Genomic DNA, 57,671 nt, shown 5'->3' with positions numbered 1-57,671 from the left:
ACTCGGTGAAGGGCGTTTGTGCGGTGACCACGCTGCGCAGAATCTGCGTGTTGACGAAGAAGCCGATCAACCCTTCGGTTTCACTGCGGGTGCGGTTGGCGATCAGCCCGCCGACACGAATATCGGTCTGGCCGCTGTAGCGATGCAACAGGGTCTTGAACGCTGCCAGCAACACCACGAACAAGGTTACGCCCTGACGCTGGGCAAGGTTTTTCAGCTCTTCGCGCAGGGGTGCGTCGATCACCGTTTCCAGGCGTGCGCCCTGATGACTGGACTGCGCCGGATAGGCGCGATCGGTGGGCAATTCCAGCACTGGATGTTCGTCGCCCAGTTGCGTGCGCCAGTAGTCCAATTGCCGCTCGCGCTCACCGGCCTCCAGCCAGCTGCGCTGCCACAGTGCGTAGTCGCGGTAATGCACGCTCAACGGCGCCAGCGTCGGATCACGCCCGGCGACCAACGCGTCGTAAGTGCGCATGAATTCGTCGATCAGAATGTTCATCGACCAGCCGTCGGCGATGATGTGATGCAGGGTCAGCAGCAACACATGTTCCTGCTCGGCTAGGCGCAACAGACGCAGACTCAGCAGCGGGCCATTCTGCAGGTCGAAGGCCTGCGTCGCCTCGGCCATCATGTGCTGCTGCGCAAGCGGCCAGCGCTGGGCTTCGGGCACCGTGCTCAGGTCAGTGACGGGCAGTTTTAGTGGCTTTGGTTCGGCCACGCGCTGGAAGGCCCGCTCGCCATTCTGGCCGAAGGTGGTGCGCAAACATTCGTGGCGCGCCGCCAGACGGCTGAAGGCCTGCTCCAGTGCCTCGACTTGCAACTCACCATCCAGACGCACAGCCATCGGCAGGTTGTAGGCGGCGCTGGTCGGCTCCAGTTGCCAGAGAAACCACATGCGCTGCTGCGCGTAAGACAGGCCGTCTCGCTCGGCGATGCCGTCGCAGGCGGTCATGGGAAGCTGCGCAAAATCGATGCCTTCGCGGGCCATGCCGGCGAGGAACAGACGGCGTTTGTCCTGGGGCAATTCGATAAAGCGGCGGGCTAGTTTCTGTGCGTCTGCGGCATTCATGCGTGGAGTCCTTGCTGATCGGCGGCGTGACCTGGAGACCCGGTCGTATCAACAAGAACGAATGGCCCGCGCGATGATTTAGCGCGCCAGCGGCAATCACGGCCCGACGGTTCAAAGGCCAGACAGACAAATGCCGAAGCCGGTACAGGCCCGGATTCGGCATTTGAGTTGAAGGGTTGCGAACAGGTCAGCGCACGTCCTGCGAATGCCCCTCGGCCATGGCCACGATGACTTTGCGCGGCCCTTCGAACGGTGAGCGCGCGTGAGCCGAGAGCATGTTGTCGAGCATCAGCACATCGCCCTCCTGCCAGGGGAAACTGATCGCACAGTCGTCGAGCACCGCGCGAATCTGCGCCAGCACTTCGTCTTCGATCGGCGAGCCGTCGCCGTAGTAGACATTACGTGGCAGGTCTTCTTCGTCGACGATGTCGAGCAAGCTTTCGCGCACGTCCGCTGGCAGGTTGGAGATGTGAAACAGGTGCGCCTGATTGAACCAGACGTGGTCGCCGGTCACCGGATGCACCGCCACCGCCTGACAGATCTGGCGCGTGCGCAGCTCACCGTCGTCCTTCCACTCGCAGACAATGCCGTGAGCCTTGCAGTAGGCCTCGACGACTTCACGATCTTCGGTGTTGAACACGTCTTCCCAGGCCACATCGAGGCCATTGCCGAAGTTGCGCACGTACATCAGGCCTTTGCTGACGAAACGCTCGCGGATCGCCACCGGGATGCGCCGGTACACTTCGCGGCTGTCGGCAATCGGCGTCTCACCGCCGGACCTGGCGGCGATCATGCTGTAGAACCAGATCTTCATCGGCCAGTCGCGGGAATAAGCCTGTTCGTTGTGCAGCGGAATGCTTTGGTGCGCCGGGTATTCGGTGGAGGTGTACACGCCTTGGGTGACGTTGGTACGCGGCGTCGAGCCGAACTCGTAGTTGAGCAATGGATGGCCGAAACTCGCGGCAAACTGGCGAAACTGCTCGGCGCCGTCGAGGCGGAAGCCGCGAAACAGCACGCCACCGTCGCGCAGCAGGTGCTCGTCGACCAGCTCCTTCAATTCATCGAATACCGCCAACAGATCAGTGTCGGCATCGCCCGCCTCGATCAAAAGCGGCAAGCGTCCGCGCTGCGGCAGCAACGGCCGCACGGAAAACCCCAGAGCAACAGCCATGACTGGCCTCCTGAAAATGATAGATGAGGCGGTCTCAAAACGCCGGTTGCGCGGCCTGCGCATGGCGCCGGTGATGCACTTCCAGATGCGTCTTGATCGTGCGAATGACCCGCGCTTCATGTTCATGAATGAAGAAATGCCCGCCGGTCATCATGTCCACCGAGAAACTGCCCAGGGTCTCTTTGCTCCAGCCGATCAGTTGTTCGGTGGTGGCGCGGTCTTCCTTGCCACCGAGCACGTGCACCGGGCAATTGAGCAAGGGCCGCTCGGCAGGCGTGAAGCGCCCGCACATCATGAAATCGGCGCGCAGCACCGGCAGGGTCAGGCTCATCAGCTCTTTATTGGCGAGGACTTCTTCGCTGGTGCCCTGAAAAGTGCGCAACTGTTCGATGAGTTCTGCATCGCTGCGCGGTTCGGCAAAGCCTCGGTCGTAATCGCTGCGCATGGACGGTGCGGCGGTGCCGGAGGCGAACAGCGCCAGCGGCTCCGGCACACCCAATTCGCGAAAGGCATGGGCCATTTCGCAGGCGAGCAACGCACCGAGGCTATGCCCGAACAACGCATACGGGCCTTGCAACCCCGGCTTGTGCTCGCGCGCCAGTTGCCGCGCCAGTGCGCGCATGTCGGTTTGCAGCGGTTCATCGAACCGCGCGCCACGTCCCGGCAGTTCAACCGGTTGCAATTGCAGCCACGTCGGCAGTTGACGCCGCCAGCGGCTGTAAACCATGGCGCTGGCGCCCGAATAGGGCAGGCACAGCAATGTCAGCTTGGTCACCGCGCTTTCCTTGAAAAATGTGTCTGCAAGAAAGACGGATCACTGGCCGGACAAATTAGTCGCCGGCCGCTAAATTCCCCCGCGAGCCGCTCGTTGCCTGTTCAGGAAAAAAACAACAATCGCGAGGAATCACCGTGGACCTGCAGAGCATTCTGGGCAAGTTGTTCGCCAACGCCGGCGCGGTCGGCATCGAGGGCGTTTTCCAGTACATTTTCAGCGCGCAGCAGGCGTACTGGTACGACATCAAGACCAGCCAGCGCACGGAAGTCGGGCGCCACCCGCGTCCGGACGTGACCATCGAAGTCGCGCAAAAAGACTTTCTCGGGATCATGGCCGGCGTGGTCAACGTCGAGGAACTGTTCGCCAGCGGTCGCCTGAAGATCGGTGGCAACATGGGCCTGGCGACGATGTTGCCGCAAATTATCGACCACGCCCGCCAGGGTGGCGGCACGGTGGCAAAGGTCGACATGAACAAGCGCTACCCGACGCCGCCGCGCTTCAGTGAAAAGCTCACTGCTGCGCTGCCTCGGCAGACCAGCGTCGAACGTCGCACACGCGCCGAGTTGAGCCGGCACGAATTCGAAACCCGGTATCTGCCCAACGGCATTCCGTTGGTGATCAGCAATGCCCTGCACGACTGGCCATTGTTCAGCCTGAGCCGCGAGGAGTCGCTGGTGCATTTCGCCGAACTGCAGGGCATCACCCGTCATGGCGATTACGTGAAGAAGACCTTTTCCACCGAGCGTGATTTCCGCTCGACCTCGATGGCCGAGTTCATCGCCTCACTGGACAGCCCGGCAGTCAAAGGCGCGGATGGCGAGCCGCCGGCGTACATGGGCAATAACATCCTGCCGGCGCAGTTGTTGCAGCAGATCCAGTACCCGCCCTACTTCGACACGTCGCTGTTCATCCCGCCGCGCATCTGGATCGGCCCCAAGGGCACGCTGACGCCGTTGCACCGCGATGACACCGACAACCTCTTCGCCCAGGTCTGGGGGCAGAAAAAATTCACCCTTGCCGCACCTCATCACCGCGAGGCACTGGGCACTTGGTCGACCGCGCCCAAGGGAGGTCTGGATGGCTGCGATTTCAACCCGGACGCGCCGGACTATGAACGCTTCCCGGCAGCGCGGGAGGTGACGTTTTTGCAGGTGACGCTGGAGGCTGGGGATCTGCTGTTCCTGCCCGAGGGCTGGTTCCATCAGGTGGAGTCGGTGTCGACTTCGCTCTCAGTCAACTTCTGGGTCGACTCAGGACGCGGCTGGTAACACCGCAAAATAACTGTGGGAGCGAGCCAGCTCGCGAAGGCGTTGTATCAGGTATGAAGATATTTACTGACACACCGCCTTCGCGAGCAGGCTCGCTCCCACAGTGGAATTTCATTTCAAGTGACGGAAACTTTGGAACGCTGAAATCAGCACCACCGCCCCCGCCGCTATCGCCAGCCAAAACCCGCTGCGCGCACCACACGCGTCCACCAGCGCGCCGGAACCAGCTGCGCCGATCGCCACGCCGATGCTCAGCCCGGTCACCAGCCAGGTCAGGCCTTCGGTCAGTTTGGCTGGTGGCACGATGCGTTCGATCAACGCCATCGCAACAATCAACGTCGGCGAAAAGAACAGTCCGGCGATAAATACCGCGATCGACAAGCCGAGAATATTGCTCGCCAATAACAGCGGCAGCGTGGTCACTGCCGTCGCCACACCGCCGTAGAGAAACAGGCGCGGCAGCGGCAGTTTCGAACGCATCGCACCGAAGGCGATGCCGGCCAGGCATGAGCCGATCGCGTACACCGACAAAACAATACTCGCCGCTGCCGGCTGGCCCTGATGTTGAGCGAAAGCGACGCTGACCACATCGATGACTCCGACGATCACGCCCATCGCCAGCATCAACGCCAGCAGCCATTGCACGTCGGTCGAGCGAATGATCGAGCCCTGATGCTGCGACTCCTGCGCGTGCACCGGTGGTTCGGTGCTGCGCTGGGCGACAAACGCCGTCACGCCGATGGCCAGGGCCAACAGCGCCGCCAGCGGCCCGGCCTCGGGAAACACCGCGACCGACAAGCCCACCGACAGCGGCGGCCCGACGATAAAACACACTTCGTCGAGCACCGACTCCAGCGCATACGCCGTCTGCAATTGCGGCTGGCCACGGTAGATCTCGGTCCAGCGCGCCCGCACCATCGCCGACATGCTCGGCATGCACCCGGCCAGCGCGGCAAAAATGAACAGCGTCCAGGTCGGCGCCTGCAAACGTGTGCACAGCAGCAACATCAATAACCCGCCGCCACCGGTCAGCGCTGCGATCGGCAGCACCCGCCCCTGCCCATAACGGTCCACCAACCGCGATACCTGCGGCGCGCAAAACGCCGTGGCCAAGGCAAACGTCGCCGCCACCGCCCCCGCCAGCGCATAACCGCCGTTCAACTGCGCAAGCATGGTGATCAGGCCGATGCCGGTCATGGAAATCGGCATGCGCGCCAGCATCCCGGCCAGCACAAACGCACGGGCACCGGGGGCGGTGAACAATTCGCGGTAGGGATTTGCCATCGATTGCAGCCTCATCAGGGGCGGCCAAGTTGCCATAGCCTTGAATGCCGTGGAAGCGCGCAATTGTTAGCGGTCTGTGAAGGCCCCTTCGCTCGCACATTCGAAATGCCGTCCCCCGGTGGGAGCGAGCCTGCTCGCGAAGGGGCCGGCGCAATCACCGCATCCAGCAAATGAACTCTCAGCGTCTGCCATCAGTCAGCTACTTAAGTCTCTGGAACCAAGGCGCGAATCGTCATGCAGATTTCCCTCGCTCATCAGGTGGCGCTGGTCACGGGTGCCAGCTCCGGCATCGGCCATGCCGCCGCCAAAGCACTCGCTGCGGCCGGTGCTGCGGTCGTGATCAACTACAACAGCAGCGCTGAACCTGCGGAAGAACTGGCCGCGCAAATCAACGCCAAGGGCGGCAAGGCCCTCGCTATCGGCGCCGATGTTTCGAAAGAGGACGAGGTCGAGCGGCTGTTCGCCGAGACCGTCGAAGCCTTCGGCTCGCTGGACATTCTGGTGGCCAACTCCGGTCTGCAAAAAGACGCTGCCGCCGTGGACATGACCCTCGACGACTGGAACACGGTGATCGGCGTCAACCTCACCGGGCAGTTCCTCTGCGCGCGGGAGGCGTTGCGGATTTTTCAGCGTCAGGGCGTGCGCGAGGGCGTGTCGCGCGCGGCGGGCAAGATCATTCACATGAGTTCGGTGCACCAGCGCATTCCATGGGCCGGGCATGTCAATTACGCGGCGTCCAAGGGCGGCGTCGATCAGTTGATGCAAAGCCTCGCCCAGGAAGTCAGCCACCAGCGCATCCGCATCAACAGCATTGCCCCCGGTGCGATCAGCACGGCCATCAACACAGAAGCCACTGAAGGCGCGGCCGGCGACAAACTTCTTGAGCTGATTCCGTACGGGCGCATCGGCGATGTCGAGGATGTCGCCAACGCAGTGGTTTTCCTCGCTTCCGATCTGTCCGATTACATCGTCGGCACCACCCTGTTCATCGATGGCGGGATGAGCCTCTATCCGGAGTTTCGTGGCAATGGCTGAGGCAGAAATGGAACAACAAAGCGCCATCGGTGCGCACGGCATCATCGGCGACATGCGCAGCGCCGCACTCGTCAACAACAAGGGCAGCGTGGATTTTTTCTGCTGGCCGGAGTTCGACAGCCCGACGATCTTCTGCTCGCTGCTCGACACCCCGCAAGCAGGGATTTTCCAGCTCGCGCCGGACTTGCCGGATGCACGCCGGGAACAGATTTATCTGCCCGACACCAACGTCTTGCAGACCCGTTGGCTAAGCGAACACGCAGTGGTGGAAATCACCGATCTGTTGCCCATCGGGGACGATGTCGACGCCCTGCCGCTGCTGATGCGCCGGGTGCGCGTGGTCAGCGGCTCGGCGACGTTCAATCTGCGTTGCGCGGTGCGCCACGACTATGGCCGCGCCGACACCCGGGCAGAGATGAACGAAAAAGACGTAACGTTCCACGCCGCTGGCCAGCCGTCGATACGCCTGGCTTCAGATCAAGCACTGCAAATCGATGCACAAGCGGCCGTCGCGCAGTTCACCCTCAAGCACAATGAAACCGCCGCATTCATGCTCGGTGGCAGCGACGACCCACGCTTTGCCGAAGGCGCCGCCGAATTGTGCATGGAGCGCACCCTCAAATACTGGCGTGGCTGGATCGGCCAATCCAACTATCGCGGGCGCTGGCGGGAAATCGTCAATCGCTCCGCCCTCGCCCTGAAACTGCTGACCTCACGCCGCCACGGTGCAATCCTCGCCGCTGCCACTTTCGGCCTGCCGGAAACTCCCGGCGGCGAGCGCAATTGGGATTACCGCTACACGTGGATCCGCGACGCTTCGTTCACGGTTTACGCGTTCATGCGCCTGGGCTTCGTCGATGAGGCCAACCATTACATGCAATGGCTGCGCGGACGGGTCAGCGATTGCTGTGGCAAACCGATGAAACTCAACATCCTCTATGCCATCGACGGCCAGCAGGAATTGCCGGAAACCGAACTCACGCACCTGTCCGGTCACGGCGGCGCGCAACCGGTGCGCATCGGTAACGGCGCTTATGACCAAATCCAGCTCGACATCTTCGGTGAGCTGATGGACGCCGTGTATCTGGTCAACAAGTACGGCGACGCCATTTCCCACGAAGGCTGGCGGCATGTCGGCGAAGTGGTCGATCAGGTCTGCGAAAACTGGCAGAGCGAAGATGTCGGCATCTGGGAAATGCGCGGTGAGACCCATCATTTCCTGCACTCGCGGCTGATGTGCTGGGTGGCGTTGGACCGGGCGATCCGTCTGGCTTCCAAGCGTTCGCTGCCGGCGCCGTTCGCCCGTTGGGATGACACCCGGCAAGCGATCTACACCGACATCTGGGAAAACTTCTGGGACGAAGAACGCGGGCATTTCGTTCAGTACAAGGGCGGTACCGCACTGGATGGCTCGATGCTGCTGATGCCGCTGGTGCGCTTCGTCAGCGCCAAGGATCCGCGCTGGCTGTCGACTCTGGAAGCAATCGAAAAAACCCTGGTGCGTGACGGCATGGTCTATCGCTATCGCAACGAGGACGCCAACATCGATGGCCTCAGTGGCACTGAAGGCGCGTTCGCCGCGTGTTCGTTCTGGTACGTCGAATGCCTGGCCCGCGCCGGCCAGGTGGAAAAAGCCCACCTGGAGTTCGAGCAATTGTTGCGATATGCCAATCCGCTTGGGCTGTACGCCGAAGAGTTCGACAGCCATGGGCGGCACCTGGGCAACACGCCGCAAGCGCTGACGCATCTGGCGTTGATCAGTGCGGCGAGTTTTCTTGATCGCAAGCTGAGTGGCGAGAAGAGTTCCTGGCAGCCGTAGCGTTGAGCGCTTTTTCGCCAGCGCTTGTCAGACCGATCTCTGATCGACAGGTATGTTTCCACAACGGGCCTGCATGCCAGACAACTGGCTCAGGCCCATATTCATGGTGAAACCTGCGCAGCGGTGACCCGCATTCCGTTCGCAGATCCAGAGTGTCTGAATACGATTCAAACGGAGTGGTTCGTCATGATCGAGAGCGTTCTTACCCCAACCCTGACCATTGCCTACGAACAGCACGGTCCGAACAACGGCGCCCCGGTAATTCTGCTCCACGGCTTCCCCTATTCCCCGCGCACCTTCGACGAAGTCGCCCCGGCGCTGGCCGCGCGAGGCTACCGCGTCATCGTGCCGTACTTGCGCGGTTACGGGCCGACCCGGTTCAACAGTGCGCAAACCCTGCGCTCCGGTCAGCAAGCTGCGATGGCGCAGGACTTGCTCGATCTGATGGATGCGCTGGGCATCGAACAGGCCACGCTTTGCGGTTATGACTGGGGCGGTCGGGCAGCGTGTATTGTCGCGGCGTTGTTTCCGGCGCGGGTGCGCGGACTGGTCAGCGGCGACGGCTACCTCGTGCAGGACATCGCCCATGCGAACCAGCCGTTGGACCCGGAAGACGAGCATCGGCTCTGGTATCAGTACTACTTCCACACGCCGCGTGGCGTCGGAGGACTTAAGCAGAATCGCCGGGCGTTGTGTCAGTTGCTTTGGCGGCTGTGGTCGCCGACATGGGCGCGAAAGGACGAACGCTACCCGCTGACCGCTGGCGCTTTTGATAATCCTGACTTTGTCGACGTGGTGATTCATTCCTATCGGCATCGCTTCGGCTACGCCCCGGGCGATCCAACCCTGGAGTGGATGGAAGAAGCGCTGGCCACACAGCCGGTGATCCGCGTACCGAGCATTTCGCTGTGCGGTGGCGATGATGGCGTCGGCCCGCCTTCGCTGATTGATGAAGATGCCGAGCATTTCAGCGGCTTTTATGAGCGGCGCGTGCTCGCGGGTGTCGGCCACAACATTCCCGAAGAAGCGCCGCAGGAAACCCTCAAGGCAATACTGGATCTGCTGCAACGCTGACCGAAAACCGCTCCCGATAAGCCTGCGGCGTCACGCCAATCGCTCGCAGAAAACTGCGCCGCAGCGTCTCTTCACTGCCAAAGCCGCAATTGGCGGCGATGCGTTTCACCGGCAAACCGGTATCGCTGAGCAGTCGGCGGGCGGTTTCGACGCGGATCAATTCGATCGCCCGCGCCGGGGTCTGGCCGGTGTCGGCGCGGTAGTGGCGGATAAAGCTGCGTTCGCTCATGCCGGCCTGTTCGGCGAGGGTCGGGATGCCGAGGTCGCAGGTCAGGTTCTCGGCGATCCAGGCGTGCAGTTCATCGAAGCGGTTGCCCTGTTGTTGCAGCGACAGCGTCACGCTGAACTGCGACTGCCCGCCCGGGCGTTTCAGGAAGACGACCAAGTGCCGGGCGACGTCGAGGGCGATGTCGCGGCCGAGGTCTTCTTCAACCATGGCCAGCGCCAGATCGATACCGGCCGTGACCCCGGCGGACGTCCACACCGGGCCGTCGTTGATGAAAATCGGATTGGCTTCGACGCGCAGATTGGGATGTTGCTCGGCCAGTTGCTCGCAGCGCGTCCAGTGCGTGACCACGCGGCGGCCATCGAGCCAACCGCTGGCGGCGAGTAGAAAGGCCCCGGTGCATACCGAAGCCACGCGCCGGCAGCCGCGCGCATGTTCGCGTACCCAGTCGACCAGTTGCAGATCTTCCGATGCCGCATAAATGCCCCAGCCACCCGAGATGATCAATGTGTCGCTGGGCGTTTGCGGCAACGGTTCGGCGAGCACCGCCAACCCCGCCGATGACATCACCGCCCCGCCGCCGCTGGCGATCACGCTCGGCGCATAGGGCGTGGGCAAACCGCGCTGGCGGGCCAGATCGTTGGCCGAGGCGAACACCTGCAACGGCCCGGTGACATCAAGAATCTGCATATTGGCAAACGCGAGGACGTGAATGGCTTTAGGCATTTGGCGTAATTCGTGGGGTTATTGGCGTATGCGCCAGAACCTACCCGCCTACAGTGAAGTCGTCCACTTCTTTCAACGGAGCAAGAACGATGACGCTGCAGATCGGTTTTCTGTTATTCCCGCAGGTCCAGCAACTCGACCTCACCGGCCCCTACGACGTCCTCGCCTCGTTGCCCGGCGTGCAGGTCCACCTGATCTGGAAGGATCTGATGCCAGTGACATCCAGCACCGGGCTGCTGCTGAAACCGACTACGACTTTCGAGGATTGCCCGGATCTGGACGTAATCTGCGTGCCCGGCGGCAGTGGCGTCGGGCCGTTGATGGAAGATCAGCAGACGCTGGACTTCATTAAACATCAGGCCGCCCAGGCACGTTACGTGACCTCGGTGTGCACCGGCTCGCTGGTGCTCGGCGCGGCGGGCCTGCTGCAGGGCAAACGTGCGACCACGCATTGGGCGTATCACCAGTTGCTGCCGACGCTGGGCGCGGTTGCGGTGAAGGATCGGGTGGTACGCGACGGCAATCTGTTTACCGGTGGCGGAATCACTGCCGGGATCGATTTTGCCTTGGTGCTGGCGGCGGAACTGGTCGATGCCGACACAGCGCAACTGGTGCAGTTGCAACTGGAATATGCCCCGGCACCGCCGTTCAATGCCGGCAGCCCGGACGTGGCACCGAGTGCAGTTGTCGATGAAGCGCGGTTACGCGCGGCGCCTTCGTTGAAGCTGCGCACCGAGATTACCGAACGCGCAGCGGCCAAACTGGGCCTGCGCTGATATCCAGCCGAATGCAAAACCTGTGGGAGCGAGCCTGCTCGCGAAAGCGGAGTGTCAGTCGCCAGTGACGTCATCTGGAAGACCGCTTTCGCGAGCAGGCTCGCTCCCACATTTGATTTGTGTCTGGCATGACTGCCACACCTTCACTTGTCCCACCTCCCTCGCCCGTGTAGAAAGCCCCTTCCAGAAATCTCGCACAAGGACTTTCGATGAAGGCGCTGCCCTGGCTCTACCTCGCGCTGCTCGGCCTCGGTTACGGACTGGCCCTGAGCTACGGCCAGCTCGGTTGGCTGGCATTGATCTCCGTGGGGCTTTTGCTGTTCGCCGCGTTCGCCGTGCGTCAGCAAGAGGTGCCGGTCGCGCGTTGGCTCGGCCATGGCCTGTTCATCGTTCTGGCCGTGGCACTGGCGCTGCACTGGCTGCCGGGCTTCGCCAACGGCCGGGTGATCAATCCGCAACGTTTCACTGACAACGCGGTGCCGTTCGCGATGTACTTCAATCTCGACAAACCGCTGGTGGGCTTCTGGTTGCTGCTGGTTTGTCCGTGGATCGTCGCGCGGCGATCGTTGCGCCTGACGGTCTATGCCACCGCCCTCGCCCTGACGCTATGCGCGATTCTCGCCCTCGGCGGCGCGCTTTTACTTGGCGTGATCGCCTGGGCACCGAAATGGCCGGATCAGGCCTGGCTGTGGGTGCTGAACAATCTGCTGCTGGTGACGCTGGTCGAGGAAGCACTGTTTCGCGGCTATATACAGGGCGGACTCAGCCGTCGCCTCAAGCACCTGCCCTACGGAGACAACCTCGCACTGCTGTCGGCATCGCTATTGTTCGGTCTGGTGCATGTCGGTGCTGGCTGGACCTGGGTGTTGCTGGCGGGACTGGCCGGGGTCGGCTATGGTCTGGCCTACCGTTTCGGCGGACTGGGCGCGGCGATCGCCACCCATTTCGGCCTGAACCTGTTGCACTTCGGTCTGTTCACCTATCCGATGCTGGCCAGTTGATGCAAGCGCGGTTTTGCGACGTCGTACTTAAATCTGAAAAAAAACTTCAATAAAAACCTGTCAGCGCCGACAACCTTTCAAAGCCTTGCGGATTGAAAAACCATGCGTAACAACCAGCCCATTACACAACGCGAGCGGACCTTTCCAGCTCAGCAACGGTTGATTTCCACCACCGATGCCAAGGGCATGATCACCTACTGCAACGACGCGTTCGTTGAAATCAGCGGGTTTTCGCGAGAGGAACTGATCCGTGCGCCGCACAATCTGGTCCGTCACCCTGACGTGCCGTCGGCGGTGTTCTCGCACATGTGGGGCACACTGAAACAAGGCTTGCCATGGATGGGCATCGTCAAGAATCGCTGCAAATCCGGTGACCACTATTGGGTTAACGCCTACGTCACACCGGTGTTCGATGGCAGCCAGGTGATCGGTTACGAGTCCGTGCGCGTCAAGCCCACCGCCGAACAGATCCGCCGCGCCGAAGCGCTCTACCAACGCATCAACCAGGGCAAGTCGGCGATTCCTTCGACGGACAAATGGCTGCCGCTCCTGCAGGACTGGCTGCCGTTCATTCTGGTCAGCCAGCTGAGCTTCATGATCGGCGCGACGCTGAACTCGCAGTGGGGCTTCGCCCTCGCCGCCGGTTTGTCGGTGCCGCTGGGCCTGATGGGCCTGCAATGGCAGCAACGCGGGCTCAAGCGCCTGCTGCGCCTGGCCGAACAGACCACCTCCGACCCGCTGATCGCGCAGATGTACACCGACAGCCGTGGCGCCCAGGCGCGTCTGGAAATGTCGATCCTCAGCCAGGAAGCACGCCTGAAAACCTGTCTGACCCGCCTGCAGGACACCGCCGAGCACTTGACCGAACAGGCCAAGCAGTCCGACGCCCTGGCACACAACAGCTCAACCGGCCTGGAACGCCAGCGCGTGGAAACCGAACAGGTCGCCACCGCCGTCAACCAGATGGCCGCCACAACCCAGGAAGTCGCCAGCCACGTACAGCGCACCGCTGACGCCACCCAGGAAGCCAACCGCCTGACCGGCCGCGGCCGCGACATTGCCGGGGAAACCCGCGAAGCGATTCAGCGCCTGTCGGTGGTCGTCGGCGAAACCGGCCTGACCGTGACGCAACTGGCCAAGGACAGCGACGAAATCGGTGGCGTGGTCGACGTGATCAAAGGCATCGCCGACCAGACCAACCTCCTCGCCCTCAACGCTGCAATTGAAGCGGCGCGTGCCGGTGAAATGGGCCGTGGTTTTGCGGTCGTGGCTGACGAAGTCCGTCAACTGGCGCAACGCACCAGCGAATCCACCGGGCAGATTCATGCCCTGATCGCCAAGTTGCAACAGACTGCCTCCAGCGCCGTGCAAACCATGGAAGCCGGGCATCGCCAGGCTGAAGAAGGCGTGGCACGGGTCCTGGAAGCGGATCAGGCACTGGTCGGCATCAGCGAAGCGGTGGCCAACATCACCGACATGACAACGCAGATTGCTGCTGCGACGGAAGAGCAAAGTGCCGTGGCTGAAGAGATCAGCCGTAACATCAGCAATATCTCGGAACTGGCGGATCAGACCTCGGAACAAGCGCACAACTCGGCGTTGCTCAGTGAAGAACTGACGAAGACGGCCAACACCCAGTATTCGTTGGTGGCGCGGTTTAACCGCTGATTGGAAGGCTGGAATGAAAAAACCCGGATGGCGTGAGCTTTCCGGGTTTTTTCTTGTGTCAATGAACTACTCAATAGGATTTGAGTAGGTTGAGACTGTGCTTGAGTAGTTCAGTCATGCATTGCGCCGCCTGCCAAACCCAGACATCTAATATTGAACTTCATCAGAAAGTTTTGCGCTGCACATTCGGAAATCCTGGCGGAAATCCACAGAACACAGCGTATGTCTACTGTCAGGTCTTACAGTAGACATTCAAGTTTCAGGGGCATATCTATAAATCGTTGAACAGATGGTTTTCATTATCACGATATGACCAAGGAGCTAAAAAATGAGCAAACATAGCATCCTCATCCCAAAACCAGGTGCCATTCCAAAACAGTCTAATGTTTTCACTTGGCAATTCGGCACCAACCCTGAAACCACGGCCACTATAATTTCTTTTGAACTACGTCATTTTATTCCGACGGGCGAAAAGAGCTGGTCAATCTCAGGATCTACAGGAACGCTGGAGGAGAAGAACATCTTTCTCTACTCTTTCTCGATCCCCTATACCAGTGACGCCCCGTTCCATAAAACTTATACGTTAGAAGACGGGCTGACATTCCAGCACGGCCACTCGTCACCTGGACCCTCTGGGTTTTATGGATTTACTTATGTTGATGCTGATGAAGCCACGGTCACTATCGACATCCATCCCACCAAGGGGATTGCTAAAGGTACATTTGAAGCAAAGTTCAAAAGCCATGGATACCGAACGCAGCCTATAGGTACTTTCAACTTGCTTAGGGATGATTTGTGATTTTTCGCGACAACGTTTCGATCAGATTGCATCCCCGCCCTTTTAGCCGTATGGCGCTTCGCGAACAGGCTCACTCCCACACTGGATCTGCGCTGATCACAGATTAGGTGCCAGACACCAATCCCCTGTGGGAGCGAGCCTGCTCGCGAAGAGGCCATAACAGCCAGCGAAATTATTGAGGCAACTTCAGCTTATCCAGCAGTCGATTGACCAACAGTTCGTTGAGCATGATCACCTGTTGCAGCGCCAGCAGTGGTTTGCGTTCCGGGCCGCCTATCGAGTTGGCGATGTTACCGGCCATGGCATGCGCGTATGAAAGCGACTCGCAGGCCTCGACCAACAGGGTTTCGTCATCCAGCGTGGGGTCCACGACATAGACCGGGCGATATTTTGGAGAGCTTGGTGGAGCGGCCAGATCTTCGGGTTTGAGGTAGTAATCGAGGGCGCGGTCGGTGGCTTCCTGGATTTTTTGCGGATCGAGAGCGCGGTCGTGGGGGGTGGCGGGTTGGGGGTGACTTTGAACATGGGCGTACTCCGGTTTCGAATATTGGGAGCCAACACCCTCGCTACCAAACGAAAGGTGGTGGTCATACGCAGGTTGGTAGACCGGTCGAAACAGGAAACCCGGCGCTCACAAAGGAGCCCCACGCATGCCCACCATAAAAGTCGAGCCCCGAAACGGGACTGCATACGGTGACGCTATACAACGGTTTCGACGCGGGCTACCAAACCCCATCACTGTTTCTCAGTGACAGACAAACGATATAGCCCGCCGCCTAGACGCGTAAGCCGGCGGATTCTGGCGTAGGCGTAGGCAATGGCGCAAGGAGTTGTAGCCGGGATGGCGTAACGGGTCGTGTAGTTTAAACATTGGTATTTGATGATGTTTAAGTTCAGAGATTGCCTCTGACAGGCAGGTGGTTTGATGTCGTCTGGAAGGGAGCTTTCGCGAGCAGGCTCGCTCCCACATTTGGATCGGGTACATCAGTGAGGGATTGGTCGGCTTGGAGGCCGCCATCGCTGGCAAGCCAGCTCCCACAGGGATTTGGTCCAAACGGTAGAGATTGGTCGACTGGGAGACCGCCATCGCGAGCTGGCTCACTTCTCCAAGGAGCGCGGTGTACATCAGGAAGAATCAGGTCGGCTGTCAGGCCGCCTTCGCGAGCAGGCTCGCTCCCACATTTGGATCGGCTACGTCAGTGAGGATTGGTCGGCTTGGAGGCCGCCATCGCTGGCAAGCCAGCTCCCACAGGGATTTGGTCCAAACGGTAGAGATTGGTCGACTGGGAGACCGCCATCGCGAGCAGGCTCACTCCTACAGTTGGACTGGGTACAACCGCAAGAATCAGGTCGGCTTTAAGGCCGCCTTCGCGAGCAGGCTCGCTCCCACAGAAAAGCAAGGCAGCGCAGCTGCCCGCGGCGAAGCCGCACCACTCAACAATGAGCGCAAGCTCGAGTGCTCTTGATCTTGATCCACCGGCGACGTCGGAAGGCTGAGTGGAGGGATTGATCCGGGCGTGGGAGCGCAGCGACCGTCTGGCGCAGCCAGACACAGCGGAAGGAGGTGCAGCGAAGCAAACCGGAGCCGCTGCGCCCGGATCGATCCCGGAGCGAAGGGACCCGAGCCTGCGAGGGCCGAACGCAGGAGCTAGCGTTTTTTGCTTACTTTTTTAGGCGCTTGTAAAAAAGTAAGTCGCCGTCAGGCGAAACCGCCAGCCGCAGCTCCCGAATCAACGGATATGCCCCCAAGAGCAAGATCAAAAGCTAGCCCCCTCACCCCAACCCTCTCCCCCAAGGGGGCGAGGGGGAAAGGGAGCAGGTCTTCATGCAACGCAAAATCCCGGCCCGGCTCAAAATCAGTCACCGAGAAATTCAGCCACCTTCTGCGCAGCACCCGCCAAATGATCGGAATGCGCAAAGCCAGAAGCCTTGAGCGGCTTCAAATCATGATCCCCCGCCACCAACCAAAACACCTCAATCCCCGGCGCTAACGAATACCCCTCAACCGCCTCGCGATTCCCCAGTGCATCCCGCTCCCCCTGCACAATCAACGTCCGAGTCTTCAAACCAGCCAAATGCTCAACCCGAGGCTTCTCCGGCTTCCCCACCGCATAAAACGGATACCCCAGACACACCAACGCATCCACCCCCAACTCATCCGCCACCAGACTCGCCATCCGCCCGCCCATCGACTTGCCGCCAACAGCCAAAACCCCAGCGACATGACGCCGCACAACCGCAAACACCTCCCGCCAGCAATCCAACAGTTTCGGCGCAGGATTCGGCGGCCGCTTAACCCCATCCACCCGCCGCTGCGCCATATACGGAAACTCAAAGCGCAACACGTTGACCCCAAGCCCGGCAAGGCGCCCAGCCATGTCGTTCATCCAGTCGCTATCCATCGGCGCCCCCGCCCCGTGCGCCAGAATCAGCGTTGCCGAAGCCTCACCAACAGCGGCATCCCACAGCCACCCATGATCGAGCACACACTGCGCCCATTGATCCCCGTCAATACTGGCCTTGTGCTGTTTGTCCATGCTTGCCTCGCTTTTAGTCTGCCTATAACTCCAGGCGAAGGATTCGCGTCGTTTGCGCGCGCTCACTTCGGCTGAACCGTGGATGGGGAACCATGAACACTTCTATCAGTACCGCCTACAACTACAAGGTGGTCCGCCAATTCGCCATTATGACGGTGGTGTGGGGCATCGTCGGCATGGGCCTCGGGGTTTTTCTCGCGGCGCAATTGGTCTGGCCGGAACTCAACTTCAATTTGCCCTGGACCAGTTTCGGCCGTCTGCGCCCGCTGCACACCAACGCGGTGATCTTCGCCTTCGGTGGCTGCGCGCTGTTCGCCAGCTCTTTCTATTCGGTGCAACGCACCTGCCAGACGCAATTGTTCGCGCCGCAAATCGCCGCGTTCTGCTTCTGGGGCTGGCAACTGGTGATCCTGCTGGCGGCGATCAGCCTGCCGCTGGGTTACACCAGCTCCAAGGAATACGCCGAACTGGAATGGCCGATCGACATCCTGATCACCATCGTCTGGGTCGCCTACGCGATCGTGTTCTTCGGCACGATCATGCAGCGCAAGACCAAGCACATCTATGTGGGCAACTGGTTCTTCGGCGCGTTCATCATCACCGTGGCGATCCTGCACATCGTCAACAACCTTGAGTTGCCGGTGAGTTTCACCAAGTCCTACTCGGTGTACGCAGGTGCAACCGACGCCATGGTGCAGTGGTGGTACGGCCACAACGCTGTGGGCTTTTTCCTCACCGCCGGTTTCCTCGGCATGATGTATTACTTCGTGCCGAAACAGGCCGAGCGTCCGGTGTACTCGTATCGCCTGTCGATCGTGCACTTCTGGGCCTTGATCACCCTGTACATCTGGGCCGGCCCGCACCACTTGCACTACACCGCGCTGCCGGACTGGGCACAGTCACTGGGCATGGTGATGTCGCTGATCCTGCTGGCACCGAGCTGGGGCGGCATGATCAACGGCATGATGACCCTCTCCGGCGCCTGGCATAAGTTGCGCAGCGACCCGATCCTGCGCTTCCTCGTGGTGTCGCTGGCGTTCTACGGCATGTCGACCTTCGAAGGTCCGATGATGGCCATCAAGACTGTCAACGCCCTCTCCCACTACACCGACTGGACCATCGGCCACGTACACGCCGGCGCACTCGGCTGGGTGGCGATGATCTCGATCGGCGCGCTGTACCACATGATCCCGAAAATCTTCGGCAAAGCGCAGATGCACAGCGTCGGCCTGATCAACGCGCACTTCTGGCTGGCGACCATCGGCACCGTGCTCTACATCGCCTCGATGTGGGTCAACGGCATCGCCCAGGGCCTGATGTGGCGCGCGGTCAACGAGGACGGCACGCTGACTTACTCCTTCGTCGAAACCCTGGTGGCCAGCCATCCGGGCTTTGTCGTGCGGCTGATCGGCGGGGCGATTTTCTTAAGCGGCATGTTGCTGATGGCTTACAACACCTGGCGCACCGTGCGGGCCTCGCAGCCTGCCGACGTCGTCGCTGCCGCGCAGATGGCCTGAGGAGTCCGCCATGAAACACGAAACGATTGAAAAGAACGTCGGCCTGCTGATGCTGTTGATGGTGTTCGCCGTGAGCATTGGCGGCCTGACCCAGATCGTCCCGCTGTTCTTCCAGGACGTCACCAACAAACCGGTGGAGGGCATGAAGCCCTATACCGCGCTGCAACTGGAAGGTCGCGACATCTACATCCGCGAAGGCTGCGTCGGTTGCCACTCGCAGATGATCCGTCCGTTCCGCGCCGAAACCGAACGCTACGGGCACTACTCGGTGGCCGGTGAAAGCGTCTGGGATCACCCGTTCCTGTGGGGTTCGAAACGTACCGGGCCGGACCTCGCCCGGGTTGGCGCGCGCTACTCGGATGACTGGCACCGCGCGCACTTGTACAACCCGCGCAACGTCGTGCCGGAGTCGAAGATGCCGGCCTACCCGTGGCTGGTCACCCAAGCGGTCGACAGCAGCCACACCGAAACCAAGCTCAAAACCATGCGTACCCTCGGCGTGCCGTATACCGATGACGACATCAGCGGCGCAGTCGCCAGCCTCAAGGGCAAAACCGAAATGGACGCCCTCGTTTCCTATCTGCAAGTGCTCGGCACTGCAATCAAGAGCAAGAGGTGAGCCATGGTCATTGAAATGAGTGCAGGCCTGATTCGCGGTCTCGGCACGGTCGTGGTGTTCGTCGCCTTCGTCGGTTTGACGCTTTGGGTGTTCAACCGCAAGCGCACCCCGGAGTTTGCCGAAGCACGTCTGCTGCCGTTCGCCGATGAACCGCAACCCGACACTACCCAAGCACCTGAAACAAGGAGTACCCGGCCATGACCACCTTCTGGAGTACGTGGATCTGCGTACTGACCATCGGCAGCCTGATCGGCCTGACGTGGCTGCTGATCGGCACGCGCCGGGGCGAGACCAAGGGCAGCGTCGACCAGACCATGGGCCACAGCTTCGACGGCATCGAGGAGTACGACAATCCGCTTCCGCAGTGGTGGTTCATGCTGTTCGCCGGCACGTTGGTGTTCTCGGTGGGTTATCTGATTCTCTATCCGGGCCTGGGCAACTGGAAAGGCATCCTGCCCGGCTATGAGGATGGCTGGACCGGCGTGCACGAATGGGAAAAGGAAATGAACAAGGCGGACGCCCGGTTCGGTCCGATCTTCGCCAAATTCGCGGCGATGCCGCTGGAAGAAGTGGCCAAGGATCCGCAGGCGCTGAAAATGGGTGGTCGTCTGTTCGCCTCCAATTGCTCGGTGTGCCACGGCTCGGATGCCAAGGGCGCGTTCGGCTTCCCTAACCTCGCCGACAGCGACTGGCGCTGGGGCGGCGATGCCGAGACGATCAAGACCACCATCATGGGCGGCCGCATGGCGGCCATGCCGGCCTGGGGCGAAGTGCTCGGTGAGGCCGGGGTGAAAAACGTTGCCGCCTACGTGCGCCACGAACTCGCCGGCCTGCCGCTACCCGCCGACAGCAAGGCAGACCTGCAAGCCGGACAGCAGGCGTTCAGCACCACGTGCGTGGCTTGCCACGGCGCAACTGGCCAAGGCACCCCTGCCATGGGCGCACCGAATCTTACCCACCCGGCCGGCTTCATTTATGGCACCAGCCTGACCCAACTGGAGCAGACCATTCGCCATGGTCGTCAGGGGCATATGCCAGCGCAGAACGAATTGCTGGGCAACGATAAAGTGCAATTGCTAGCCGCTTATGTGTACAGCCTGAGCCACGGATTGAACACAGAAATACTGATAACTGAAGACAACAAGAAATAGCAATTGCGTACACCACTGCCGCAGCTTTCTCGCTGCGGCAGTTTCCCGCCCCTTTGCGACGCATTGTCGCACCCCTTGGATCCTCTCCTTTCGGAACCCCGGATTCGGGTCTACGCTTCATCGAAGCGGACCGGCTGAAGTAGGTTTCCAGATCAATCCCGAACGATGCGCGCCGTGAACCGGTTGATGGATTCGCCGCAAACGCAGGTAGATAACGGCTGTTGCGCCGATTGCCCGCAATTTCCCGATCACGACCTGTGAACGGGCATCGTTGACGGCGATCCGGATTGCGAGCTTTTTACGCGCCTGCGACATTTTGTCAGAGGCCATTTTTGACCCTACGCGGCGCATGGAAAGGCCGCAGAATCAGCGTTGGAAAGCATTGACCCAGGTCATGGCGCGTTGCAATGACCCCCTGCTTTATACATACTTGCGGCCGATTTTATCCCTATAAAAATACCCAAACCGTGGAACCTTAGAATGAGCACAGCAATCAGTCCGACTGCTTATAACTATAAGGTAGTCCGCCAGTTCGCCATCATGACGGTGGTCTGGGGGATCCTTGGCATGGGGCTCGGTGTCTTCATCGCCTCGCAACTGGTCTGGCCGGAACTGAACTTCGGTCTGCCGTGGACGAGCTTTGGACGCTTGCGCCCGTTGCACACAAACCTGGTGATTTTCGCCTTCGGCGGTTGTGCACTGTTTGCCACTTCCTACTATGTCGTGCAGCGAACCTGCCAGACGCGACTGATTTCCGACAGCCTCGCGGCCTTCACCTTCTGGGGCTGGCAAGCGGTCATCGTCGGCGCAATCATTACCTTGCCGCTGGGTTACACCACCACCAAGGAATACGCCGAGCTGGAATGGCCGATCGCGATTCTGCTGGCAATTGTCTGGGTCACTTACGGTCTGGTGTTCTTCGGCACCATCACCAAGCGCAAAACCAAGCACATCTACGTCGGCAACTGGTTCTACGGCGCGTTCATCGTTGTCACCGCGATGCTGCACATCGTCAACCACATGTCGCTGCCGGTCAGCCTGTTCAAGTCGTATTCGGCTTACTCCGGTGCCACTGACGCGATGATCCAGTGGTGGTATGGCCACAACGCGGTGGGCTTCTTCCTGACCACCGGTTTCCTCGGGATGATGTACTACTTCGTGCCGAAACAGGCCGAACGCCCGATCTATTCCTATCGTCTGTCGATCGTGCACTTCTGGGCGCTGATCACCCTGTACATCTGGGCCGGCCCGCACCACCTGCACTACACCGCCCTGCCGGACTGGGCACAATCGCTGGGCATGGCGATGTCGATAATTCTGCTGGCGCCAAGCTGGGGCGGCATGATCAACGGCATGATGACCCTGTCGGGCGCCTGGCATAAGTTGCGCACCGACCCGATCCTGCGCTTCCTCGTGGTGTCGCTGGCGTTCTACGGCATGTCGACCTTCGAAGGGCCGATGATGGCGATCAAGACCGTCAACTCGCTCTCGCACTACACCGACTGGACCATCGGCCACGTACACGCCGGCGCCCTCGGTTGGGTAGCGATGATCTCGATCGGCGCGATCTACCACATGATCCCGAAACTGTTCGGCCGCGCGCAGATGCACAGCACCGGGCTGATCAATGCGCACTTCTGGCTTGCCACTATCGGCACCGTGCTCTACATCGCGTCGATGTGGGTCAACGGCATCACCCAAGGCCTGATGTGGCGTGCAATCAACGATGACGGCACCCTCACCTACTCGTTCGTCGAAGCGCTGCAGGCCAGCCACCCGGGCTTCATCGTCCGCGCGCTGGGCGGTGCTTTCTTTGCCAGCGGCATGCTGCTGATGGCTTACAACGTGTACCGCACTGTCCGTGCGTCGGATCCGGTTGAAGCCGAAGCCGCCGCCAAGATTGCCGTCGTTGGAGCTCACTGATGAAGCATGAAGCTGTCGAGAAGAATATTGGCCTGCTGGCCTTCTTCATGGTCATCGCCGTCAGCGTCGGTGGCCTGACCCAAATTGTTCCGCTGTTCTTCCAGGACGTCACCAACAAGCCGGTCGAGGGCATGAAGCCACGTTCGGCGCTGGAACTGGAAGGCCGCGACGTCTACATCGCCAACGGTTGTGTCGGCTGCCACTCGCAGATGATCCGCCCGTTCCGCGCTGAAACTGAACGCTATGGCCACTATTCGGTCGCCGGTGAAAGCGTCTGGGACCACCCGTTCCTGTGGGGCTCCAAACGTACCGGCCCGGATCTGGCCCGTGTGGGCGGTCGTTACTCCGATGACTGGCAGCGTGCGCACTTGTACAACCCGCGCAACGTGGTCCCCGAGTCGAAAATGCCGGCTTACCCGTTCCTCGTGGAAAACAAGCTCGACGGCAAGGAAACCGCGAAAAAAATGGAAGTCTTGCGCACCCTCGGCGTGCCGTACACCGACGAAGACATCGCCGGTTCACAGGATGCCGTGAAGGGCAAAACCGAAATGGACGCGCTGGTGGCCTATCTGCAAGGCCTGGGCACCATCATCAAAAGCAAACGGTGAATCTGATGGATATCGGGATGATTCGAGGCCTGGGCACCGTGGTCGTGATGGTGGCCTTCATCGGTCTGGCCTTGTGGGTGTTCAGCCCCAAGCGCAAGTCGGAGTTTGACGACGCGACCATGCTGCCTTTTGCGGATGATCCCGAAGCCATCAAGCACGTCGAGCAAGCTTCTAGGAGTAACAAAGAATGACTACATTCTGGAGTCTGTACGTCACAGTCCTCAGTCTCGGTACGATCTTCGCCCTGACCTGGCTGCTGCTGTCGACCCGCAAGGGCCAACGCAGCGAACAGACGGACGAGACGGTCGGCCACTCCTTCGACGGGATCGAGGAGTACGACAACCCGCTGCCGAAATGGTGGTTCATGCTGTTCGTCGGCACTATCGTGTTCGCTCTGGGCTACCTGGTGCTGTACCCGGGTCTGGGCAACTGGAAAGGTCTGCTGCCGGGCTACAACTATCTGGATACCGAGAAACAGACCGCGTTCGCCAACGGCCAGACTGGCTGGACCGGCGTCCACGAGTGGGAAAAGGAAATGGCCCGTTCGGACGCGCGCTTCGGTCCGATTTTCGCCAAGTTCGCGGCGATGCCGATCGAGGAAGTCGCCAAGGATCCGCAAGCACTGAAGATGGGCGGCCGTCTGTTCGCGTCCAACTGCTCGGTGTGCCACGGTTCCGACGCCAAGGGCGCCTATGGCTTCCCCAACCTGACCGACGCCGACTGGCGCTGGGGCGGTGAGCCGGAAACCATCAAGACCACCATCATGGGCGGCCGCCACGCGGTGATGCCGGCGTGGGCGGAAGTGATCGGTGAGCAAGGCGTGGCCGATGTGGCTGCTTACGTGGTGACCAATCTCGACGGCCGTAAATTGCCGGAAGGCACCAAGGCCGACCCGGCCAACGGCCAGAAACTCTTCGCCGCCAACTGCGTGGCTTGCCACGGCCCTGCCGGCAAAGGCACGCCGGCCATGGGTGCGCCCGACCTGACCCATCCGGGCGCATTCATCTACGGCTCGAGCTTCGCGCAACTGCAGCAGACCATCCGTTACGGTCGTCAGGGCCAGATGCCTGCGCAGGAACAACTGCAGGGCAATGACAAGGTGCACCTGCTGGCGGCGTATGTTTACAGCCTGTCTCACGGTGAAAAAGCACCGGAGGCGAAGGCTGAGTAAGGCCAACGCTTGAAGCAAAAAAGGCCCCGCCAATGGGAATTGGCGGGGCCTTTTTTCATGCTGGCATTCATGATTCGAAACGCTTGCTCAATGGACCTGAGCTGCGATGCACGGTAGGTTTTTTTCGCCCCGATAATCCATATCGGGTCCACTTCAAGGATGAAGCCCAATGTCGAAAGATCACCAAAGCGCACTGCAAAATCAGCCTCAACCCGGCTCTACCCATAGGGCAGGGTTCGAACCAACATCTGTGAAACCGTTACTCGTGGTGTCGCAGAAAACCATGAACAGCCCCGGCGACGGTGGCGGACTCGACGGCCTCGGCGGCGGTAGATTGCTCTGACAAGGGCAGCAAAAACACCGAATTTACGCCCTGTATCCAGTGCCTCACGCCTTGGCGGGAGGCGCCTTCGCCGGTGCCCTTATGAAATTGACAAACCGATCGTCCCCGACCTGCCTTTCCGATTGCGATGAAAACCTCAAAATAGTAACGTTCCTACATCAGAATTTCTGGAGGCCAAACATGATGGCCATCACCACCATTTCCAGCCGCGAGTTCAATCAGGACACCAGTGCAGCCAAAAAAGCCACGCGTCAAGGTCCAGTAATCATTACTGACCGAGGCAGGCCTGCCCACGTATTGCTCAGCATTGAGGAGTACCAGAAACTGACCGGTTGCGAGACCAGCATCGTTGAGCTGCTGGCGATGCCGAATGCGCTTGAAATCGAATTCGAACCCGAGCGCGCTGTCATCAATCCTCGCAGCGTCGACCTTTCCTGATGTTTCTACTGGATACCAATGTAGTTTCCGAGTTGCGGAAAAACCAAGCCGACAGGCATGTGGTGAAATGGGCAAACAGCGTTTCCCCTGCCAGCCTGTATCTATCCGCAATCACTGTGCTGGAACTGGAAACGGGCGTCCTGCGTATCGAACGTCGTGACCGTTCACAAGGCCAGCTGCTGCGCAACTGGCTGGAACATCACGTCAAACCGGCGTTCTCTGGAAGAATCCTGCCTGTCGATACCAGCGTCGCCACCCGGTGCGCACGATTGCATGTTCCCGACCGCAGCAGTGAATGCGACGCCTTGATCGCCGCCACCGCGCTTGTGCACGGGCTTACGCTGGTAACTCGCAACATTGCGGACTTCCAACTCAGCGGCGTCAATGTGATCAACCCATGGATCGCTGCCAATAACTGACTGCTGAACACCCCGCCATATCACCGGCGGGGCTTTTTTCACGGGCGTTGGGCAAAGATTGAATGCACGACCGTGGTATCGATCAGCGTCCGCTCACGCCACTGGTTGTTCTTCACCAGATAGACCTGCAACTGCTTGCGATCCTCGGTGAAATTCGCAGTCAGGTAGGTTTGCTGAGAGGTGCTTCCGCTGAGATACATGGGGACGCTGCCTTCCCAGTAGGAACTTCCTCCCTCGGTATGCAGGTGGCCGGCGAAAATGGCCGTCACCTGGTACTTGTTGACCATGTCATGGAAACGCTTCTTCTGCTCGGGGCTGCCCTGGTGCCGCAAGGGTTTATGCATATTGATAATGATGGCGTAGCCCGACGCTCGCGCCAGTCGCAGATCGGTCTCGAGCCAGTCCAGTGCGTCGTTGATTTCGAACGTCGTCGGGTTCAACGGATGAGCAATCCGGGTGGTGTAGGTCGGCTCGTTATTGAGCTGAACCATATGCACTTCGCCGATATTTTTCGAATAGGCGAGGCTACCGGCATACGTCTTGCTCAGAAAACCGTCAGTGATTTTCAGATCAAAGTTATCGACTTTACCTGCATGATGTTCTTTGAACTCGACAATACTTCCTGCAGCACAGTTATTGGTAAAGCAATCATCAACATTGTTTTCATAGTCGTGATTGCCCAAGCCGTAAAGATATTCACCCTTGAAGTGCCTGTTCAGCGAATCCTTCATGAACGAGCGCTGCCAGCCATGACCAAAAGCGGTTATATCGCCATTGATCATCAAAGGAACCTGCGCTGAGAGCCGTGTTGATTTCTGAATTCGGCAATGCTTGCAAGTTGGGTTTCAATCAGCCATTTCGAGCGCGCCGTGAATTCTGAATCCGACTCGGGTTCGCGGATATCGGTCTTGTCTGTCCACGGATATTGAGTATCCGAAGCAAAGACCATATGTTTCGGCATGCCAGTTGTAGCCTGAGCGGTAATAGCCGAAGCTACCAGAAAAGCACCCATAAAGATGCTCATGAATTTATTCAAAGCCATGCTTGAAATTCCATTTCAATTAATTTTCGGTACGCAAAAGAAGTTTCGCGCGAACAGAACTTATTCGAATACAGCGAAAACTTCAAAGCCTTCACCTACAACAATCGAGTGAATATATTTCAGACCCAACAACTTACAACATACCAATCAATAGAAACCCGTAGCGTCCGGCCTGAGTTGTCGCCTGGACGAAAACAATCACGGGTGTTATTCAACTTGCGAAATCAACGGCAGTGGCGTGAACAAACAATTGAAAGGATGAACTAGCCACTTCGGCAAAAGCGTCCATACTCAACAAGTCAATTGATCTGCGTCAGGCTTTTGCGCAATCGCTACACCATCCGCATTTTTTACCCAACGCGACCAAAGGTCGCACCCTTGAGCCAGAGCGGCAGGCGTATCATCGCGCTACTGCAACAGCCTTTTTGACCTCGGTTGGCACGTATCGACCGAGGCATTTTTCCACTGCCGTGGGATGCAATGATGAGCAATCAGATTCCGGTACACGACGTCACGCCACCGAGCAAGAACGCGAACAACAGCGTCGATCTTTATGCCTCACGAGAAAAAATCTACACCCGGGCTTTCACCGGCCTGTTCCGCAATCTGCGGATGCTCGGCGGTGCGGCGTTGTTTCTGCTGTATTTCGGCACGGTGTGGCTGAACTGGGGCGGTCATCAGGCGGTGTGGTGGAACCTGCCGGAGCGCAAGTTCTTCATCTTCGGCGCGACTTTCTGGCCACAGGATTTCATCCTGCTCTCGGGCCTGTTGATCATTGCCGCGTTCGGCCTGTTCTTCATCACTGTCTATGCCGGGCGCGTCTGGTGCGGGTATACCTGCCCGCAGAGCGTGTGGACGTGGATTTTCATGTGGTGCGAAAAGGTCACCGAAGGCGACCGAAACCAGCGCATCAAGCTCGACAAGGCGCCGATGAGCGCCAACAAATTCCTGCGCAAACTGGCCAAGCACTCGCTGTGGCTGCTGATCGGTTTTGTCACCGGCATGACCTTTGTCGGCTACTTCTCGCCGATCCGCGAACTGGTCATCGAGTTCTTCACCGGCCAGGCCGATGGCTGGTCGTATTTCTGGGTCGGTTTTTTCACCCTCGCCACGTACGGCAATGCCGGTTGGTTGCGTGAGCAGGTGTGCATATACATGTGCCCGTATGCGCGCTTCCAGAGCGTGATGTTCGACAAGGACACGCTGATTGTTTCCTACGACCCGCGCCGTGGCGAAAGCCGTGGGCCGCGCAAGAAAGGCATCGACTACAAAGCCCTGGGGCTGGGCGATTGCATCGACTGCACGATGTGCGTGCAGGTCTGCCCGACCGGCATCGACATCCGCGATGGCCTGCAGATCGAATGCATCGGCTGCGCGGCGTGCATCGACGCTTGCGACAGCATCATGGACAAGATGGATTACCCGCGCGGGCTGATCAGCTACACCACCGAACACAACCTCTCCGGGCAGAAAACCCATAAACTGCGACCGCGCCTGATCGGCTACGCCTTGGTGCTGCTGGCGATGATCAGCCTGTTGGTCGCTGCGTTCTTCATGCGTTCGCTGGTCGGCTTCGACGTCAGCAAAGACCGCGTGCTGTACCGCGAAAACGCTGAAGGCCGGATCGAAAACGTCTACAGCCTGAAGATCATGAACAAGGATCAGCGCGACCACACTTACCTGCTGCAAGCCGAGGGTCTGCCGGACCTGCGCCTGCAAGGCAAGCGCGAGATCAAGGTTGCCGCCGGGGATATCGTCAGCATGCCGGTCGAGTTGTCGAGCGCACCGGAACAACTGCCATCGAGCACCAACGAGGTGAAATTCATCCTCAAGGATGCCGATGACGAAAGCGTCCACGTTGAAGCCAAGAGCCGATTCATCGGCCCACAAATCCGTTGAGAGAATTTTGAACATGCCCGCTGCAAACGCCGCAAGTCCCTGGTACAAGCACCTCTGGCCGTGGATCATCATCGCGATTCTGGCCTGCTCGGTGGCCTTGACCCTGTCGATGGTGACCATCGCGGTGAACAACCCGGACAACTTGGTCAACGACAACTACTACGAGGCGGGCAAAGGCATCAACCGTTCACTGGATCGCGAGCTGCTGGCGCAAACCCTGAAGCTGCGTGCGGCGGTGCATCTGGATGATGTGACCGGTGAAGTCGATCTGCGCTTGAACGGTGACAGCCAGCCGCAAACCCTGGAACTGAACCTGATCTCGCCGACCCAGCCGGAAAAGGATCGCAAGATTGTTTTGACCCGCAGTGGCGGCGAGAGCGGGCGCTACATCGGCCAGCTAAGCGACAAGGTCGAAGGGCGGCGCTTTGTCGAGTTGCTCGGCAGCCAGGACGAGCACGTGTGGCGCATGTTTGAAGAAGAGCTGGTCAGCCATGACAAGGAACTGCTGCTGGGGGATGAGCCACTGCAGGGTGCGGAAGACCTGAAGAAGTGAATCAAAATCAAGAGCCCCTCACCCTAGCCCTCTCCCGGAGGGCGAGGGGACTGATCTCGGTTGCTTGGAAGCGGGGCGTATGACAGTGACAATGTCAGCGACTGAAGCCGCTCTTCAGGCTTACACCGATCGGCTCCCTCTCCCTCCGGGAGAGGGCTGGGGTGAGGGCAAGCGAACACCCCCAATGCAAGGGCTCATACCCTCATCAATGCCATGACCACCCCAGTTCCCTGCTACCACTGCGCCCTGCCCGTCCCGTCCGGCAGCCGCTTCACCGCCGTCGTCCTCGGGCAGGCCCGCGAGTTCTGCTGCCCGGGCTGTCAGGCGGTAGCCGAAGCCATCGTCGCCGGTGGTCTGGAAAGCTATTACCAGCATCGCAGCGAAGCGTCGGCCAATCCCGAGGCGCTGCCGGTGCAACTGACTGATGAACTGGCGCTGTACGACCGCGCCGACGTGCAGCAGCCCTTCGTGCGCCACGAAGGCGATCTGGCTGAAACCACCTTGTTGATGGAAGGCATCAGTTGCGCCGCTTGCGGCTGGCTGATCGAGAAACACCTGCGCACCCTGCCCGCCGTCGCCGAAGCGCGGTTGAACCTGTCCAACCATCGCCTGCATGTGCGCTGGGCCGACGCACAATTGCCGCTGAGCCAGATCCTCGCCGAGCTGCGCCACATCGGTTACGCCGCCCACCCGTACCAGGCCGACCGCGCCAGCGAACAATTGGCCAGCGAGAATCGCCTGGCCCTGCGCCAGCTCGGCGTCGCCGGGTTGCTGTGGTTTCAGGCGATGATGGCGACCATGGCCACCTGGCCGGAATTCAACATCGACCTCAGTCCCGAGCTGCAGACGATCCTGCGCTGGGTCGCGCTGTTTCTGACCACACCGATCGTGTTCTACAGCTGCGCGCCGTTCTTCAAAGGCGCGATGCGCGATTTGCGTACGCGCCACTTGACCATGGACGTTTCTGTTTCACTGGCGATCGGCAGCGCTTACATCGCCGGGATCTGGACGTCGATTACCGGGGTCGGCGAGCTGTACTTCGATGCGGTCGGCATGTTCGCGCTGTTTTTGCTCGCCGGGCGTTATCTGGAACGCCGCGCCCGCGAACGCACCGCTGCCGCCACCGCGCAATTGGTCAACCTGTTACCGGCCTCGTGCCTGCGCCTGGATAGCGATGGCCAGAGCGAACGCATCCTGCTCAGCGAGTTGCGTGTGGGCGAGCGGATTCTGGTGCAGCCGGGCTCGATTCTGCCGGCTGACGGCAAGATCATCGACGGTCAGTCGAGCATCGACGAATCGCTGCTGACTGGCGAATACCTGCCACAGCCACGCACGCTGGGCGATGCGGTAACAGCGGGGACACTTAACGTCGAAGGCGCATTGACCGTGCAAGTGCAGGCGCTGGGACAGGACACGCGTCTCTCCGCGATCGTGCGCCTGCTCGACCGCGCTCAGGCGGAGAAACCGCGTCTGGCCGAAATCGCCGACCGCGCCGCGCAATGGTTCCTGCTGCTGTCGCTGATTGCCGCAGCAGTGATCGGCGTGCTGTGGTGGCAACTGGATTCTTCACGGGCGTTCTGGATCGTCCTCGCCATGCTGGTGGCGACCTGCCCGTGCGCGCTGTCGCTGGCGACGCCGACCGCCCTCACCGCCGCCACCGGCACCCTGCACAAACTCGGCCTGCTGCTGACCCGCGGCCATGTGCTGGAAGGCTTGAACCAGATCGACACGGTGATTTTCGACAAGACCGGCACGCTCACTGAAGGTCGCTTGGTGCTGCGCTCGATTCGCCCGCTCGGCGCGCTCGACAGCGAACAATGCCTGAGCCTTGCCGCTGCGCTGGAAAACCGCTCGGAACACCCGATCGCCCGCGCTTTCGGTCGCGCGCCGCTGGCCGCCGAGGACGTGCACAGCACACCCGGTCTGGGCCTTGAAGGCGTGGTCGGTGAGCAACGCTTGCGCATCGGTCAGGCGCCGTTCGCCTGTGCCCTGAGCGGCGCGGCGCTGCCGTCAATGCCTGATGAAGCCGGACAATGGTTGCTGCTCGCCGACACTCAGGGGCCGCTGGCATGGTTCGTCCTCGACGATCGCCTGCGTGACGATGCCCCCGCCCTGCTCGCGGCCTGCAAAGCGCGGGGCTGGCGCACCTTGCTGTTGTCCGGCGACAGTTCGCCGATGGTCGCCAGTGTCGCCGCCGAACTGGGCATCGACGAGGCCCGTGGCGGCTTGCGCCCCGATGACAAACTGCAAGTGCTGCAGCAACTTCATCGCGAAGGTCGCAAAGTGTTGATGCTCGGTGACGGCGTCAACGACGTGCCGGTGCTGGCTGCGGCCGATATCAGCGTGGCCATGGGCTCGGCCACCGATCTGGCGAAAACCAGCGCCGATGCAGTGTTGCTGTCCAATCGCCTTGACGCTCTGGTGCAAGCCTTCACGCTGGCGCGACGCACGCGCCGGGTAATCATCGAAAACCTGCTGTGGGCGGCGCTGTACAATGGCCTCATGTTGCCGTTCGCCGCCCTCGGCTGGATCACTCCGGTGTGGGCGGCGGTCGGCATGTCGATCAGTTCGCTGACCGTGGTGCTCAACGCCCTGCGCCTGACTCGTCTGCCGAGCGCGCCGGCCGCCGGCAGCCCGACCCAAACCCGCCCGCTGCCGGCCTGAGCCGCGCGGGCCTGGAGTTACCGATGCCAGCTCTCTATGTGATGATTCCCGCTGCCTTGCTCATCGTCGCCATCGCCGTGTACATCTTCTTCTGGGCGGTGGACAGCGGTCAGTACGACGACCTCGACGGCCCGGCACACAGCATCCTTTTTGACGATCAGGACCCCAACCATACCGCTGCGGTGGACGAAGCCAACGCCGGCAAACCGGACGACAAGGCGCCACCCCATGCTTGAACTGGCGCCGCTGCTGGTCTCGGCGCTGATCCTCGGCCTGCTTGGTGGCGGCCACTGTCTGGGCATGTGCGGCGGCCTGATGGGCGCGCTGACCCTGGCGATCCCCAAGGAGCAGCGCAGCCGGCGCTTTCGCCTGTTACTGGCGTACAACCTCGGGCGGATTCTCAGTTATGCCACGGCGGGACTGCTCATCGGTCTGGCCGGCTGGGCAGTCGCCAACAGCCCGGCGGCGCTGTTCATGCGCGTGCTGGCCGGGTTGCTGCTGATCGCCATGGGTTTGTACCTGGCCGGCTGGTGGAGCGGGCTCACCCGTATCGAAGCGCTCGGGCGTGGCTTGTGGCGTTTTATTCAACCCGTGGCGAATCGTTTGCTGCCGGTTTCCAGCCTGCCGCGTGCCTTGCTGCTCGGTGCGCTGTGGGGGTGGCTGCCGTGCGGACTGGTTTACAGCACCTTGCTGTGGAGCGCGAGTCAGGGCAATGCGCTGGACAGTGCGTTGCTGATGCTCGCTTTCGGCCTCGGCACCTGGCCGGTGCTGCTCGCCACCGGACTGGCGGCTGAGCGGGTGACCGCGATCTTGCGCAAACGCAGCGTGCGCATGGCGGGTGGCTTGCTGGTGATCCTGTTTGGCCTGTGGACCCTTCCCGGCCCGCATCAGCATTGGCTTATGGGCCATTAAATGTGTGGCGCGGCCTTCGCGAGCAGGCTCGCTCCCACAGGTCTTGAGTACGCTGCAAATCCAATGTGGGAGCGAGCCTGCTCGCGAAGACGCCCGCACGAACAACACAAATCCTCGCCGTTGATGCAAATCAAGATGCCCTGTAACGCACTCCCCTAGACTCGCCACACTGCCAGCCTATCCGGGGGAATGCCCGCATGCTCGACGCCATTCGTTGGGACTCTGATCTGATCCGCCGCTACGATCTGGCGGGGCCACGCTACACCTCATATCCGACCGCCGTGCAATTTCACGGTCAGGTCGGCACTTTCGACCTGTTCCACGCCCTACGCGACAGCCGTAAGGCCCAGCGGCCGTTGTCGCTGTACGTGCATGTGCCGTTCTGCGCGAACATTTGCTACTACTGCGCCTGCAATAAGGTCATCACCAAGGACCGCGGCCGCGCGCAACCGTACCTGCAACGGCTCGAACAGGAAATCCAGTTGATTGCCTGCCACCTCGACCCGGCGCAAACCGTCGAGCAGCTGCATTTCGGTGGCGGCACGCCGACTTTTCTCAGCCACGACGAACTGCGACAGCTGATGGCGCACCTGCGCAAGCATTTCAATTTGCTCAACGATGATTCCGGCGATTACGGCATTGAAATCGACCCGCGCGAAGCCGACTGGTCGACCATGGGCCTGCTGCGCGAACTGGGTTTCAACCGGGTCAGCATTGGCCTGCAGGATCTTGACCCGGCGGTGCAGCGCGCGGTCAATCGCCTGCAAAGCCTGGAAGAAACCCGCGCGGTGATCGATGCGGCGCGAACCCTGCAATTTCGCTCGATCAACATCGATCTGATTTATGGCCTGCCCAAGCAGACACCCGACAATTTCGCCCGCACCGTCGAGGAAGTGATCAGCCTGCAACCGGATCGCCTCTCGGTATTCAACTACGCGCACCTGCCGGAACGCTTCATGCCGCAACGGCGAATCAACAGCAGCGAACTGCCGAGCCCGGCGCACAAGCTGGAAATGCTCCAGCGCACCATCGAGCAACTGACCGCTGCCGGCTACCGTTACATCGGCATGGACCACTTCGCCCTGCCTGATGACGAACTGGCGATTGCCCAGGAAGAGCACACCCTGCAACGCAACTTCCAGGGTTACACCACCCACGGCCATTGCGACCTGATTGGCCTGGGCGTGTCGGCGATCAGCCAGATCGGCGATCTGTACTGCCAGAACAGCAGCGACCTCAACGCGTATCAGAACAGCCTGGCCAGCGCGCAGCTGGCGACCAGTCGCGGTCTGGTGTGCAACGCCGACGACCGCTTGCGCCGCGCAGTGATTCAGCAGCTGATCTGCAATTTCAAACTCGAGTTCGCCGAGATCGAGCAGCAGTTCAACATCGATTTTCAAGGCTACTTCGGCGCGCTCTGGCCGCAGTTGCAAGGTATGGCCGAGGATGGCCTGATCAGACTCGAGCGCGAGCGCATCGAGGTGTTGCCAGCGGGCCGATTGCTGGTGCGCTCGGTGTGCATGGTCTTTGATGCGTACCTGGAGCAGCAGAACCGCCAGCGTTTCTCGCGGGTGATTTAAGGCTTGGTCAGCAACGAGCCGACTTTGAGGTTCTGGTCAGGATTGAGCGCCGACTGGTTCATGACTTTCGACAGGGCGAGGTTGGCGGTGATCAGGCCACTGTTGAGGGCGGCGATGGCGCCCCGCAGTGCGGCGAGCTTGTTGATCTTTTCCTCGGTGGAGAGGGTTCTGTCTGACATGACCGCCGCCATGCGCGCTTTTTTCTCGATGATTTCTTTTTGGATCTTGCGAATCATCTTCAGCAACTGCTGGATGTTCTCCGGCAAGCCACTGTTGTCGATGTCACTGTTTTCGCCGCCGACAGCGGCGGATTTGGCGATGGCCGCGCCGGACAGCGACACTTTGACGCCCTCGACCAAGGTCGGGGTTGCCGTGTGCGACAAGTCTTCATCGCGATCGATTGCAGCGTCGGTGCTGGTCATCTCCGGCGAAGCAGCAACGCCGCTGCTGCCGGGGCTTAGCGTACCAATGGCGGTCATCGGGGCCTTCCTTGGTTGAGTGCTGATAGCGGGTTATCGGCCGCCGGTGCTGCGGCTTTATGTCTGTAGGACAACGCCGCCACGTGCTGGCCTGAATGTCCTCCCGTGGGTTACCCTTACGGCTTATGTGTGTTTTCCCACAAGGATTGAAGAAATGTCCGAGCCAGTCAAACTGCGCGCTCACAACCAGGCCCACTGCAAGGATTGCAGCCTGGCCCCGCTCTGCCTGCCACTTTCTCTGAATCTGGAAGACATGGATGCGCTCGACGAAATCGTTAAACGCGGCCGCCCGCTGAAGAAAGGCGAATTCCTGTTCCGCCAGGGCGACACCTTTGATTCCGTTTATGCAGTCCGCTCTGGTGCCCTGAAGACTTTCAGCCTGAGCGATGCCGGCGAAGAACAGCTGACCGGTTTCCACCTGCCGAGCGAACTGGTAGGACTGTCGGGCATGGACACCGAAAAACACCCGGTCTCGGCCCAGGCGCTGGAAACCACTTCGGTCTGCGAAATCCCCTTCGAGCGCCTTGATGAACTCGCGCTGCAATTGCCACAACTGCGCCGCCAGTTGATGCGGGTGATGAGCCGCGAGATTCGTGACGACCAGCAAATGATGCTGCTGCTGTCGAAGAAAACCGCTGACGAGCGCATCGCTACTTTCCTGGTCAACCTGTCGGCACGCTTCCGCGCTCGCGGCTTCTCGGCCAACCAGTTCCGCCTGAGCATGTCGCGCAATGAAATCGGTAACTACCTGGGCCTGGCGGTGGAAACCGTGTCGCGGGTGTTCACCCGTTTCCAGCAGAACGAGCTGATTGCCGCAGAGGGCAAGGAGATCCATATCCTCGACCCGATTCAGCTGTGCGCGCTGGCCGGCGGTTCGATCGAAGGCTGATCACGACCCGCGGTTGAGCGAATCGTTTCAGCCGCGGGTATACTGCGCCGTTTGCAGCCCTGCCAGGACACCCCGATGGTCTTCGACTCCTTCGACATCAAATCCCTGATCCGCCCCGTGATCGACTTCCCGAAACCGGGCGTGATCTTTCGCGACATCACCCCGCTGTTCCAGTCGCCGACGGCCCTGCGCCTGGTGATGGACAGCTTCGCCCATCGCTACGTCGAAGCCGACTTCACCCACATCGGCGCCATGGATGCCCGTGGTTTTCTGATCGGTTCGGTACTGGCCTATCAGTTGAACAAGCCGCTGGTGCTGTTCCGCAAGCAAGGCAAACTGCCGGCGGACGTACTGGCCGAAGGTTACGCGACCGAGTACGGCGAAGCGTTTCTGGAAGTGCACGCCGACAGCCTGTGTGAAGGCGATTCGGTGGTGATGTTCGATGACCTGATCGCTACCGGCGGCACGCTGATCGCAGCAGCCAACCTGATTCGCCGCATGGGCGCGCGGGTGCATGAAGCGGCGGCGATCATTGACCTGCCAGAGCTGCAAGGCTCGCAGCGCTTGCAGGACATGGGCATTCCGACGTTCTGCCTGACGCAGTTTGCGTTGACTGATAAATAAGCAGCGTCTGACAGGCCGCTTTCGCGAGCAGGCTCGCTCCCACAGGGGAATGCATTTCAACTGTGGGAGCGAGCCTGCTCGCGAAGGGGCCGGCAGCTACACCGCAGGACTTAGAGCCCCATCTGCTTGCTGATGATTTCGTTCATCACTTCCCGCGTTCCGCCGCCAATCGACAGAATGCGATTATCCCGATACAGCCGCTCCACCAGGCTTTCACGCATGTAACCGAGCCCGCCAAGAATCTGCACGGCCTCGGTGGTGATCCGGTCGGAGGTGTCGGTGGCGAAGTTCTTCGCCATGGAAATCTCCTTGATCACGCTCTGCCCCGCCGCCATTTTTGCCGCTTGCCGGTAAGTGAACTCCCGCGACACTTCCAGCGCCGTGGCCATTTCGGCGAGCCGATGTTTGATTACCTGAAACTTGCCGATGGGTTTGCCAAATGCCTCACGCTCGCGCGCCCACTTCAGGCTCTCCTCCAGCGCCAATTGCGCCGTCATGTTGGCCATCAGCGCCAGCGCCAGGCGTTCGCTCTGAAAATTGCCCATGATGCAGGCGAAGCCCATGTTCTCAGCGCCGATGAGGTTTCCTACAGGCACGCGGCAATCGTCGAAGAACAATTCAGCCGTGTCCGACGCCCACCAGCCCATTTTCTTCAATTGCCGACCGACACTGAAACCCGGCGTGTCCTTCTCGATCAGCAACAGGCTGATACCGCCGAACCCCGGCGCACCGGTGCGCACCGCGACCGTGTAGAAATCCGCGCGAACGCCACTGGTAATAAAGGTCTTGCTGCCGCTGACCCGGAAGCAATCGCCGTCACGCACGGCGCGGGTTTGCAGGTTGGCGACGTCGGAGCCGCCACCGGGCTCGGTCACCGCCAGGGCGCTGATCTTTTCGCCGCTGAGCACTTGGGGGACGACCCGCTCTCGCACTTCAGGCCGCGCCCATTTGACGATCGGCGGCAGGCCGATATCCAGCGAACCCAGCCCCGCCACCAGCCCGCCTGAGCCACAGCGCATCAGCTCCTCACTGACGGCGACCTTGGCGAACAGATCGCCTTCATGGCTGCCGCCAAGCGCCTCGGGATAGCCGATACCGAGAATGCCCGCCGCACCGGCCTTGAGGTACAGCTCACGGGGAAAGCTTTCGGCTTCTTCCCACTGATCGATGTCCGGCAGGATCTCGCGTTCGACAAAACGTCTGACGCTGTCGCGGACCAATTGGTGGCTGGGGTCGAAGTATTCCTGAAAGGCAGGCATGGGCGAGCTCCACGGAGGGGTTCGCCGACGTTAACCGAGCGCTTGCTTGGTTATCAATGAAATTGTGTGAATCAGATCGACCGCAGCGCGGCCATCGCTGGCAAGCCAGCTCCCACAGGGTTCGGTGTGGACACATATGCTGTGGGTCACATCCAACACTGTGGGAGCTGGCTTGCCAGCGATGTGGCCCGAAAGGGCGATAGAGACTTACAGGGAGATAGGTTTACGCCCGGCAAACGAATGCGCCAGCGTGCCGCCGTCGACCAGCTCCAGCTCACCGCCCAGCGGTACGCCGTGGGCAATCCGCGAGGCGACCAGGCCTTTGTTGTTGAGCAACTGCGCGATGTAGTGCGCCGTCGCTTCGCCTTCCACCGTCGGGTTGGTGGCGAGGATGACTTCGGTAAAGGTCCCCGCCTCTTCAATCCGCGCCATCAATTGCGGAATGCCGATCGCTTCCGGCCCCAGGCCATCCAGCGGCGACAAATGCCCCTTGAGCACGAAATAGCGGCCACGGAAGCCGGTCTGCTCCACCGCATAAACGTCCATCGGCCCTTCGACCACGCAGAGCAGCGTGTCATCGCGGCGCGGGTCGGCGCATTGCGGGCAGAGGTCGTCTTCGGTCAGCGTGCGGCACTGGCGGCAATGGCCAACGCCTTCCATGGCCTGGCTCAAGGCCTGGGCCAGACGCGTACCGCCGCTGCGATCACGTTCGAGCAACTGCAACGCCATGCGCTGAGCGGTTTTCTGACCCACGCCCGGCAAGGTGCGCAGAGCGTCGATCAGTTGGCGAATCAAAGGGCTGAAGCTCATGGGTAAACAGTCCGACTAAACAACGAGACGCGGTTTATACCCGCGCCTCTGGCCAGCGTCAAATCCTCAGTCCTGGGCGACCCGAACCACCAGTTTGCCGAAGTTGCGCCCTTCCAGCAGACCGATGAACGCCTCGGGCGCCTGCTCCAGGCCTTCGACCACGTCCTCGCGGAACTTCACCTTGCCGTCGCGTACCCACGGCACCATGTGGCTGATGAATTCCGGCTGACGATCACCGTAATCGTCGAAGACGATGAAGCCCTGAATCCGCACACGCTTGGTGAGCAAAGTGCGTTGCAGCATCGGCAGGCGATCCGGGCCGGTCGGCGCCTCGGCGGCGTTGTAGCCGGCGATCAGGCCGCACAACGGGATGCGCGCCTTGGGGTTGAGCAACGGCAAGACCGCGTCGAAGACATGGCCGCCGACGTTCTCGTAATATATGTCGATGCCGTTGGGACAGGCTTTGGCCAGTTGCTCGGCAAAGTCATCGGCCTTGTGGTCGATGCAGGCATCAAAACCCAGTTCCTCAACCACGTATTTGCACTTCTCGGCCCCACCGGCCACACCGACCGCGCGCAGGTCTTTGATCTTCGCCACTTGCCCGACCACCGAGCCGACGGCACCGGACGCTGCAGCCACTACCAGGGTTTCGCCCTCTTTCGGCTGGCCGATGTCCATCAGGCCCATGTACGCGGTCATGCCCGGCATGCCCAGTACGCCGAGGGCCATCGACGGGCTCGGCAGGCCGGCCGGGATCGGCATGATGTTGCGACCGTCGCTGATGCTGTGGCTCTGCCAACCGGTGGCGCCAACCACCAGATCACCTACGTGGAATTTCGGATGATTGGACTGCTCGACCCGGCTGACCGCACCACCGGTCATGACTTCGCCGATTTGCACTGGCGCAGCGTAGGACGGAGCGTCGCTCATGCGCCCGCGCATGTAAGGGTCGAGCGACAGGTACAGGGTTTTCAGCAATACCTGACCGTCCTGCAGGTCCGGCAGCGCCTCGCGCTCCAGACGGAAATTCTCCGGGGTCGGCGCGCCGCTCGGGCGCGAGGCGAGGACGAAGCGTTGATTGAGGGTGAGAGGGTCGGACATGTCAGCGTCTCCTGTGAATGGGGAATTCGGTGTATAGGGAGCAGACCTTGGTAGCGGTGGTGTGTTCGATGTTTCTTCAGTTGTGCCGAGGTGACTTCATTCGCGAGCAGGCTCGCTCCCACACTTGGAAATGCAATCCCTGTGGGAGCGAGCCTGCTCGCGAAAGCGTCAGTCTGCGGCACATGCCCATCAGGCAGAAACAAAAATGCCAGGCACAATGCCTGGCATTTTGTGTAGCTCATCTGCCGCGCAATGGCGAATCAGAACGGCAGCTTCATACCCGCCGGCAGGTTCATGCCGGCGGTCATGCTGCCCATTTTTTCCTGGCTGTTGGCTTCGATCTTGCGCACGGCGTCGTTGACGGCGGCGGCGACCACGGCTTCCAGCATCTCTTTGTCGTCTTCGCTCAGGCCTTCGACCAGGCTTGGGTCGATACTCACGCTTTTAACGTCGTGACGACCGGTCATCACCACGGTGACCATGTCGCCGCCGGCCTTGCCGGTGACTTCGGCGTTGGCCAGTTCTTCCTGCATCTTGGCCATTTTTTCCTGCATCTGCTGCGCCTGCTTCATCAGGCCGGCCATGCCACCTTTCATCATGGGAATCACCTCAAACGTACTTGGATAAAACAGCGCCCGGCCATCTTGGCCGAGCACCTTCAGTTATTAGCCTTGGGTGACCAAGGCGTCGACAGGTTCAATAGTATCGCTTCGCACCACCGCGCCGAACTGCTGAACCATCTGCTGGATGAACGGATCACCGTGGATCGATTCCTCCGCCTCACGCTGGCGATTGGCGCGGCGGCGGGAGGCGGCCTGGGCCGGGGTTTCCTGCTCGGGCTTGATCAGCTCGATGGTCAGCGTCAGCGTGCGCCCGTGGAACTGGTTCAACGCGTCGTTGAGACGACGCTGTTGCGTGGCGTTGAACAGGGCGCTGTGAGCCGGATCGAGGTGCATCAGCCAGTGATCGCCATCGACCGCAATCAACGTGCAGTTGGCGGCGATGCTGCCGGTCATGCCAGAAATCGGCAGCTTCGGGAACAGCTCCAGCCATTGCAGGGCCAGGCCGGTGGCCGGCGCGGCGGCAGGTTCCGGCTCGGGCTCAGGCTCCGGATCGGCGGCGTGTTCGCTGGCCAGTTCGTCGAGGTAGCTGTAGGCCGAATCCATGTCCGGCTCGATGTAGTCTTCATCCAGCGGCGGTTCGTCGTCCATGTCCATGCCCGGCGTAGCGGCATCGACGTCGGCGACGGACGGCTCGGGAATTGGCGCAGCGGCCCACTCCGGCGCATCCGGGACCACGCTGTCCGGGGTCGGCAGCGGCATCGGCGGCAGTTCAGGCTGCTCGCCGGCGGTTTCCAGCACCGGTTCGACGGCGGGTTGCTGAACTGGCGCCGGCTCGGCCTCGGCTTCCACCGGGTCGTTCCATGGCAGATCGACCACGGTTTCGACGGCGACTGGCTCAGGCTCCGGGTGCGCTTCGACAACCGGCACATCCGGTTCTGGCTCGGCAGCCGGCGCTGCTACTGGTGCGGGCGCGGGTGCTGGCGCAGCAGCCGCAGCGACCACCGGCGCAGGCTTCGGCGCGGCAGCCACTGAGTTTGCGGAATCAACTGTGGCCTGGCTGATCCCCACTGGCTTTAGCAGTTGCCTCGGCGCGTCCGCCGTATCCGCCGGTCGGAACGCGAGCATCCGCAGCAAGACCATCTCGAAACCGCCACGCGGGTCCGGCGCCAGCGGCAAATCGCGACGACCGATCAGGCCCATCTGGTAATAGAACTGCACGTCTTCGGCCGGCAACGCCTGGGCCAGGGCCAATACGCGATCACGGTCGCCGTGGCCATTGTCGACGCCTTCCGGCAACGCCTGAGCGATGGCCACGCGGTGCAGCACGTTGAGAATTTCCGAGAGCACGCCGTTCCAGTCCGGGCCTTGCTCGGCCAGATGCCGCACGGCTTCGAGCAGCGCCTTGGCATCGCCTTCGATCAGCGCATGCAGCACGTCATAGACCTGACCGTGATCCAGCGTGCCGAGCATCGCGCGCACGTCGGTCGCGAGGACCTTGCCTTCACCGAACGCGATGGCCTGATCGGTCAGGCTCATGGCGTCGCGCATCGAGCCGTCAGCAGCGCGACCAAGCAGCCACAGTGCATCGTCTTCGAACGGTACGTTTTCTGCGGTCAGGACGTGGGTCAAATGCTCGACCACACGCTCGGGCGTCATGTTCTTCAGGGAGAACTGCAGGCAGCGCGAAAGAATCGTTGCCGGAAGTTTCTGCGGATCGGTGGTCGCCAGGATGAACTTGACGTAGGGCGGCGGCTCTTCGAGGGTTTTCAACAGCGCATTGAAGGAATGGCTGGAAAGCATGTGCACTTCGTCGATCAGGTAGACCTTGAAGCGCCCACGGCTTGGCGCGTACTGCACGTTATCGAGCAGTTCGCGGGTGTCTTCGACCTTGGTGCGGCTGGCGGCGTCGATCTCGATGAGGTCGACAAAACGGCCTTCATCGATCTCGCGGCACACCGAGCACTCGCCGCAGGGACTGGAGGTGATACCTGTCTCGCAGTTCAGGCACTTGGCAATGATCCGCGCGATGGTGGTCTTGCCGACCCCGCGCGTCCCGGTGAACAGGTAGGCGTGGTGCAGCCGTTGGCTGTCCAAGGCATTGATCAGAGCCTTGAGCACATGGGTCTGGCCGACCATTTCGCGGAACGAGCGTGGACGCCATTTACGTGCAAGAACCTGATAACTCATCGAAAACCGTCGCAGCGAAGGAAGCAGAAGCGGCTAATGCTAGCGGAGCAAGGGCAAAATTGCATCCGGTGTCCTCGTCTAATATGGCTAAGCTCTATCAGCAGAGGCTTTTATCAGCTCGGGATGGGGAATTACCGGAGCGTCTATGCGGTGGGCCGTGGCGGCATTGCTGGGTATCAGCCTCAACGCGATGGCAGCGCAAGCGCCGTTGCGCTTCGCCGTGCCGGACAGTTGGGCGATGCCGATGATGCAACTGCAAAGCGGCAGACCGACCCAGGGCATCCTGCACGACGCCCTGCTCAGCCTGGCGACCCAGGTCGGCGCGCCAGCGCAATTCGTCGTCCTGCCGCGCGCGCGGGTACAGAGCGCCATGGAGCACGGCGACATCGACGTGCGCTGCTATGCCGCACAGTCGTGGCTGCCGAATCAGTCCGGCGATTACATCTGGAGCGTGCCGTTGTGGTTTCAGCGCGACCTGCTGATCAGCCGCAAGGAACAACCGGCGCAGATCGATCCCGCCCGGCTGCCGCGCCAGGCCATCGGCACCGTCCTCGGTTACAGCTACCCTACCCTGCAACCGCTGTTCGACGCTGATCAGTTGCAACGCGAAGACGCGCGCAATCAGGAGCAGGTACTGGAAAAGCTGCTGGCCGGGCGATACCGCTATGCGGTGAGCAATCAGTGGACCCTGGACTGGATCAATCAACGCCTGCTGCCGGAGCAGCAGTTGCAGGGGGTCGCGGTGCTGCAGGAACAGAATATCGGCTGCTATGTGAGGAACGACCCGAACGTGCCGGTGCAGCGGATTTTACGAACGTTGCTGCGCATGAAAATGTCCGGCGAGATCGACGACATAATCAGGTTGTACACCGGCGCCTCTTCAACCACACCCTAGCTCCCACAGGATTGGCCGGGTCAATAACCGTGCGACTCGCGGAATTTTGGCTCGCGGCTGTGGTGATAATCGATCCACTCGACCACGTCGTAAGGCAGATAAAGCTGCTGCCGGGCACGGGACACGGCGATGTACACGGCACAGATGCGCTGATCGAACTCGTAGGCATCCTTGAATTTCTCGTTGCTGAGCAACGTCCGGGTCAACAGCACGCGCTTGAACTCCATGCCGCCAGCCCGCTCGGCCATCATCAACAGACAGGCTTTGCCTGGCTCGATGATCTTTTGGCTCAGGCGAGTCAGGTCGGCAATCATGAAGCCGTTTTGCAACTGCGCCTCGATCCACAAGAAAGCTTCATCGAACTGGTTGGCGGCGCGCACCTGCTGCCAATCAGCCATGTCGCTGAAATACGGATGCGGTCCTTTCTCGCTGGACCCGGCGTTGTAGAAATCGCGGCGGAACAGCTCGATGGCGGTGGTCATGAAATGCTTGATGTCGTCCTGCGCTTCCCGGTCGGGGAAACTGAAGGCGCAACTGGAATCGTGCAGGTGGATGGCCCACATCATCGTGTCCCACGGTGAAGCGGTCAGCACCACGCAACCTTCGGGCGGCACGAAGGCTTGCGGGTAGTACTCGATATCGACGTCGGCGTGACGAGCGCCTTCGAACGGCACTTTGCTCTTGTGCGTGTGGCGCGAGATCAGCGGATTGACCAGGCGCTCGACATTGCGCCCCGAACGCACCGAATAGCAGATATCGCTCTGACGAACTTCACGCTTGCGCTTGGGCGCCTCGCCCGTGGCCTGCTGATACTCATCGCCGAGGGTGATCAGCACCTGCTGCCCGCGCTCGATGATTTGCAGCAACGACGCCGGCACATCTTGGCTTTCGTCGATGATCACGTGGGTGTAGCGCGGCGGGACGCGGCAACCGGCGAGACTGGCGCGCTTGATCATGAGCAACGTCGGAAAACCGCTCTGGCTGGCCCAGGCCGGGTTGGCCTCCAGATACACCCACAGGCGACTGGAGTATTCCAGCAGCGCTTGCGAGTCTGCGCCGGTCAAGGGCTGCTGGAAGTGCGGCAGATGCCTAGCGGACAGCGTGTGGTCTCTGGAGGCGCAATACAGCTCCAGCACGCGCAGACAAACCTCCAGAGTGCCCTGCCCATCGTGGTGGCGAAAGCCGAACATATTCAGTTCCTGCGCCAGCGCCTGCCTGCTCGGGATCCGCGCTGGCGTCCTGGCCATGTGCGATCGGGGGCCAAGCAACTGGGCCTGGGCAAAATCGTAGAAGGTCTGGCCAATTTCCGTGTCGTGCACTTGCACGATGTGCTTGCGCAACGTCGCCAGTTTCGCCGGGGTGCGCGCCAGTACCAGGGTGCGTTTCGAGCGCAGGCATTCGATCAGCGCGCTGAGCATGTAACTCTTGCCGATGCCCGCATAACCCTGCACGTGCAGGTCTTCGTCGAGGTTGGCACGGAAGGTTCGCAGCAGTTTGTCCTGCGCCGCACTTAACCAGTGTTCACGCTCGCGTGGCGTGACCATTTGCTGGCGAAACGGGTTGTTCTGTTGCTGATGGCGGATCTTGTAGTCCACATCCCACTGCCCGCCGGGCAACAGGTATTCCTGCGCTGTGACTTCATCGGCCATGAGAAAGCGCAGGTTCAGGCCTTTGAGCGCATTGAGGCCGAAATACAATTTGCGCGAATCGAACAGACGCCGCGCCTCTGCAAGCAGTCCCGCCGATCCGGAGCGCCGGGAGGTGACAGACCAGTCAATGAGTCTGGCGAGAATTTTCTCCGCTGCGCTGGCGCTCAGGTCCTTTTCCGTGGCCTGGGCAAGGTTCTGGATGACCAGCACCGCCGCCAGTTCCGGGTCGCTCAGGTTGGCCAGTGCCGCGTCACCCTCGGGCTGCAACAGCGCCGTACACGCATCATGGGTGATGGGCAGAAATACCGGGGTGGCCAAATCAAAATGTTCCGGGTGCATACAACCTCGCCGCCTGGGCCTTAATACAACACCAGATCAGTCCTGGTCATTCTCGTCGTGCATTTCATGGGACTGCGGCAAGTTTCCTTCACTGCCGGCCTCGGGGTTGATCCGCAGCTCGAAGGAGTAGTCGCCGAGCGTGCCGGACATGCCGCGTCGTTCAGTGCCGCTGGCCACCGCCGCCGCATCGATCTGCGCCTGCACTTCGTAGAGGGCCATTTCGAGCAGTTTGCGCAGGTGTTCAGGGTTTTGAGCGGTGGCGTGCAGTTGCAGGTCGTACTTTGCGGTCGGCGAGGCTGATGCGTGCTCGACGATCGCCGATTGTGCCTCGACCGGGACCGACTGTTCAGGCTCGTCTGCCGCGTTGAAAACAGCAGATGCCGCCAGAATCGCAGCGTGTTCTTCATCCATCAGGTCGAGCACTCGCGACAGCTCCAGCGTGCGCTCGGGCTGATCCTGCATCTGTGCTTTGACTTCCAGACGACGTAACTGCCATTCGCGCAGCTTTTCCCGGGTCAGATCGTCAATTTCACCCACTTGCCTTACCTCTCGTTGCCAGGCGGGGGAGTATGCCACTGTTCGCTGTCGACAGCCGCACGGGCACTGGAAGCTGCCCGGCTGATCCGAGCATTTTTGCTGGCGGAGCAACGCCACTAGCCAAATCGCAGGCATAAAAAAACCGCAGTGGGCGAAACCCATGCAGTTCTGTCTGAAGCCTTGGCTGGTTCGTTAAGGTGGTGCCCCCACCAGCCACACCCCGGCACACAATGTTCCCGCTGTGGCTGCTTCCTTCCGGATCTGACCAGGTTCACGGGTAATCGTTGCGGGGGGACCGATGGGGTCACCATAACGACGCTTGCCTGTCGGCGAGCCGCGCCATTGTACCTGTCTGAGATGAAGTTACAACCGTTGGTTGCAGATAAAAAATACCAACAGGTTCAAGGACATGCGGTGACGCCAAAAGATCGCAGCCTGCGCCAGCTTCTACAGGGCCAGGACTTCGTCTGCGCGACCGCCCGCATCCTGGATCACCAGATGAATGAAGTGCAGCTTGGCGATCGCCGCTGCCGGCAGTACGAACGGATAGAAATCCGGCTGGCCCATGCTGCGCGACAGTTCGTTGAGCATCCCCGCCAGCTCGATCCACGCATTGACGAATGACAGGAAAGCGCCACCGCCGGGGTGCTCCGGGTCGTACAGGGTGCTGGTAGGAAACGGCTGATAGTCAAAGTCCATTTCCCGCGCGCTCATGCCGAAGCCCAGCGCAGTATCCACGGCGTCCATCATGTGCAGGTAGTGCGCCCAGGTTTCCGCCCAGTCTTCCCACGGGTGCATGGTCGCGTAGGCACTGACGTAGTGCTGCGGCCAGTCCAGCGGTGCGCCTTGCTGGTAATGCCGGTCCAGCGCCTCGGCGTAACTGGCGCGCTCGTCGCCGAACAGGTTACGGAACGCCTCCAGCCAAGGGCCGTTGGCGATGAGGCGATCCCAGTAGTAGTGGCCGACCTCATGGCGAAAATGCCCGAGCAGCGTGCGGTAAGGTTCGTGCATCGCGGCCCTGACCTGTTCACGGTGAGCGTCGTCGGCCTCTTTGATGTCGAGGGTGATAAGGCCATTGGCGTGGCCGGTCATCGGCGCGTTGCCTTCGAGGTCGACACCGATGAAGTCGAAAGCCAATCCGGTTTCTTCGTCGACGGTTTTCGGGATGACCGGCAAGCCGAGGGTGATCAGTTGCGCGACCAGTCGACGCTTGGCGATTTCGACCTTGCGCCAGCGTTCGGGATTTTCCGCGACGGAGAGATCAGGGATGGTGCGGTTAAGGCTGCAAGCGATGCACAAGGTGTCGTGATCGTTGGCCGGCAGCAGCCAGTTGCACGCGGCGGGCATGTCGAGGTTGGCGCAGCGGCGGAACAGACCGGCGTCGGGATCGACGTCGAGCGTCCAGGTGCCCTCTTCCGGCCCCGGCTGCAGCGAGGTCAGGCGACTTTGTTCAGGTTGATAACCAAGCAAGGCGTTACAGGCCAGGCACTGACTGTTGCGAAAGAACAGCGACTGGCCGCACCGGCACGGCCAGACTTTGCTGTTGCGCGAGGATCCGGCCACGAACGGCGCGATGATGCGGGAACTGAGCTGCTCGAAAAAGCGGTGCATGGCGATCTCTCCCTGGGACTGGCCAAGACTAGATCATTCTGAAGACAACATCGTTCCCACCCATAACCGCGCAGCCGGGTGATAGCACCATTGTGGCGAGGGGATTTATCCTCGCTCGACTGCGCAGCAGTCGCAAAAAACCGTACACGCGATACAGATGAAATGATCGGTCGCAGGGTCTTGGGGTCGCTGCGCAACCCAGCGGGGATAAATCCCCTCGCCACAGGTGTCCATCCGGAGAGGGGTAAATCCCCTCGCCACAGGTGTCCATCCGGACAGGGATAAATCCCCTCACCACAGGGGTTCATCCGGTCAGACGGCGACGCCGTGGGTTTTGAGGAAGGCGATAAACGCTTCCTCGTCCATGACCTTCACACCCAACTCGTTGGCCTTGGTCAGTTTCGAGCCGGCACCCGGGCCTGCGACCACGCAATGGGTTTTCGCCGACACCGAACCGGCGACCTTGGCACCCAGGCTTTCCAGATGATCCTTGGCCACATCCCGGCTCATCAGTTCGACCTTGCCGGTCAGCACCCAGGTTTCCCCGGACAGCGGCAGACCTTCGACGACTTTTTTCTCGCTCTGCCAATGCATGCCGAAATCGCGCAACTGCTGCTCGGCCCGCTCGGCCAGTTGCCGATGCTCAGGCGAGGCGAAGAACTCGCGCACGGAGTTGGCCTGCTTCTCTGGCAATGCCTGGCGCATATCCAGCCAGTCAGCGTTCATCACCGCTTCCAGCGAGCCAAAGCGGTCGGCGAGTTTTTGCGCACCACCGGGGCCGACGAAAGGAATGTGCAGTTTGTCGAGCAAGCCGCCCAGCGTGGTACTGGCGGCGAATTCGGCGCCCAACTCGCCCTGATCCTGAATCTGCAAACCATGGCCGAGCAATTCGCTGATGACCTGCTGGTTGTGCGCATCCTCAAAGAAACTGTGAATCTCGTGCGCCACTTCCAGGCCGACATCCGGCAGGTAGGTCAGCACATGCGGCAAGGCCTGTTGCACGCGCTCCAGCGAACCCAGCGAGCGCGCCAGCACCTTCGCCGTTTCTTCGCCGACATCGGGAATGCCGAGGGCATAGATGAAACGTGCCAGGCTCGGTTGCTTGCTGTCTTCGATGGCTTTGAGAAGCTTGTTGCTCGATACCTCGGCGAAGCCTTCCAGATCGACGATGTCGTCGAACTTCAGCGCATACAGATCGGCCGGCGAACTGACCAGACCTTCGTCGACCAGTTGCTCGACGCTCTTGTCGCCCAAGCCTTCGATGTCCATGGCCCGGCGCGAGACGAAGTGAATGATCGCCTGTTTCAGTTGCGCACCGCAGGCCAGTCGGCCGACGCAGCGATACACCGCGCCTTCGCTGAAGGTTTCCTTGCCCTTGCTGCGCTTGACCAGTTGCGTGCGTTCAACGTGGGAGCCGCACACCGGGCAACTTTCAGGAATGGCCACCGGGCGCGCGTCATCGGGGCGACGCTCGGTAACTACCTGCACCACTTGCGGAATCACATCGCCGGCGCGGCGAATGATCACCGTATCGCCGATCATCAGGCCCAGACGCGCGACTTCGTCCATGTTGTGCAACGTGGCGTTGGCCACGGTGACGCCGGCGACTTTCACCGGTTTCAGGCGCGCCACGGGAGTTACCGCACCGGTGCGGCCGACCTGGAATTCCACGTCGAGCAGCTCGGTGAGTTCTTCCATCGCCGGGAATTTGTGCGCGATCGCCCAGCGCGGCTCGCGCGCACGAAAGCCCAGTTCACGCTGGTCGGCAATGCTGTTGACCTTGAACACCACGCCATCGATTTCATAGGCCAGCGAGTTACGGCGCGCGCCGATGTCGCGGTAATACTCCAGGCACTCGTCGATGCCCTTGGCCAGCTTCAGTTCGTGACTGATCGGCATGCCCCACTTCTGCAACTGCTTGAGGTTACCGATGTGGGTGTCGGCGATATCGTGAGACACCTGGCCGATGCCATAGCAGCAGAATTCCAGCGGCCGGTTGGCGGTGATCTTCGAGTCGAGCTGGCGCAGGCTGCCTGCTGCCGCGTTGCGCGGGTTGGCAAAGGTCTTGCCGCCGATTTCCAGCTGCGAAGCATTGAGGCGCTCGAAACCGGCCTTGGACATGAACACTTCACCGCGCACTTCCAGCGTCGCCGGCCAGCCTTCGCCATGCAGCTTCAGCGGAATATTGCGCACAGTGCGCACGTTGACGCTGATGTCTTCGCCGGTGGTGCCATCGCCACGGGTGGCGCCGCGCACCAGCAGACCATCCTGATACAGCAGGCTGACCGCCAGGCCATCAAGCTTCGGCTCGCAGCTGTATTCCACCGCCGCGCCGCCACCAAACAGATCGCCGGCCGGCACGTCGAGGCCTTCGTTGACGCGGCGATCGAACTCGCGCATGTCGGATTCTTCGAAGGCGTTGCCGAGGCTGAGCATCGGGATTTCGTGACGCACCTGAGTGAACGCAGTCAACGCCATGCTACCGACGCGCTGGGTCGGCGAATCGCTGGTGATCAGTTCCGGGTTGGCCGCTTCCAGTGCCTTGAGCTCGTGAAACAAGCGGTCGTATTCGGCATCGGGAATGCTCGGCTCGTCGAGAACGTGATAGCGATAGTTGTGCTGATCCAGCTCAGCGCGCAGCTCTAGAATGCGGGTTTTGGCGGCGGTCATGGTTGTTCTCTCATAAAGCAAAAGAGCAGCCGAGGCTGCTCCAGTTTTATTCCATTATCGGCGGCGGGGCCAGAAGATCGCAGCCTCGTTGCACTCGTCAGCTCCTACAGTATCGCGATCCTCTGTAGGAGCTGCCGAAGGCTGCGATCTTTTGATCTGGCCTTAGCGCTTCTGGGTCAATGCGCGGCGTTCGAATTCGACGATGCGCTGACGGTAATGCTCAATCGTCTGGGCGGTCAGTACGCTGCGCTGATCGTCTTTCAATTCGCCGTTCAATTCCTGGGACAGCTTGCGGGCTGCCGCGACCATCACGTCGAAGGCCTGCTTCGGATGACGCGGGCCTGGCAGACCGAGGAAGAAGCTCACCGCCGGAGTGCTGAAGTGGTCAATGTCGTCCAGATCGAAGATACCCGGCTTGACCGCGTTGGCCATGGAGAACAGCACTTCGCCGTTGCCGGCCATGCTTTCGTGGCGGTGAAAAATGTCCATCTCGCCGAAACGCAGGCCGCTTTCGAGAATGTTCTGCAACAGCGCCGGGCCTTTGAAGCCGGCCGGGTCGCGGCAGATCACGCTGATCACCAGGACTTCTTCGGCTTGCGGCTGATCTTTTTCCGCCACGGCCGCTGCAGGCTTACTGTCTTCGGCGAAATCGTCGTCACGGCTGCTGAAGCTCGGGCCGCCGTCCAGATCGAGGTCGAGGTTCAAGTCGCCCTGCGCCGGGCCGTTGCTGCCGCGCTTGGCACGTTTCGAACCGGATTCACGCGGCTCGCGGGCTTCGCGGTTGGGCATGCTCACCGACGGCAGATCGTGCTCGTCCAATTGTGGCTCTTTGTGCGTGTCCAGGACGCGGGCCGGGCCCAACAGTTCGGCGCTGGTGTCCTCGTCCGGCAGATTGGACAGGCTCCGGTCGAGACGGAATTTCAGCTTTCCCTTGCCGCCGCGCATACGGCGCCAGCCATCGAAAAGAATACCGGCTATCACAATGATGCCGATGACGATCAGCCACTCGCGCAGACCGATTTCCATGTAATCCCGTGCCTCTATAAAAAATGCTGAAAAATAAGGGGTTTACACTGCGTAAACCGCTTTAAAACGTGGCGCCAACTCTATGTTCTGACAGGCGTTTTGCCCACGTATACGAAAAATTGACATTAAACTAGCACGACCAAAGACAACTTTACACCGTCTGTCTCATTTGGCTTGCGCGAATATGTCGATTGGCCATCCGGCCGATGTCAGTAAAAAGTCCTACAGACCTCCAAAACTATTCCGACATCACACCGACTCAGGCATCCACCATCGCCATCGCCTCCTCGACATCCACCGCCACCAGTCGCGAGCAGCCCGGCTCATGCATCGTCACGCCCATCAACTGTTCGGCCATTTCCATGGCGATCTTGTTGTGGGTGATGTAGATGAACTGCACGGTCTGCGACATCTCTTTGACCAGGCGTGCGTAGCGTCCAACGTTAGCGTCATCCAGTGGCGCGTCAACCTCATCGAGCATGCAGAACGGCGCCGGGTTCAATTTGAAGATGGCAAAAACCAGGGCCAGTGCAGTCAAGGCTTTTTCGCCGCCAGAGAGCAAATGGATGGTGCTGTTCTTCTTCCCGGGCGGCTGCGCCATGATCGTCACCCCTGTATCGAGTAGATCTTCGCCCGTCAGTTCCAAATACGCGCGCCCGCCACCGAAAACTTTCGGGAAAAGTGCCTGCAAACCGCCGTTGATCTGATCAAAGGTATCTTTGAAACGGTTGCGGGTTTCCTTGTCGATCTTGCGGATGACGTTTTCCAGGGTCTCCAGCGCCTCGACCAGATCGGCGTCCTGCGCATCCAGATAACGTTTACGCTCCGATTGTTGCGTGTATTCGTCGATGGCCGCGAGGTTGATCGCACCCAGGCGCTGAATCCGCGCGTTGATGCGTTCGAGTTCTTCTTCGGCTTCGCGTTCACTGGCTTGCGCCGTCAATGTGGCGAGCACGCCGTTGAGATCGTAGCCATCTTCGAGCAATTGATCCTGCAAAGCCTTGCGCCGTACGGTCAGCGCCTGCCATTCCATGCGCTGTTGTTCGAGCTGGCCGCGAATCAACTGCGATTGCTGCTCGGCCTGGGTGCGGCGTTTTTCCGCGTCGCGCAATTCACGATCGGCGTCTTCCAGGGCGATCTGCGCGGTCTTGAGTTCTTCATCGACGGTCATGCGCTTGTCGAGCAGTTCTTCAAGTTTCAGACGCAGCTCTTCCAGCGGCGCCTCACCCTCCTCCAGATTCAGACTCAACTGTTCGCGCTTTTCAGTAAGGCGCTCGGCCTGCATTTCCAGACGTTCCAGCGCCTGGCGCGTGGAGTCGTGCTGAGCACGCAACGAGCCAAGACGCACGGCCAATTGGTGGGCATGATCCTTGTGCTGCCGCGCTTCCTGACGCACGCGATCGAGGCGTTCGCGCAGGCTGTCGCGCTGGGCCAGCAGCAACTCGCGCTGCTCGGTGTCGAGCGCCATGGCGTCCAGCGCTTCCTGCAATTGCATGCGCGCTTCGCCGACCTGTTCGTGCTCAAGCTCGCGCTGTTCGGCGAGTTCGACCAGTTCTTCATCGAGACGGGTGCGGCGCAATGTCAGCTGTTCGGCTTTGGCCTTACCGGCGGACAACTGCGCTTTCAGTTCGCCTTGCTGGCGCGCTTCGTCCTGCAGCAAGCGGCGCAGATGTTCGCGGCCGTTTTCCTGCTGGCGCTGTTGCGCGCGCAAGGTTTGCAGGCGGGTTTCCATGGCCTCGACGGTGGCTTCGCGCTCTTCGCGTTCAAGCTGCAAGTCTTCGATTTCCTGGCCACGGGCGAGCATGCCGCTTTCCGCTTCGCTGGCGCGACGTACGCGTAAAAAGTGTCGACCCACCCAATAGCCATCGCGGCTGATCAGGCTCTGCCCGGCGCTCAACTGACCGCGCAACGCCAGCGCCTGTTCAAGGCTGTCGACCGGTTTGACCTGACCGAGCCACGGCGACAGATCGATCTGCGCCTCGACCTTGTCCAGCAGGCTGCCAGCCACCCGCACGCCATCACTGGCCGGGCTGAGCAGGCGCAAATCGCCTTGGGTGAAACCGGACAGATCAAAACCGCTGAAATCGTCGACCAGCACCGCTTGCAGATCGGCGCCGAGCACGGTTTCCACCGCCAGCTCCCAACCGGCCTCGACCTTAAGGCCTTCGGCCAGACGCGGACGCTCGGCGAGATTGTGTTCCTTCAACCATTCGGCGGTGCCGGTGCCCGGGTCGAGCGCGGCCTGTTGCAAGGCTTCCAGCGACGCCAAACGACCGTTGAGCCGCTGCAGATCGCCCTGCGCCTGCTGCTGCGCAGTCAACGCCTGCTGTAATTCCTGACGCAGTTGTTCGAGCTTTTCGACCTGCGCTTCTTCGCTGGTCTGCAAATCTTCGAGAGTCGCTTCGGACTCGGCGAGCTGCTCATTGAGCGCCATGATCGCCGCGTCTTCCGGGTCGGCGGACAGCAACGCACGTTCTTCGGCGAGGCGTTTCTGCCGGTCGGCCAGGCGCTCCATGCTGCTTTCCAGCTGCTGGATCCGCGATTGCTGGACTTCAGCCTGACGGCGCGGTTCGGCAGCGGTCAGGTTGAAAGCGTCCCACTGCTCCTGCCAGCCGTGCATGGTGGTTTCGGCTTCTTCAAGCGCAGCGGCGGCTTCCTCGGCGGCGGCGCTGGTGACTTCCTGCTCGGGGGTGAGCATGTCCAGTTCTTCGCCGAGAGTCAGCAGCAACGTGCGGTCGTGGCCCAGGTGCGATTCGGTTTCCAGACGCGCGCGCTCGGCTTCTTTCAGATCGTCCTGCAACTGACGCAAACGCTGCTGGCCGTGCTGGATGCTCTGCTCGACCCGGGCGATGTCGCCGCCGACCGAATAGAAGCGCCCCTGCACCAGATTGAAGCGTTCGGACAGGTCGTGGTGACCGTCACGCAGGCGTTCGATGGCGGCGTCAGCGTTACGCTGTTCAGCGACCAGCGCTTCGAAGCTGACTTCCTGGTTGCCGATGATCGACTCGCGCTGGCCGACCTGCTCGTTAAGATCCTGCCAGCGCAGCGCCGACAGTTGCGCCTTGAGCTGACGCTCTTCAGCCTTGAGTTCCTGATACTTTTTCGCCGCCTCGGCCTGACGGTGCAGACGTTCGAGCTGGCGCTCCAGTTCTTCGCGCAGGTCGGTGAGGCGGGCGAGGTTTTCGTGGGTGCGGCGGATGCGGTTCTCGGTCTCGCGGCGGCGCTCTTTATATTTCGAGATGCCGGCGGCTTCTTCGATGAAGTTACGCAGGTCTTCGGGCTTGGATTCGATCAGCTTGGAGATCATCCCCTGTTCGATGATCGAGTAGCTGCGCGGACCGAGGCCGGTGCCGAGGAAAATATCGGTGATGTCGCGCCGACGGCATTTGGTGCCGTTGAGGTAATAGGTGGTCTGGCTGTCGCGGGTGACTTTGCGGCGGATGGAAATTTCCGCGTAGGCGGCGTATTCGCCGAGCAGCGTGCCGTCGGAGTTGTCGAACACCAGCTCGATACTGGCCTGGCTCACCGGTTTGCGACTGGTCGAGCCGTTGAAGATGACATCGGTCATCGACTCGCCACGGAGGTTCTTCGCCGAACTTTCGCCCATCACCCAGCGCACGGCGTCGATGATGTTCGACTTGCCGCAACCGTTCGGCCCGACGACCGCCGCCATGTTACTGGGGAAGTTCACCGTGGTCGGGTCGACGAAGGATTTGAACCCCGCCAGTTTGATGCACTTCAGCCGCACGCTCAGGCAACCGTCAGCGCAGACACCACCAGATCGCAGCTGCGCTGGGCATACGCCGTGAGCACGATGCGGATCTGCGGCAAATCACGGGCGAGTACGGCGGCGAGCAAGCGTTCGAACAGTTCGAGGAATTCGCTCATTTCCGCCTTGCGCTGTTCGAGGGCGAGGAAATAAGCGCGGCTCATCGCCGGCTGGAGGTTCTCGACGGTTTCTTGCAGGTACGGATTGTTGGCAAACGGATAGGCGGCGCGCATCACCGCGAAGCTGTCATCGACGAAGCTGCGGATATCGCCGCGTTCGTAATTGGCGGTCAGGCGCTGCTGGATCTGCACGAAGGGCGCCATGTCCGACTGCACTTGCCAGCCGTTGGCCACGGAATTGCCGAGCAGGATGTACAGCTCGCTCATCAGCGTGCACAGGCTCTGCACCTTGTGCGGCGTCAGCTCGGTAACGTGGGCGCCACGACGCGGCAGGATCGCGATCAGGTGACGGCGCTCGAGGATCAGCAAGGCTTCACGGACCGAACCGCGGCTGACGTTGAGCGCCAGCGTGACCTTCTGTTCCTGGATGCGCTCTCCCGGCTTCATTTCGCCACGAATGATGCGTTCGGCGAGGTGGTGAGCGATTTGCTCGGCGAGGCTGTCCGGCGCCTTGAACGTCATGGTTGTCCTTCAAACTCTATCGATCTGCACAAGCGGCGCAGTGTAGCGCAAATGCACGGTCATGGCGGAGTGCCCACTCAGCGGTTTTTGGCACGAATCCCGCAAAAAAGCGCGGTGACCGATGAAGGTCAATACTGAATAGACACGCTGTTGATCGACGAAACGGATTTTCCTGACCTTTAAGTCAGAAAACCATTGACCGAAAAGTCAGACCTGCTAAATTCGGTTCACGTCGGTTAACAACAATAATGAGTCTGCGAGGCCTTCCGTGATCCAGTTTTTACTTAACCAGGAACTCCGTAGCGAGCACGCCCTGGACCCGAATCTGACTGTGCTCAATTACCTGCGCGAACACGTGGGCAAGCCCGGCACCAAAGAAGGTTGCGCCAGTGGCGACTGCGGCGCCTGCACCGTGGTGGTTGGCGAGTTGCAGACCGATGACAGCGGGCGTGAACACATTCGCTATCGCAGCCTCAACTCGTGCCTGACCTTCGTTTCGTCGTTGCACGGCAAACAACTGATCAGCGTCGAAGACCTCAAGCACAAGGGCGAGCTGCACAGCGTGCAGAAAGCCATGGTCGAGTGCCACGGTTCGCAGTGCGGTTTCTGCACCCCCGGTTTTGTGATGTCGTTGTTCGCCCTGCAAAAGAACAGCGATGCGCCGGATCAGGCCAAGGCCCACGAAGCGCTGGCCGGCAACCTCTGCCGCTGCACCGGCTACCGGCCGATTCTCGCCGCTGCCGAACAATCCTGCTGCGGCAAACCAGCGGATCAGTTCGACGCCCGCGAAGCCGAAACCATTGCCCGCCTCAAGGCCATCGCGCCGACCGATATCGGTGAACTCAACAGCGGTGACAAACGCTGCCTGGTGCCGCTGACCGTCGCTGACCTGGCCGACCTCTACGACGCTTATCCGCAAGCGCGGCTGCTCGCCGGCGGCACCGATCTGGCGCTGGAAGTCACCCAGTTCCACCGCACCCTGCCGGTGATGATCTACGTCGGCAACGTCGCCGAGATGAAGCGCATCGAAACCTTCGATGACCGCATCGAAATCGGCGCCGCCACTGCCCTCTCCGACTGCTACGAGGCGTTGAATGCCGAGTACCCGGACTTCGGCGAACTGCTGCACCGCTTCGCCTCGTTGCAGATCCGCAATCAAGGCACCCTCGGCGGCAACATCGGCAACGCATCGCCGATCGGTGACTCGCCACCGCTGCTGATCGCCCTCGGCGCGCAGATCGTGCTGTGCAAAGGCGAAACCCGCCGCACCTTGAACCTGGAAGATTACTTCATCGACTATCGCGTCACGGCGCGGCAGGAAAGCGAGTTCATCGAAAAAATCATCGTCCCGCGCGCCAGCGCCGAGCAGCTGTTCCGCGCCTATAAAGTGTCGAAGCGTCTGGACGACGACATCTCCGCCGTCTGTGCTGCGTTCAATCTGCGTGTGGAAAACGGCGTGATCAGCGACGCCCGGGTGGCCTTCGGCGGCATGGCGGCGATTCCGAAACGCGCCGCGCATTGCGAAGCCGTGCTGCTTGGTCAGCCGTTCAATAACGCCGTGATCGAACGCGCCTGCGCCGCGCTGGCCGAAGACTTCACGCCACTCTCGGACTTCCGCGCCAGCAAGGAATATCGCCTGCTCAGCGCGCAGAATCTGCTGCGCAAATACTTCATCGAACTGCAAACACCGCACATCGAGACTCGGGTGACCGCTTATGTCTAACCATCACGCCGTAGAGAAGACCCAGGCTGAACTGGCCGAACTGTTCGCCCAGGACCTGACCACCGGTGTCGGCCGCAGCGTCAAGCACGACAGCGCCGCCAAGCATGTGTCCGGTGAAGCGCAGTACATCGATGATCGCCTGGAATTCCCCAACCAGTTGCATTTGTATGCACGCCTGTCGGACCGCGCCCACGCGAAAATCCTCAGCATCGACACGTCACCGTGCTACGCCTTCGAAGGCGTGCGCATTGTCATTACCCACGAAGACGTGCCGGGCCTGAAGGACATCGGCCCGCTGATGCCGGGCGACCCGCTGCTGGCCATCGATGACGTGCAGTTTGTCGGCCAACCGGTGCTGGCGGTCGCGGCGAAAGACCTGGAAACCGCGCGCAAAGCAGCGATGGCCGCAATCATCGAATACGAAGACCTCGAACCGGTGCTCGACGTGGTCGAAGCCCTGCGCAAACGCCACTTCGTGCTCGACAGCCACACCCACCAGCGCGGCGATTCGGCTTCGGCGCTGGCCGCGGCTGAACACCGCATTCAGGGCACGCTGCACATCGGCGGCCAGGAGCACTTCTATCTGGAGACACAGATCTCCTCGGTGATGCCGACTGAAGACGGCGGCATGATCGTCTACTGCTCGACGCAGAACCCGACCGAAGTGCAGAAACTGGTCGCCGAAGTGCTCGACGTGTCGATGAACAAAATTGTTGTCGACATGCGCCGCATGGGCGGTGGTTTCGGTGGCAAGGAAACCCAGGCCGCGAGCCCGGCGTGCCTGTGCGCGGTGGTCGCGCACCTCACCGGCCAACCGACCAAGATGCGCCTG

General features: G+C 60.8%; 49 protein-coding genes, 1 other RNA gene and 2 pseudogenes (2 of these 52 only partly in view). 29 read left to right on the top strand and 23 right to left on the bottom strand.

What is annotated here, in order from left to right; genetic code table 11:
• The 3 genes from PSH90_RS09380 to PSH90_RS09370 all read right to left on the bottom strand — a co-directional run.
• Positions 1 to 1,069 carry the beginning of an amino acid adenylation domain-containing protein gene (locus PSH90_RS09380; RefSeq protein ID WP_305382579.1) on the bottom strand. The gene continues 2,333 nt to the left of window position 1, outside the view, so 1,069 of the gene's 3,402 nt are visible here — the first part of the coding sequence; it begins with the start codon at positions 1,067 to 1,069; its stop codon lies beyond the left edge, outside the window.
• 187 nt (positions 1,070 to 1,256) lie between these two features.
• A complete protein-coding gene (locus PSH90_RS09375; protein WP_305382577.1) occupies positions 1,257 to 2,240 on the bottom strand; it encodes a TauD/TfdA family dioxygenase in 984 nt (327 codons plus the stop codon).
• A gap of 34 nt (positions 2,241 to 2,274) precedes the next feature.
• Positions 2,275 to 3,015 carry a thioesterase II family protein gene (locus PSH90_RS09370; protein WP_056784290.1) on the bottom strand — a complete coding sequence of 247 codons (741 nt, stop codon included), beginning with the start codon at positions 3,013 to 3,015 and terminating at the stop codon, positions 2,275 to 2,277.
• 134 nt (positions 3,016 to 3,149) lie between these two features.
• Here PSH90_RS09370 and PSH90_RS09365 point away from each other — a divergent pair, with 134 nt between their 5' ends.
• Positions 3,150 to 4,283: a cupin-like domain-containing protein gene (locus PSH90_RS09365; RefSeq protein WP_305382575.1), complete on the top strand. Its 1,134-nt coding sequence runs from the start codon at positions 3,150 to 3,152 to the stop codon at positions 4,281 to 4,283.
• Between the two features lie 111 nt (positions 4,284 to 4,394).
• Here PSH90_RS09365 and PSH90_RS09360 read toward each other — a convergent pair whose 3' ends face one another.
• Positions 4,395 to 5,567: an MFS transporter gene (locus PSH90_RS09360; protein ID WP_305382574.1), complete on the bottom strand. Its 1,173-nt coding sequence runs from the start codon at positions 5,565 to 5,567 to the stop codon at positions 4,395 to 4,397.
• 234 nt (positions 5,568 to 5,801) lie between these two features.
• Here PSH90_RS09360 and PSH90_RS09355 point away from each other — a divergent pair, with 234 nt between their 5' ends.
• The 3 genes from PSH90_RS09355 to PSH90_RS09345 all read left to right on the top strand — a co-directional run bounded on the left by PSH90_RS09355 (position 5,802) and on the right by PSH90_RS09345 (position 9,495).
• Positions 5,802 to 6,602 carry a glucose 1-dehydrogenase gene (locus PSH90_RS09355; protein ID WP_305382572.1) on the top strand — a complete coding sequence of 267 codons (801 nt, stop codon included), beginning with the start codon at positions 5,802 to 5,804 and terminating at the stop codon, positions 6,600 to 6,602.
• Positions 6,595 to 8,421, top strand: coding sequence for a glycoside hydrolase family 15 protein (locus PSH90_RS09350; RefSeq protein ID WP_305382570.1), 1,827 nt, complete (start codon positions 6,595 to 6,597; stop codon positions 8,419 to 8,421). The genes PSH90_RS09355 and PSH90_RS09350 overlap by 8 nt, the downstream gene beginning before the upstream one ends.
• Positions 8,422 to 8,607: 186 nt before the next feature.
• On the top strand, positions 8,608 to 9,495 hold the full coding sequence (locus PSH90_RS09345) for an alpha/beta fold hydrolase (RefSeq protein WP_252869099.1): 888 nt from the start codon (positions 8,608 to 8,610) through the stop codon (positions 9,493 to 9,495).
• Here the strand turns inward: PSH90_RS09345 and PSH90_RS09340 are convergent.
• Positions 9,464 to 10,447, bottom strand: coding sequence for a GlxA family transcriptional regulator (locus tag PSH90_RS09340; RefSeq protein WP_252869098.1), 984 nt, complete (start codon positions 10,445 to 10,447; stop codon positions 9,464 to 9,466). The genes PSH90_RS09345 and PSH90_RS09340 overlap by 32 nt on opposite strands.
• A gap of 89 nt (positions 10,448 to 10,536) precedes the next feature.
• On the opposite strand from PSH90_RS09340, the gene inhA reads away from it, so the two are divergent.
• The 4 genes from inhA (at position 10,537) to PSH90_RS09320 (ending at position 14,691) form a co-directional block, all read left to right on the top strand.
• A complete protein-coding gene (inhA, locus tag PSH90_RS09335; RefSeq protein WP_150741403.1) occupies positions 10,537 to 11,223 on the top strand; it encodes an isonitrile hydratase in 687 nt (228 codons plus the stop codon).
• Between the two features lie 209 nt (positions 11,224 to 11,432).
• Positions 11,433 to 12,224, top strand: a complete 792-nt coding sequence (locus PSH90_RS09330) for a CPBP family intramembrane glutamic endopeptidase (RefSeq protein WP_236169426.1) — start codon at positions 11,433 to 11,435, stop codon at positions 12,222 to 12,224.
• Between the two features lie 102 nt (positions 12,225 to 12,326).
• The gene (locus tag PSH90_RS09325; protein ID WP_305382569.1) at positions 12,327 to 13,892 is read left to right on the top strand and encodes a PAS domain-containing methyl-accepting chemotaxis protein; all 1,566 of its coding nucleotides are present in this window, start codon (positions 12,327 to 12,329) and stop codon (positions 13,890 to 13,892) included.
• Between the two features lie 328 nt (positions 13,893 to 14,220).
• Complete coding sequence (locus PSH90_RS09320; RefSeq protein ID WP_305382568.1) at positions 14,221 to 14,691, top strand: hypothetical protein; 471 nt, start codon at positions 14,221 to 14,223, stop codon at positions 14,689 to 14,691.
• Positions 14,692 to 14,863: 172 nt separating this feature from the next.
• Here the strand turns inward: PSH90_RS09320 and PSH90_RS09315 are convergent.
• Positions 14,864 to 15,216: pseudogene (locus PSH90_RS09315) on the bottom strand (hypothetical protein).
• A 1,331-nt stretch (positions 15,217 to 16,547) separates the two neighbouring features.
• Entirely contained in the window at positions 16,548 to 17,228 is a 681-nt protein-coding gene (locus PSH90_RS09310) for an alpha/beta family hydrolase (RefSeq protein ID WP_150741401.1), read from the bottom strand.
• A gap of 92 nt (positions 17,229 to 17,320) precedes the next feature.
• Between PSH90_RS09310 and ccoN (PSH90_RS09305) the strand changes: the two genes are divergently transcribed.
• From ccoN (PSH90_RS09305) to ccoP (PSH90_RS09290), 4 genes are read left to right on the top strand one after another with little or no spacing between them, the layout of a single operon-like run.
• Positions 17,321 to 18,745 carry a cytochrome-c oxidase, cbb3-type subunit I gene (gene ccoN, locus PSH90_RS09305; RefSeq protein WP_024012337.1) on the top strand — a complete coding sequence of 475 codons (1,425 nt, stop codon included), beginning with the start codon at positions 17,321 to 17,323 and terminating at the stop codon, positions 18,743 to 18,745.
• A gap of 10 nt (positions 18,746 to 18,755) precedes the next feature.
• Entirely contained in the window at positions 18,756 to 19,364 is a 609-nt protein-coding gene (gene ccoO, locus PSH90_RS09300; protein ID WP_003223389.1) for a cytochrome-c oxidase, cbb3-type subunit II, read from the top strand.
• A 3-nt stretch (positions 19,365 to 19,367) separates the two neighbouring features.
• A complete protein-coding gene (locus PSH90_RS09295; RefSeq protein WP_042608410.1) occupies positions 19,368 to 19,565 on the top strand; it encodes a cbb3-type cytochrome c oxidase subunit 3 in 198 nt (65 codons plus the stop codon).
• Entirely contained in the window at positions 19,562 to 20,515 is a 954-nt protein-coding gene (ccoP, locus tag PSH90_RS09290; RefSeq protein WP_256810864.1) for a cytochrome-c oxidase, cbb3-type subunit III, read from the top strand. Before PSH90_RS09295 ends, ccoP (PSH90_RS09290) begins: the two co-directional genes overlap by 4 nt.
• Positions 20,516 to 20,632: 117 nt before the next feature.
• Here the strand turns inward: ccoP (PSH90_RS09290) and PSH90_RS09285 are convergent, their stop codons facing one another.
• The gene (locus PSH90_RS09285) at positions 20,633 to 20,845 is read right to left on the bottom strand and encodes a hypothetical protein (RefSeq protein WP_256810866.1); all 213 of its coding nucleotides are present in this window, start codon (positions 20,843 to 20,845) and stop codon (positions 20,633 to 20,635) included.
• A gap of 150 nt (positions 20,846 to 20,995) precedes the next feature.
• On the opposite strand from PSH90_RS09285, the gene ccoN (PSH90_RS09280) reads away from it, so the two are divergent.
• From ccoN (PSH90_RS09280) to PSH90_RS09255, 6 genes are all read left to right on the top strand, one after another.
• Complete coding sequence (ccoN, locus tag PSH90_RS09280) at positions 20,996 to 22,438, top strand: cytochrome-c oxidase, cbb3-type subunit I (RefSeq protein ID WP_024012334.1); 1,443 nt, start codon at positions 20,996 to 20,998, stop codon at positions 22,436 to 22,438.
• On the top strand, positions 22,438 to 23,046 hold the full coding sequence (ccoO, locus tag PSH90_RS09275; RefSeq protein WP_305382566.1) for a cytochrome-c oxidase, cbb3-type subunit II: 609 nt from the start codon (positions 22,438 to 22,440) through the stop codon (positions 23,044 to 23,046). Before ccoN (PSH90_RS09280) ends, ccoO (PSH90_RS09275) begins: the two co-directional genes overlap by 1 nt.
• Positions 23,047 to 23,051: 5 nt before the next feature.
• Positions 23,052 to 23,237 carry a CcoQ/FixQ family Cbb3-type cytochrome c oxidase assembly chaperone gene (locus PSH90_RS09270; RefSeq protein ID WP_016775513.1) on the top strand — a complete coding sequence of 62 codons (186 nt, stop codon included), beginning with the start codon at positions 23,052 to 23,054 and terminating at the stop codon, positions 23,235 to 23,237.
• On the top strand, positions 23,234 to 24,217 hold the full coding sequence (gene ccoP, locus PSH90_RS09265; protein ID WP_150635810.1) for a cytochrome-c oxidase, cbb3-type subunit III: 984 nt from the start codon (positions 23,234 to 23,236) through the stop codon (positions 24,215 to 24,217). The genes PSH90_RS09270 and ccoP (PSH90_RS09265) overlap by 4 nt, the downstream gene beginning before the upstream one ends.
• Before the next feature lie 526 nt (positions 24,218 to 24,743).
• A complete protein-coding gene (locus tag PSH90_RS09260) occupies positions 24,744 to 24,998 on the top strand; it encodes a type II toxin-antitoxin system Phd/YefM family antitoxin (protein WP_041479165.1) in 255 nt (84 codons plus the stop codon).
• A complete protein-coding gene (locus PSH90_RS09255) occupies positions 24,998 to 25,417 on the top strand; it encodes a type II toxin-antitoxin system VapC family toxin (RefSeq protein ID WP_305382565.1) in 420 nt (139 codons plus the stop codon). Before PSH90_RS09260 ends, PSH90_RS09255 begins: the two co-directional genes overlap by 1 nt.
• A gap of 38 nt (positions 25,418 to 25,455) precedes the next feature.
• Here the strand turns inward: PSH90_RS09255 and PSH90_RS09250 are convergent.
• Positions 25,456 to 26,459, bottom strand: a pseudogene (locus PSH90_RS09250) (metallophosphoesterase).
• A 483-nt stretch (positions 26,460 to 26,942) separates the two neighbouring features.
• Between PSH90_RS09250 and ccoG the strand changes: the two are divergent.
• The 6 genes from ccoG to hemN all read left to right on the top strand — a co-directional run bounded on the left by ccoG (position 26,943) and on the right by hemN (position 34,067).
• Positions 26,943 to 28,358, top strand: coding sequence for a cytochrome c oxidase accessory protein CcoG (gene ccoG, locus PSH90_RS09245; protein WP_305382563.1), 1,416 nt, complete (start codon positions 26,943 to 26,945; stop codon positions 28,356 to 28,358).
• 13 nt (positions 28,359 to 28,371) lie between these two features.
• Positions 28,372 to 28,911 (top strand): FixH family protein, encoded by a 540-nt coding sequence (locus PSH90_RS09240; protein ID WP_305382561.1) that lies wholly within the window; start codon positions 28,372 to 28,374, stop codon positions 28,909 to 28,911.
• Between the two features lie 213 nt (positions 28,912 to 29,124).
• Positions 29,125 to 31,575, top strand: a complete 2,451-nt coding sequence (locus tag PSH90_RS09235; RefSeq protein ID WP_305382559.1) for a heavy metal translocating P-type ATPase — start codon at positions 29,125 to 29,127, stop codon at positions 31,573 to 31,575.
• A gap of 23 nt (positions 31,576 to 31,598) precedes the next feature.
• Positions 31,599 to 31,811 carry a cbb3-type cytochrome oxidase assembly protein CcoS gene (gene ccoS / locus PSH90_RS09230; RefSeq protein WP_039763029.1) on the top strand — a complete coding sequence of 71 codons (213 nt, stop codon included), beginning with the start codon at positions 31,599 to 31,601 and terminating at the stop codon, positions 31,809 to 31,811.
• The gene (locus PSH90_RS09225) at positions 31,804 to 32,487 is read left to right on the top strand and encodes a sulfite exporter TauE/SafE family protein (protein ID WP_041479091.1); all 684 of its coding nucleotides are present in this window, start codon (positions 31,804 to 31,806) and stop codon (positions 32,485 to 32,487) included. The genes ccoS and PSH90_RS09225 overlap by 8 nt, the downstream gene beginning before the upstream one ends.
• Positions 32,488 to 32,684: 197 nt before the next feature.
• Positions 32,685 to 34,067 (top strand): oxygen-independent coproporphyrinogen III oxidase, encoded by a 1,383-nt coding sequence (gene hemN, locus PSH90_RS09220; RefSeq protein ID WP_236169137.1) that lies wholly within the window; start codon positions 32,685 to 32,687, stop codon positions 34,065 to 34,067.
• Here hemN and PSH90_RS09215 read toward each other — a convergent pair.
• Positions 34,064 to 34,546, bottom strand: coding sequence for a hypothetical protein (locus PSH90_RS09215; RefSeq protein ID WP_150741395.1), 483 nt, complete (start codon positions 34,544 to 34,546; stop codon positions 34,064 to 34,066). The genes hemN and PSH90_RS09215 overlap by 4 nt on opposite strands.
• A 154-nt stretch (positions 34,547 to 34,700) precedes the next feature.
• On the opposite strand from PSH90_RS09215, the gene fnr reads away from it, so the two are divergent.
• Together fnr and PSH90_RS09205 are read left to right on the top strand one after the other, a co-directional pair.
• Positions 34,701 to 35,435 (top strand): fumarate/nitrate reduction transcriptional regulator Fnr, encoded by a 735-nt coding sequence (gene fnr / locus PSH90_RS09210; RefSeq protein ID WP_016773865.1) that lies wholly within the window; start codon positions 34,701 to 34,703, stop codon positions 35,433 to 35,435.
• 75 nt (positions 35,436 to 35,510) lie between these two features.
• On the top strand, positions 35,511 to 36,059 hold the full coding sequence (locus PSH90_RS09205) for an adenine phosphoribosyltransferase (protein ID WP_024012326.1): 549 nt from the start codon (positions 35,511 to 35,513) through the stop codon (positions 36,057 to 36,059).
• 110 nt (positions 36,060 to 36,169) lie between these two features.
• Here the strand turns inward: PSH90_RS09205 and PSH90_RS09200 are convergent, their stop codons facing one another.
• The 5 genes from PSH90_RS09200 to dnaX form a co-directional block, all read right to left on the bottom strand.
• Positions 36,170 to 37,318 (bottom strand): acyl-CoA dehydrogenase family protein, encoded by a 1,149-nt coding sequence (locus PSH90_RS09200; RefSeq protein ID WP_305382557.1) that lies wholly within the window; start codon positions 37,316 to 37,318, stop codon positions 36,170 to 36,172.
• A gap of 207 nt (positions 37,319 to 37,525) precedes the next feature.
• Positions 37,526 to 38,128: a recombination mediator RecR gene (gene recR, locus PSH90_RS09195; RefSeq protein WP_016773861.1), complete on the bottom strand. Its 603-nt coding sequence runs from the start codon at positions 38,126 to 38,128 to the stop codon at positions 37,526 to 37,528.
• Between the two features lie 66 nt (positions 38,129 to 38,194).
• Positions 38,195 to 39,229, bottom strand: a complete 1,035-nt coding sequence (locus PSH90_RS09190) for an NADP-dependent oxidoreductase (RefSeq protein ID WP_305382556.1) — start codon at positions 39,227 to 39,229, stop codon at positions 38,195 to 38,197.
• Positions 39,230 to 39,489: 260 nt separating this feature from the next.
• On the bottom strand, positions 39,490 to 39,828 hold the full coding sequence (locus PSH90_RS09185) for a YbaB/EbfC family nucleoid-associated protein (protein WP_003223337.1): 339 nt from the start codon (positions 39,826 to 39,828) through the stop codon (positions 39,490 to 39,492).
• A gap of 66 nt (positions 39,829 to 39,894) precedes the next feature.
• Complete coding sequence (gene dnaX / locus PSH90_RS09180) at positions 39,895 to 41,979, bottom strand: DNA polymerase III subunit gamma/tau (protein WP_305382555.1); 2,085 nt, start codon at positions 41,977 to 41,979, stop codon at positions 39,895 to 39,897.
• 145 nt (positions 41,980 to 42,124) lie between these two features.
• On the opposite strand from dnaX, the gene PSH90_RS09175 reads away from it, so the two are divergent.
• Complete coding sequence (locus PSH90_RS09175) at positions 42,125 to 42,874, top strand: ABC transporter substrate-binding protein (RefSeq protein ID WP_095180855.1); 750 nt, start codon at positions 42,125 to 42,127, stop codon at positions 42,872 to 42,874.
• 20 nt (positions 42,875 to 42,894) lie between these two features.
• Here the strand turns inward: PSH90_RS09175 and PSH90_RS09170 are convergent, their stop codons facing one another.
• The 8 genes from PSH90_RS09170 to PSH90_RS09135 form a co-directional block, all read right to left on the bottom strand.
• Positions 42,895 to 44,862, bottom strand: a complete 1,968-nt coding sequence (locus PSH90_RS09170) for a hypothetical protein (RefSeq protein ID WP_305382554.1) — start codon at positions 44,860 to 44,862, stop codon at positions 42,895 to 42,897.
• 36 nt (positions 44,863 to 44,898) lie between these two features.
• Positions 44,899 to 45,399 carry a hypothetical protein gene (locus tag PSH90_RS09165; protein WP_305382553.1) on the bottom strand — a complete coding sequence of 167 codons (501 nt, stop codon included), beginning with the start codon at positions 45,397 to 45,399 and terminating at the stop codon, positions 44,899 to 44,901.
• Between the two features lie 204 nt (positions 45,400 to 45,603).
• Positions 45,604 to 45,700: signal recognition particle sRNA small type (gene ffs / locus PSH90_RS09160), an RNA gene on the bottom strand.
• Between the two features lie 146 nt (positions 45,701 to 45,846).
• Entirely contained in the window at positions 45,847 to 47,010 is a 1,164-nt protein-coding gene (locus PSH90_RS09155) for a putative zinc-binding metallopeptidase (protein WP_252883464.1), read from the bottom strand.
• A gap of 312 nt (positions 47,011 to 47,322) precedes the next feature.
• The gene (gene ligA, locus PSH90_RS09150) at positions 47,323 to 49,680 is read right to left on the bottom strand and encodes an NAD-dependent DNA ligase LigA (protein WP_056784201.1); all 2,358 of its coding nucleotides are present in this window, start codon (positions 49,678 to 49,680) and stop codon (positions 47,323 to 47,325) included.
• Between the two features lie 162 nt (positions 49,681 to 49,842).
• Positions 49,843 to 50,706 carry a cell division protein ZipA gene (gene zipA, locus PSH90_RS09145; RefSeq protein ID WP_305382552.1) on the bottom strand — a complete coding sequence of 288 codons (864 nt, stop codon included), beginning with the start codon at positions 50,704 to 50,706 and terminating at the stop codon, positions 49,843 to 49,845.
• 259 nt (positions 50,707 to 50,965) lie between these two features.
• On the bottom strand, positions 50,966 to 54,454 hold the full coding sequence (smc, locus tag PSH90_RS09140; RefSeq protein WP_016773850.1) for a chromosome segregation protein SMC: 3,489 nt from the start codon (positions 54,452 to 54,454) through the stop codon (positions 50,966 to 50,968).
• Between the two features lie 2 nt (positions 54,455 to 54,456).
• Positions 54,457 to 55,116: a GntR family transcriptional regulator gene (locus tag PSH90_RS09135; RefSeq protein WP_039763015.1), complete on the bottom strand. Its 660-nt coding sequence runs from the start codon at positions 55,114 to 55,116 to the stop codon at positions 54,457 to 54,459.
• A 268-nt stretch (positions 55,117 to 55,384) separates the two neighbouring features.
• Between PSH90_RS09135 and xdhA the strand changes: the two genes are divergently transcribed.
• Together xdhA and xdhB are read left to right on the top strand one after the other, a co-directional pair.
• Entirely contained in the window at positions 55,385 to 56,839 is a 1,455-nt protein-coding gene (gene xdhA / locus PSH90_RS09130) for a xanthine dehydrogenase small subunit (protein ID WP_305382551.1), read from the top strand.
• Positions 56,832 to 57,671: the beginning of a xanthine dehydrogenase molybdopterin binding subunit gene (xdhB, locus tag PSH90_RS09125; protein WP_305382549.1), read on the top strand. It continues 1,560 nt past the right edge of the window; only the first 840 of its 2,400 coding nucleotides appear in the window; the start codon lies at positions 56,832 to 56,834; its stop codon lies off the right edge, out of view. The genes xdhA and xdhB overlap by 8 nt, the downstream gene beginning before the upstream one ends.

Source organism: Pseudomonas sp. FP1762 (assembly GCF_030687105.1).
GTDB lineage: Bacteria > Pseudomonadota > Gammaproteobacteria > Pseudomonadales > Pseudomonadaceae > Aquipseudomonas > Aquipseudomonas siliginis.
The sequence above is the reverse complement of the archived record's forward strand: the minus strand, read 5'-3'. Positions and strand labels throughout refer to the sequence as shown.

Coding starts and splice junctions, on each gene's coding strand:
- PSH90_RS09170 (WP_305382554.1), bottom strand. CDS start 44,862: ATGCACCCGGAACATTTTGATTTGGCCACCCCGGTATTTCTGCCCATC.
- PSH90_RS09295 (WP_042608410.1), top strand. CDS start 19,368: ATGGTCATTGAAATGAGTGCAGGCCTGATTCGCGGTCTCGGCACGGTC.
- PSH90_RS09355 (WP_305382572.1), top strand. CDS start 5,802: ATGCAGATTTCCCTCGCTCATCAGGTGGCGCTGGTCACGGGTGCCAGC.
- inhA (WP_150741403.1), top strand. CDS start 10,537: ATGACGCTGCAGATCGGTTTTCTGTTATTCCCGCAGGTCCAGCAACTC.
- PSH90_RS09225 (WP_041479091.1), top strand. CDS start 31,804: ATGCTTGAACTGGCGCCGCTGCTGGTCTCGGCGCTGATCCTCGGCCTG.
- fnr (WP_016773865.1), top strand. CDS start 34,701: ATGTCCGAGCCAGTCAAACTGCGCGCTCACAACCAGGCCCACTGCAAG.
- PSH90_RS09175 (WP_095180855.1), top strand. CDS start 42,125: ATGCGGTGGGCCGTGGCGGCATTGCTGGGTATCAGCCTCAACGCGATG.
- PSH90_RS09255 (WP_305382565.1), top strand. CDS start 24,998: ATGTTTCTACTGGATACCAATGTAGTTTCCGAGTTGCGGAAAAACCAA.
- PSH90_RS09360 (WP_305382574.1), bottom strand. CDS start 5,567: ATGGCAAATCCCTACCGCGAATTGTTCACCGCCCCCGGTGCCCGTGCG.
- PSH90_RS09340 (WP_252869098.1), bottom strand. CDS start 10,447: ATGCCTAAAGCCATTCACGTCCTCGCGTTTGCCAATATGCAGATTCTT.
- PSH90_RS09350 (WP_305382570.1), top strand. CDS start 6,595: ATGGCTGAGGCAGAAATGGAACAACAAAGCGCCATCGGTGCGCACGGC.
- PSH90_RS09155 (WP_252883464.1), bottom strand. CDS start 47,010: ATGCACCGCTTTTTCGAGCAGCTCAGTTCCCGCATCATCGCGCCGTTC.
- ligA (WP_056784201.1), bottom strand. CDS start 49,680: ATGACCGCCGCCAAAACCCGCATTCTAGAGCTGCGCGCTGAGCTGGAT.
- ccoG (WP_305382563.1), top strand. CDS start 26,943: ATGAGCAATCAGATTCCGGTACACGACGTCACGCCACCGAGCAAGAAC.
- PSH90_RS09285 (WP_256810866.1), bottom strand. CDS start 20,845: ATGGCCTCTGACAAAATGTCGCAGGCGCGTAAAAAGCTCGCAATCCGG.
- hemN (WP_236169137.1), top strand. CDS start 32,685: ATGCTCGACGCCATTCGTTGGGACTCTGATCTGATCCGCCGCTACGAT.
- ccoO (WP_305382566.1), top strand. CDS start 22,438: ATGAAGCATGAAGCTGTCGAGAAGAATATTGGCCTGCTGGCCTTCTTC.
- PSH90_RS09205 (WP_024012326.1), top strand. CDS start 35,511: ATGGTCTTCGACTCCTTCGACATCAAATCCCTGATCCGCCCCGTGATC.
- PSH90_RS09310 (WP_150741401.1), bottom strand. CDS start 17,228: ATGGACAAACAGCACAAGGCCAGTATTGACGGGGATCAATGGGCGCAG.
- PSH90_RS09375 (WP_305382577.1), bottom strand. CDS start 2,240: ATGGCTGTTGCTCTGGGGTTTTCCGTGCGGCCGTTGCTGCCGCAGCGC.
- dnaX (WP_305382555.1), bottom strand. CDS start 41,979: ATGAGTTATCAGGTTCTTGCACGTAAATGGCGTCCACGCTCGTTCCGC.
- ccoN (WP_024012337.1), top strand. CDS start 17,321: ATGAACACTTCTATCAGTACCGCCTACAACTACAAGGTGGTCCGCCAA.
- PSH90_RS09215 (WP_150741395.1), bottom strand. CDS start 34,546: ATGACCGCCATTGGTACGCTAAGCCCCGGCAGCAGCGGCGTTGCTGCT.
- PSH90_RS09185 (WP_003223337.1), bottom strand. CDS start 39,828: ATGATGAAAGGTGGCATGGCCGGCCTGATGAAGCAGGCGCAGCAGATG.
- ccoN (WP_024012334.1), top strand. CDS start 20,996: ATGAGCACAGCAATCAGTCCGACTGCTTATAACTATAAGGTAGTCCGC.
- ccoS (WP_039763029.1), top strand. CDS start 31,599: ATGCCAGCTCTCTATGTGATGATTCCCGCTGCCTTGCTCATCGTCGCC.
- PSH90_RS09325 (WP_305382569.1), top strand. CDS start 12,327: ATGCGTAACAACCAGCCCATTACACAACGCGAGCGGACCTTTCCAGCT.
- recR (WP_016773861.1), bottom strand. CDS start 38,128: ATGAGCTTCAGCCCTTTGATTCGCCAACTGATCGACGCTCTGCGCACC.
- PSH90_RS09235 (WP_305382559.1), top strand. CDS start 29,125: ATGACCACCCCAGTTCCCTGCTACCACTGCGCCCTGCCCGTCCCGTCC.
- ccoO (WP_003223389.1), top strand. CDS start 18,756: ATGAAACACGAAACGATTGAAAAGAACGTCGGCCTGCTGATGCTGTTG.
- ccoP (WP_150635810.1), top strand. CDS start 23,234: ATGACTACATTCTGGAGTCTGTACGTCACAGTCCTCAGTCTCGGTACG.
- PSH90_RS09135 (WP_039763015.1), bottom strand. CDS start 55,116: ATGACGTTCAAGGCGCCGGACAGCCTCGCCGAGCAAATCGCTCACCAC.
- PSH90_RS09320 (WP_305382568.1), top strand. CDS start 14,221: ATGAGCAAACATAGCATCCTCATCCCAAAACCAGGTGCCATTCCAAAA.
- zipA (WP_305382552.1), bottom strand. CDS start 50,706: ATGGAAATCGGTCTGCGCGAGTGGCTGATCGTCATCGGCATCATTGTG.
- PSH90_RS09190 (WP_305382556.1), bottom strand. CDS start 39,229: ATGTCCGACCCTCTCACCCTCAATCAACGCTTCGTCCTCGCCTCGCGC.
- PSH90_RS09200 (WP_305382557.1), bottom strand. CDS start 37,318: ATGCCTGCCTTTCAGGAATACTTCGACCCCAGCCACCAATTGGTCCGC.
- ccoP (WP_256810864.1), top strand. CDS start 19,562: ATGACCACCTTCTGGAGTACGTGGATCTGCGTACTGACCATCGGCAGC.
- PSH90_RS09240 (WP_305382561.1), top strand. CDS start 28,372: ATGCCCGCTGCAAACGCCGCAAGTCCCTGGTACAAGCACCTCTGGCCG.
- PSH90_RS09260 (WP_041479165.1), top strand. CDS start 24,744: ATGGCCATCACCACCATTTCCAGCCGCGAGTTCAATCAGGACACCAGT.
- PSH90_RS09330 (WP_236169426.1), top strand. CDS start 11,433: ATGAAGGCGCTGCCCTGGCTCTACCTCGCGCTGCTCGGCCTCGGTTAC.
- PSH90_RS09270 (WP_016775513.1), top strand. CDS start 23,052: ATGGATATCGGGATGATTCGAGGCCTGGGCACCGTGGTCGTGATGGTG.
- PSH90_RS09345 (WP_252869099.1), top strand. CDS start 8,608: ATGATCGAGAGCGTTCTTACCCCAACCCTGACCATTGCCTACGAACAG.